The organism is Bittarella massiliensis (ex Durand et al. 2017) (genome assembly GCF_009876955.1).
Taxonomy (GTDB): Bacteria; Bacillota; Clostridia; order Oscillospirales; family Ruminococcaceae; genus Bittarella; species Bittarella massiliensis.
The window spans coordinates 1-49304 of sequence record NZ_WWVY01000012.1; the positions used below are offsets into that span (position 1 = coordinate 1).

At 62.0% G+C, this 49304-nt stretch carries 45 protein-coding genes, 5 tRNA genes and 2 pseudogenes; 40 read left to right on the forward strand and 12 right to left on the reverse strand.

The genetic code is table 11. The features are described 5' to 3' along the window. Window positions 1–230: cysteine-rich VLP domain-containing protein (locus GT748_RS12325; protein ID WP_192927526.1), on the reverse strand; the 230-nt coding region annotated here is incomplete at its 3' end. Window positions 231–610: 380 nt separating this feature from the next. Here GT748_RS12325 and GT748_RS12330 point away from each other — a divergent pair. From GT748_RS12330 to GT748_RS12365, 7 genes and pseudogenes are all read left to right on the forward strand, one after another. Beyond that, window positions 611–1156, forward strand: a complete 546-nt coding sequence (locus GT748_RS12330) for an AAA family ATPase (protein WP_021391068.1) — start codon at window positions 611–613, stop codon at window positions 1154–1156. Between the two features lie 37 nt (window positions 1157–1193). Further along, window positions 1194–1994, forward strand: a complete 801-nt coding sequence (locus GT748_RS12335; protein WP_021391066.1) for a helix-turn-helix domain-containing protein — start codon at window positions 1194–1196, stop codon at window positions 1992–1994. Window positions 1995–2188: 194 nt separating this feature from the next. Continuing rightward, window positions 2189–2449, forward strand: a complete 261-nt coding sequence (locus GT748_RS16105; protein ID WP_438819368.1) for a topoisomerase DNA-binding C4 zinc finger domain-containing protein — start codon at window positions 2189–2191, stop codon at window positions 2447–2449. A 144-nt stretch (window positions 2450–2593) separates the two neighbouring features. Continuing rightward, entirely contained in the window at window positions 2594–3448 is an 855-nt protein-coding gene (locus GT748_RS12345) for a ParA family protein (RefSeq protein ID WP_000409924.1), read from the forward strand. Window positions 3449–3545: 97 nt separating this feature from the next. Then, complete coding sequence (locus GT748_RS12350; protein WP_000527317.1) at window positions 3546–3755, forward strand: peptide-binding protein; 210 nt, start codon at window positions 3546–3548, stop codon at window positions 3753–3755. A 16-nt stretch (window positions 3756–3771) separates the two neighbouring features. Further along, window positions 3772–4044, forward strand: coding sequence for an antitoxin (locus GT748_RS12355; RefSeq protein ID WP_000301765.1), 273 nt, complete (start codon window positions 3772–3774; stop codon window positions 4042–4044). A 1-nt stretch (window position 4045) separates the two neighbouring features. Next, window positions 4046–4801, forward strand: a pseudogene (locus GT748_RS12365) (zeta toxin family protein). Window positions 4802–5523: 722 nt separating this feature from the next. Here the strand turns inward: GT748_RS12365 and GT748_RS12380 are convergent. From GT748_RS12380 to GT748_RS12395, 4 genes and pseudogenes are all read right to left on the reverse strand, one after another. Next, window positions 5524–5652 (reverse strand): annotated as a pseudogene (locus GT748_RS12380) (helix-turn-helix transcriptional regulator); the annotation flags it as partial. A gap of 205 nt (window positions 5653–5857) precedes the next feature. Further along, window positions 5858–6526 carry a deoxyribose-phosphate aldolase gene (deoC, locus tag GT748_RS12385; RefSeq protein ID WP_021660650.1) on the reverse strand — a complete coding sequence of 223 codons (669 nt, stop codon included), beginning with the start codon at window positions 6524–6526 and terminating at the stop codon, window positions 5858–5860. Window positions 6527–6765: 239 nt separating this feature from the next. After that, the gene (locus GT748_RS12390) at window positions 6766–7698 is read right to left on the reverse strand and encodes a nucleoside hydrolase (protein ID WP_021660648.1); all 933 of its coding nucleotides are present in this window, start codon (window positions 7696–7698) and stop codon (window positions 6766–6768) included. After that, entirely contained in the window at window positions 7698–8546 is an 849-nt protein-coding gene (locus GT748_RS12395) for a nucleoside hydrolase (RefSeq protein ID WP_143161653.1), read from the reverse strand. The genes GT748_RS12390 and GT748_RS12395 overlap by 1 nt, the downstream gene beginning before the upstream one ends. Window positions 8547–8770: 224 nt before the next feature. Here GT748_RS12395 and GT748_RS12400 point away from each other — a divergent pair, with 224 nt between their 5' ends. The 5 genes from GT748_RS12400 to GT748_RS12420 all read left to right on the forward strand — a co-directional run bounded on the left by GT748_RS12400 (window position 8771) and on the right by GT748_RS12420 (window position 13231). Further along, the gene (locus GT748_RS12400; RefSeq protein ID WP_021660646.1) at window positions 8771–9379 is read left to right on the forward strand and encodes a Crp/Fnr family transcriptional regulator; all 609 of its coding nucleotides are present in this window, start codon (window positions 8771–8773) and stop codon (window positions 9377–9379) included. A 242-nt stretch (window positions 9380–9621) separates the two neighbouring features. Then, entirely contained in the window at window positions 9622–10716 is a 1095-nt protein-coding gene (locus tag GT748_RS12405; RefSeq protein WP_044993072.1) for an MGDG synthase family glycosyltransferase, read from the forward strand. Further along, window positions 10713–11429 (forward strand): polysaccharide deacetylase family protein, encoded by a 717-nt coding sequence (locus tag GT748_RS12410; protein WP_021660643.1) that lies wholly within the window; start codon window positions 10713–10715, stop codon window positions 11427–11429. The genes GT748_RS12405 and GT748_RS12410 overlap by 4 nt, the downstream gene beginning before the upstream one ends. Further along, window positions 11426–12499 (forward strand): lysylphosphatidylglycerol synthase transmembrane domain-containing protein, encoded by a 1074-nt coding sequence (locus GT748_RS12415; protein ID WP_059004108.1) that lies wholly within the window; start codon window positions 11426–11428, stop codon window positions 12497–12499. The genes GT748_RS12410 and GT748_RS12415 overlap by 4 nt, the downstream gene beginning before the upstream one ends. 174 nt (window positions 12500–12673) lie before the next feature. Continuing rightward, window positions 12674–13231, forward strand: a complete 558-nt coding sequence (locus GT748_RS12420) for a helix-turn-helix transcriptional regulator (protein ID WP_073261277.1) — start codon at window positions 12674–12676, stop codon at window positions 13229–13231. A gap of 408 nt (window positions 13232–13639) precedes the next feature. On the opposite strand, the gene GT748_RS12425 is transcribed toward GT748_RS12420, so the two are convergent. The 3 genes from GT748_RS12425 to GT748_RS12435 all read right to left on the reverse strand — a co-directional run bounded on the left by GT748_RS12425 (window position 13640) and on the right by GT748_RS12435 (window position 17637). Beyond that, a complete protein-coding gene (locus GT748_RS12425) occupies window positions 13640–14659 on the reverse strand; it encodes a S1C family serine protease (RefSeq protein WP_243148076.1) in 1020 nt (339 codons plus the stop codon). A 238-nt stretch (window positions 14660–14897) separates the two neighbouring features. Further along, window positions 14898–16250, reverse strand: a complete 1353-nt coding sequence (locus GT748_RS12430; RefSeq protein WP_021659974.1) for a TldD/PmbA family protein — start codon at window positions 16248–16250, stop codon at window positions 14898–14900. A 1-nt stretch (window position 16251) separates the two neighbouring features. Then, complete coding sequence (locus tag GT748_RS12435) at window positions 16252–17637, reverse strand: TldD/PmbA family protein (protein WP_161213480.1); 1386 nt, start codon at window positions 17635–17637, stop codon at window positions 16252–16254. Between the two features lie 230 nt (window positions 17638–17867). Here GT748_RS12435 and GT748_RS15600 point away from each other — a divergent pair, with 230 nt between their 5' ends. The 11 genes from GT748_RS15600 (at window position 17868) to cysS (ending at window position 30312) form a co-directional block, all read left to right on the forward strand. Continuing rightward, window positions 17868–19193: a hypothetical protein gene (locus GT748_RS15600; RefSeq protein ID WP_021659971.1), complete on the forward strand. Its 1326-nt coding sequence runs from the start codon at window positions 17868–17870 to the stop codon at window positions 19191–19193. 22 nt (window positions 19194–19215) lie between these two features. Further along, on the forward strand, window positions 19216–19911 hold the full coding sequence (locus GT748_RS12440; RefSeq protein ID WP_021659970.1) for a response regulator transcription factor: 696 nt from the start codon (window positions 19216–19218) through the stop codon (window positions 19909–19911). Window positions 19912–19962: 51 nt separating this feature from the next. Further along, a complete protein-coding gene (locus tag GT748_RS12445) occupies window positions 19963–21447 on the forward strand; it encodes a HAMP domain-containing sensor histidine kinase (protein WP_021659969.1) in 1485 nt (494 codons plus the stop codon). Then, entirely contained in the window at window positions 21422–22564 is a 1143-nt protein-coding gene (locus GT748_RS12450; RefSeq protein ID WP_052537662.1) for a DUF1385 domain-containing protein, read from the forward strand. Before GT748_RS12445 ends, GT748_RS12450 begins: the two co-directional genes overlap by 26 nt. Further along, window positions 22558–23412 (forward strand): peptide chain release factor N(5)-glutamine methyltransferase, encoded by an 855-nt coding sequence (prmC, locus tag GT748_RS12455; protein WP_021659967.1) that lies wholly within the window; start codon window positions 22558–22560, stop codon window positions 23410–23412. The genes GT748_RS12450 and prmC overlap by 7 nt, the downstream gene beginning before the upstream one ends. A gap of 275 nt (window positions 23413–23687) precedes the next feature. Then, complete coding sequence (gene recA / locus GT748_RS12460; RefSeq protein WP_021659966.1) at window positions 23688–24833, forward strand: recombinase RecA; 1146 nt, start codon at window positions 23688–23690, stop codon at window positions 24831–24833. Between the two features lie 3 nt (window positions 24834–24836). Further along, on the forward strand, window positions 24837–25481 hold the full coding sequence (locus GT748_RS12465; protein WP_021659965.1) for a regulatory protein RecX: 645 nt from the start codon (window positions 24837–24839) through the stop codon (window positions 25479–25481). Continuing rightward, complete coding sequence (rimO, locus tag GT748_RS12470; RefSeq protein ID WP_044992849.1) at window positions 25471–26829, forward strand: 30S ribosomal protein S12 methylthiotransferase RimO; 1359 nt, start codon at window positions 25471–25473, stop codon at window positions 26827–26829. The genes GT748_RS12465 and rimO overlap by 11 nt, the downstream gene beginning before the upstream one ends. Then, window positions 26813–27379: a CDP-diacylglycerol--glycerol-3-phosphate 3-phosphatidyltransferase gene (gene pgsA / locus GT748_RS12475; RefSeq protein WP_021659963.1), complete on the forward strand. Its 567-nt coding sequence runs from the start codon at window positions 26813–26815 to the stop codon at window positions 27377–27379. The genes rimO and pgsA overlap by 17 nt, the downstream gene beginning before the upstream one ends. Window positions 27380–27510: 131 nt before the next feature. Next, window positions 27511–28569 carry a M15 family metallopeptidase gene (locus GT748_RS12480; protein ID WP_143161651.1) on the forward strand — a complete coding sequence of 353 codons (1059 nt, stop codon included), beginning with the start codon at window positions 27511–27513 and terminating at the stop codon, window positions 28567–28569. A 348-nt stretch (window positions 28570–28917) separates the two neighbouring features. Continuing rightward, complete coding sequence (gene cysS / locus GT748_RS12485) at window positions 28918–30312, forward strand: cysteine--tRNA ligase (RefSeq protein WP_021659960.1); 1395 nt, start codon at window positions 28918–28920, stop codon at window positions 30310–30312. A 615-nt stretch (window positions 30313–30927) separates the two neighbouring features. Here the strand turns inward: cysS and GT748_RS12490 are convergent. Together GT748_RS12490 and GT748_RS12495 are read right to left on the reverse strand one after the other, a co-directional pair. Further along, window positions 30928–31926: an asparaginase gene (locus GT748_RS12490; protein ID WP_021659959.1), complete on the reverse strand. Its 999-nt coding sequence runs from the start codon at window positions 31924–31926 to the stop codon at window positions 30928–30930. A gap of 435 nt (window positions 31927–32361) precedes the next feature. Then, window positions 32362–33090, reverse strand: a complete 729-nt coding sequence (locus GT748_RS12495) for an NUDIX domain-containing protein (RefSeq protein WP_161222354.1) — start codon at window positions 33088–33090, stop codon at window positions 32362–32364. 132 nt (window positions 33091–33222) lie between these two features. On the opposite strand from GT748_RS12495, the gene GT748_RS12500 reads away from it, so the two are divergent. Next, the gene (locus tag GT748_RS12500) at window positions 33223–33447 is read left to right on the forward strand and encodes a hypothetical protein (RefSeq protein WP_021659955.1); all 225 of its coding nucleotides are present in this window, start codon (window positions 33223–33225) and stop codon (window positions 33445–33447) included. Window positions 33448–33613: 166 nt separating this feature from the next. Here the strand turns inward: GT748_RS12500 and GT748_RS12505 are convergent. Next, window positions 33614–33689, reverse strand: a tRNA-Val gene (locus GT748_RS12505). A 361-nt stretch (window positions 33690–34050) separates the two neighbouring features. Between GT748_RS12505 and ruvC the strand changes: the two genes are divergently transcribed. The 16 genes from ruvC to GT748_RS12585 all read left to right on the forward strand — a co-directional run bounded on the left by ruvC (window position 34051) and on the right by GT748_RS12585 (window position 47754). Further along, window positions 34051–34560, forward strand: a complete 510-nt coding sequence (ruvC, locus tag GT748_RS12510; protein WP_021661278.1) for a crossover junction endodeoxyribonuclease RuvC — start codon at window positions 34051–34053, stop codon at window positions 34558–34560. 42 nt (window positions 34561–34602) lie between these two features. After that, entirely contained in the window at window positions 34603–35211 is a 609-nt protein-coding gene (gene ruvA, locus GT748_RS12515) for a Holliday junction branch migration protein RuvA (protein ID WP_044993475.1), read from the forward strand. A gap of 22 nt (window positions 35212–35233) precedes the next feature. Continuing rightward, window positions 35234–36277: a Holliday junction branch migration DNA helicase RuvB gene (gene ruvB / locus GT748_RS12520; RefSeq protein WP_021661280.1), complete on the forward strand. Its 1044-nt coding sequence runs from the start codon at window positions 35234–35236 to the stop codon at window positions 36275–36277. Window positions 36278–36391: 114 nt separating this feature from the next. Beyond that, window positions 36392–37738 carry a phosphoglucosamine mutase gene (gene glmM / locus GT748_RS12525; protein WP_021661281.1) on the forward strand — a complete coding sequence of 449 codons (1347 nt, stop codon included), beginning with the start codon at window positions 36392–36394 and terminating at the stop codon, window positions 37736–37738. Between the two features lie 3 nt (window positions 37739–37741). Further along, complete coding sequence (locus GT748_RS12530; RefSeq protein WP_021661282.1) at window positions 37742–38623, forward strand: class I SAM-dependent methyltransferase; 882 nt, start codon at window positions 37742–37744, stop codon at window positions 38621–38623. Between the two features lie 776 nt (window positions 38624–39399). Next, window positions 39400–40254: an energy-coupling factor transporter ATPase gene (locus GT748_RS12535; protein ID WP_021661284.1), complete on the forward strand. Its 855-nt coding sequence runs from the start codon at window positions 39400–39402 to the stop codon at window positions 40252–40254. Continuing rightward, window positions 40251–41123, forward strand: a complete 873-nt coding sequence (locus GT748_RS12540) for an energy-coupling factor transporter ATPase (RefSeq protein ID WP_021661285.1) — start codon at window positions 40251–40253, stop codon at window positions 41121–41123. Before GT748_RS12535 ends, GT748_RS12540 begins: the two co-directional genes overlap by 4 nt. Further along, window positions 41120–41917 carry an energy-coupling factor transporter transmembrane component T family protein gene (locus GT748_RS12545; protein WP_021661286.1) on the forward strand — a complete coding sequence of 266 codons (798 nt, stop codon included), beginning with the start codon at window positions 41120–41122 and terminating at the stop codon, window positions 41915–41917. The genes GT748_RS12540 and GT748_RS12545 overlap by 4 nt, the downstream gene beginning before the upstream one ends. Window positions 41918–41937: 20 nt before the next feature. Beyond that, complete coding sequence (gene truA / locus GT748_RS12550; protein ID WP_021661287.1) at window positions 41938–42717, forward strand: tRNA pseudouridine(38-40) synthase TruA; 780 nt, start codon at window positions 41938–41940, stop codon at window positions 42715–42717. An 18-nt stretch (window positions 42718–42735) separates the two neighbouring features. After that, a complete protein-coding gene (locus GT748_RS12555; RefSeq protein ID WP_021661288.1) occupies window positions 42736–43890 on the forward strand; it encodes a DUF5711 family protein in 1155 nt (384 codons plus the stop codon). An 89-nt stretch (window positions 43891–43979) separates the two neighbouring features. Then, window positions 43980–44672 carry a CvpA family protein gene (locus GT748_RS12560; RefSeq protein WP_044993478.1) on the forward strand — a complete coding sequence of 231 codons (693 nt, stop codon included), beginning with the start codon at window positions 43980–43982 and terminating at the stop codon, window positions 44670–44672. 191 nt (window positions 44673–44863) lie between these two features. Next, on the forward strand, window positions 44864–47149 hold the full coding sequence (locus tag GT748_RS12565; RefSeq protein ID WP_073261272.1) for an ATP-dependent Clp protease ATP-binding subunit: 2286 nt from the start codon (window positions 44864–44866) through the stop codon (window positions 47147–47149). A gap of 201 nt (window positions 47150–47350) precedes the next feature. After that, window positions 47351–47424 (forward strand) — tRNA-Gly (locus tag GT748_RS12570). 45 nt (window positions 47425–47469) lie between these two features. Then, window positions 47470–47546 (forward strand) — tRNA-Arg (locus GT748_RS12575). A gap of 5 nt (window positions 47547–47551) precedes the next feature. Next, a tRNA-His gene (locus GT748_RS12580) sits at window positions 47552–47629 on the forward strand. 49 nt (window positions 47630–47678) lie between these two features. Continuing rightward, window positions 47679–47754 (forward strand) — tRNA-Gln (locus GT748_RS12585). A 192-nt stretch (window positions 47755–47946) separates the two neighbouring features. On the opposite strand, the gene GT748_RS12590 is transcribed toward GT748_RS12585, so the two are convergent. Continuing rightward, complete coding sequence (locus GT748_RS12590) at window positions 47947–49128, reverse strand: AIPR family protein (RefSeq protein ID WP_368034542.1); 1182 nt, start codon at window positions 49126–49128, stop codon at window positions 47947–47949. Window positions 49129–49304: the final 176 nt, after the last annotated feature.

Consider the following 49304-nt stretch of genomic DNA (forward strand, 5'->3'; position numbering starts at 1 on the left):
GGCAAGACCGCCCAGCGGAACCACTTACAGCAGACCGAGAAAGAAATCGTCTGCGGGCAGGTGCAGGTGTCCCCATCGTCAAGGGCAATGCAGTTGCCGTCCTCACAGCAACAGCACTCCCGGCGTATCAGGGCGCTTGCCCGTTTCCGCTGCGCCGGGGTCATGCGGTAAAGGGAACCGTCCGGCCTGCATTCCAGCGGCGGCAAGTCTTTGTAGGGATTATTTTTCATGCGTTCCCTCCGTTTTGCTTTCCGCTGCCGTTCTCCCCGAAAAGGCTTCCTGCCCCATTCCTGCGGCGTGTTCCGGCGTTGGCACGCTCACCATAACTTCGGGACAACTTGTCCCAAAGTGACCTCTGGACAAAGTGTCCAGAAGTCGGCTCCTTGCGGTGCTTCCCCAGCCGGGGGTATTCCTTTTCGGACGGTCATTCGGTTTTCAAGGTGCTGTCCATCGATGAACTAACCTAAGTCTACACCGAAATGACCGCCCGTCCCGTATATCCGAAAGGTGGGAAATCTGCCTGAAAATCCCCCCATTTCCACGCTCTCGGAATTGTGGTAGAATGGAAGAAACTGAACAGTAAATTTGAAGTTGTGGAGGTAACACATAGATGGATCAAGGTAGAATTATTGTAATCACAGGTTCGCCGGGGACGGGGAAAACTACAACGGCATCTACTGTTGCAAAAGAATCGGATTTGGAAAAATCTGTGCATATGCACACAGATGACTTTTATCATTATTTGAGTAAAGGGGCAATACCACCATATTTGCCAGAATCAAATGAGCAAAATTTGATTGTCATTGAAGCATTTTTAGAAGCCGCGAAGCGATATGCTCGTGGTGGATATGATGTAATTGTAGATGGTATTGTAGGACCGTGGTTTTTAGAGCCGTGGCTCAACATTGTTCAAGAGCATTATGAAGTACACTATATCGTTTTAAGAGCAAGTAAAGAAGAAACTATGAAGAGAGCTATCAAACGCTCAAAGTTAGACAGAGAAACAAATATTGAATTAGTTGAAACGATGTGGGAACAATTTTCCAATTTAGGAATCTATGAATCAAATGTTATTGATACAACTACGCACTCAGTCAAAGATACTGTATCAGCAGTAAAAGAAAAAATTGTAAGGGGTACTGCTTTACTGCTTTAGGCAATTCCAGTTTGTCGAGCAGACAAGGAGGGAGAACATGGAACTATCCATACAAGAACGCCTGAAAGACCTGCGTGTGGAGCGTGGCCTGACGCTGGAGCAGCTTGCGGAAGAAACCCATCTCTCCAAGTCTGCGTTAGGCAGCTATGAGGGGGACAAGTTCAAGGACATCAGCCACTATGCCCTTATCCAGCTGGCAAAGTTTTACGAAGTGTCCGTTGATTATCTGCTGTGCCGTTCTGAAACAAAAAATCACCCAAACGCCGATCTTGCAGACCTGCGTTTGAGTGATGATATGATTGAATTTTTGAAAAGCAGGCTGGTGGATAATGCCCTCCTGTGTGAACTGGCGACGCACCCGGATTTTCCCCGGCTCATGGCTGACCTTGAAATCTATGTAAACGGCATAGCGGCAAAGCAGGTACAGGGGGCAAACGCCATTGTGGACGCTGTGAGCGCAACTATTATGAAGCAGCACAATCCCGGTCTGACCGACCCGCAGTTAAGGCAGCTGATCGCCGCCCACATTGACGATGACAGCTTTTGCCGCCATGTGATACAGCAGGATATAAACAAGATAGCCCTTGACCTGCGGAAAGCCCACAAGGACGATTTTTTCAGTGTCCCGGAGGACAATCCTCTGGAAGATTTCTTGCAGACCGCCGAAGAAGCCGCCAGCCCAAACAGCGACCCGGAACAGGCTGCGATGGCCTTTATCTGCAAGCGGCTCAAACTGAACTATGGGAAGCTGTCGGAGGAGGAAAAGAAATGGCTGAAAAGGATTGCACAGAAGTCGGACTTGCTGAAAAATCCAAACCCGCAGCGGGGAAGAAAATGAGAAATTAGATATGCAAAAAGGAAAAATGAGATTCATTTTTAAAAAAAATCGGTAAAAGAGAAGGCAATCAAGAGAACTTTATTACGAATATCAAAAAATTCATTGTTCATTTACTGGAAGCTGTACCTAACGATATAGAAAAACTAAATTTTTCTGATTACCAGGAACAGAAAGAAAAAGAAGCAGAAAAAAGTATTGTAGGAAAATGTCCTAAGTGTGGCAACAATATTGTATTAAAAAAATCGTTTTATGGTTGTTCAAATTATCCTGAATGTAAGTTTACTTTAGCTGAACATTTTAGAAAGAAAAAACTCACCAAAACAAATGTAAAAGAATTACTAGAGGGAAAAGAAACCCTGGTAAAAGGAATCAAAACGAAAGATAGAAAGTCCTACAATGCCGTTGTAAAAATCGGAGAAAAGGGATATATTGATTTTATCTCTTTTTCAAAATAAGCATAAAAGCCCTTTAAAGAGGGCTTTTATATATTAATCACAAATCACTTATCACAAATCACAAGTGATTAATCACAAATCACTTGTGATTTGTGATTCCTAATGATACAATATTACTATACAAAAAAAGAATGGGGCGTAGTTATGGAGAAGGAAGAACTCAAAATACTTGAAGAATTAAGACGTATTTTAAACAGTAAAAATGAAGCGATTGTTATCTTAAACAATTATTTTAAAGGTGGTGTTGGAAAGTCAAAATTATCGACTATGTTTGCTTACTTGACAGACAAATTTAATTTAAAAGTTTTAATGATCGATAAGGACTTACAAGCAACATTGACAAAAGACTTAGCAAAAACATTTAAGGTAGAATTGCCACGTGTTAATTTTTATGAAGGACTGAAAAATGGAAACTTGGCTTCTTCTATTGTTCATTTGACTGATAATTTAGACTTGATCCCTGGCACGTTTGATTTGATGTTACTGCCAAAATTAACTCGCTCATGGACTTTTGAAAATGAAAGTAGATTGCTTGCTACTCTTTTAGCACCTTTAAAAAGTGACTATGATCTCATTATTATTGATACTGTACCAACGCCAAGCGTTTATACAAATAATGCAATCGTGGCAAGTGATTACGTCATGATCCCTTTACAAGCAGAAGAAGAAAGTACAAACAACATTCAAAACTATATTTCCTATTTGATTGATTTACAAGAACAGTTTAACCCTGGACTAGATATGATCGGTTTTGTTCCTTATTTAGTTGATACGGACAGCACAACGATAAAATCAAACCTGGAAGAACTGTACAAGCAACATAAAGAAGATAACTTGGTTTTCCAAAATATTATCAAGCGAAGTAATAAAGTAAGTACCTGGTCTAAAAACGGCATTACAGAACACAAAGGCTATGACAAAAAAGTTTTATCTATGTATGAGAACGTATTTTTTGAAATGCTTGAGCGAATCATTCAATTAGAAAACGAAAAAGAATAGAATCACAAATCACAAGTGATTAATCACAAATCACTTGTGATTTGTGATTGTTGATGATAAAATAAGAGTAAGAAGAAATAGAAAGAAGTGAGTGGTTGTGGGAAATTTAGGCGCACAAAAAGCAAAACGAAATGATACACCAATCAGTGCAAAAAAAGATATTATGGGGGATAAGACGGTTCGTGTTCGTGCTGACTTGCACCATATTATAAAAATCGAAACAGCAAAGAATGGCGGAAACGTAAAAGAAGTTATGGATAAAGCCTTAGAAGAATATATTCGGAAATATTTACCTGACAAACTTTAAAAGGAGTGAAAATGAAATGGCAGTTACTTATGAAAAAACATTTGAAATAGAGATCATTAACGAATTATCGGCAAGCGTTTATAATCGAGTATTAAACTATGTTTTGAATCATGAATTAAATAAAAATGACTCTCAATTATTGGAAGTCAATTTATTAAACCAATTAAAGCTTGCAAAACGTGTAAATCTTTTTGATTATTCTTTAGAAGAATTACAAGCCGTTCATGAGTATTGGCGGTCAATGAATCGCTATTCAAAACAAGTTTTGAATAAAGAGAAAGTGGCTTAATATGGCAAATATAGTCAATTTTACTGACAAACAATTTGAAAATCGCTTAAATGATAATTTAGAAGAATTGGTTCAAGGAAAAAAAGCGGTTGAATCGCCAACCGCTTTTTTACTTGGTGGGCAACCAGGGTCAGGGAAAACGAGTTTGCGAAGAAGATGATTGAGCAGGCAGGAACAAAGTGATAAATTCAAATTGTGAGGGAAAATATAGATGAATCAAGGAAGAATTATTGTGATTACAGGCTCACCGGGGACAGGAAAAACAACAACTGCGTCAATTGTCGCAAAGGAATCAGATATGGATAAATCAGTGCATATGCACACCGATGACTTTTTTCATTACTTAAGCAAAGGCGCAATACCACCACATTTGCCAGAATCCAACAAGCAAAATCTGGTTGTCATTGAAGCCTTTTTAGAGGCTGCAAAGCGATATGCTCGTGGCGGATATGATGTAATTGTAGATGGGATTGTCGGGCCATGGTTTTTGGAGCCATGGAAAGCTCTTGCCCAAGAAGATTACGAGGTACACTATATTGTATTAAGAGCGAGTAAAAAAGAAACTATGAAGCGAGCTGTGGAACGCTCAAAATTAGATAGAAAAACAAATATTGAATTAGTGGAAACAATGTGGGAGCAATTTTCCGGTTTGGGAGTATATGAATCAAATGTCATAGACACAACTACATTCACAATTAAAGATACGGTTTCCGCAATAAAAGAAAGAGTTGCATGTGGGACGTCTTTACTATCTTAGACATTCCCATTTGTCAGGAAGATAGCAAAGCCAGCCGAGCCAGTCAACGGTCAAGATGAACGGCGCATTTCATGCGCCGCCGTTGACAGTCACGCCCGTCTTTGCTAAAAAGTAATCAAGGCGGGAAAGCCCTAAAATGGCTTCCCGCCCATTTCAATTTTTAGAAAAGAAACGCTCCAAAATCAGAAAGAGAGCGGCCAAGCACTTTGAGGGATTGGCCGCCTTGTCCACCCATTCAGCGGGACAGCGGGCGGAGGTCAAGGCCGGGTGTAAACCCGTTCATTTCAGCCTTGACGGTTGCCCGCTGTCCTGCTACTTTTCCGGGAGTGTGGCCACAACTTCGGGACACTTTGTCCACAAGTCGGAGCGTAGGACGAGGGACGGGGGCTTTCATATACCTGCCGCCGTTCTCTGAAAACAGCCCGATTTTTCGCTCATTCCCATTCGCAAAAATTCAGCCTGTTTTCCTGCCGGAGCAAACAGGGCGCATGAAGCACCGCACCCCGTTTTCCACGCCAGCCACGCCAGCAGGTATAACACACTACACTTTGCTTCGCAAAGTCGTGTGCCAAATGGGGGCTTTGCCCCCTTTGGAAACCCCCACAAGAAAAGGCGGTACGCTACCCCTCCACGGGGCGCATACCGCCTTTTCTTGTTATCCAGCCCTCCGGCTGTATCGGTTGAGCAAAAGTCAGCATGGGATTGGTGTGGTATCTTTAATTATGTGAAACTCCCCGCTCCCACTTGCTCACCGCCGGGGGGGAGACCCCCACCGCCGCCGCCAGCTGTTCCTGGGTCAGCCCTCTCTCCCTGCGCAGGCGCAGGATGGTCTCGCCGATTTTTAGTTCCATGTTCGCCGCTCCTCTCCGCTGTCCTGTCTGCTCTTATCCTACCACGGGGGAGCGGGCCCCCGCAATGGACGGGGTGGAAACTTGCGGGAAGAAAAACCTGCCTGCCGGGCAGGTCGCGCGGGGAGGGGGAAGGGGGATAAGGACAAAAAGAGGGGGCGCGCAGACCCTGCGCGCCCCCTCTTTTGGGGACAGGGGAGACGGTGCCTTAGTAGGCGCCGCCGGTCTCCTGATTTTTCAGCAGTTTGATGGCGGAGCTGGTGCCCAGACGGTCGGCCCCCAGGGAGATGAACTTCTCCATGTCGTCCACCGACTTGATGCCGCCAGCGGCTTTGATCTTGCAGCGGCCGGCCACGCAGCGGTTGAACAGCTCGATGTCGTGGAAGGTGGCCCCGGCGGTGGAGAACCCGGTGGAGGTCTTGATGAAGTCGGCCCCGGCTTCCACCACGATGTCGCACATCTTCTCCTTCTCCTCGTCGGTGAGGAGGCAGGTCTCGATGATGACCTTCAGCACGTGGTCGCCCACGGCCTCTTTGAGGGCGGCGATGTCCTGCTTGACATACTCGTAGTCGCCGTCTTTGAGGGCGCCGATGTTGATGACCATGTCGAACTCCTCCGCCCCGTCGGCCAGGGCCTGCTTGGCCTCAAACACCTTGACGGCGGTGGGGGTGGCCCCGAGAGGGAAGCCGATGACGGTGCAGACCGGCACCCGGCCGTTTAAGTACTCGACAGCCCGCTTCACGTAGCAGGGGTTGATGCAGATGGACGCGGTCTTGTACTCGATGGCGTCGTCGCAGATCTGCTTGATTTGCGCCCAGGTGCTCTCGGGCTTCAAAAGGGTGTGGTCGACTTTTGCCAGGATCTCCTGCTGGGTCATAACAAATTCCTCCTCAAAGATGGGTTGGTGGGCAGGCGAAAAGGGCGGCGCTCCGCCCGGTTGTACTGCCTCTATTATTTCTCCTTTTGCGGGAAAAGTCAATGGGTATTTGTAAAAAATGCGCGTTCATTTGTAAATCATTTTCTATCATTTGTTTGAATGGGTGAACATTTTGCGAGAAAAAGCGGCGGGCGGGCTCCCGAGAGGGGAGCCGCCCGCCGCAAAATAGGGAGGCGCATTTAGTGGTCGGCGCTGGCAAAGACCATCTCTTTGAAGCGGGCGGGGTCGATTTCGGTGATGAGGGTGCAGTTTTGGGGGTTGCCGCTGCGGCCGTCGAAGTCGTAGAGCAGCTCGCCCATGGCAAAGGGGCTCTTGACCTCCACGTCGGCAAAGCACTCCACCCGGCCGCGCACCACCCCGGGGTCCATCACCACCGCGGCGGCGGTGGGGTCGGGCATGGAGATGATGTCCTTGCCGTAGGCGCCCTTGTTCATCTCCAACAGGGTGCGGTTGGCGTCGATGTAGAAATCCCCCACCTCGGTGTGGTAGCCCCGCAGGACGGCCCGGTCGGCGGCGTCGATCTCGGTGTGGCCGTAGCAGACGTCGATAGGGACCACCGTCAGGTGCATCCCGCTGGCAAAGACGATCTTGGCCGCCTCGGCGTCCATGGCGATGTTGAACTCGGCATTGGCGGTAAAGGCGTCGATCATCCGGTACTGGCCGCCCATGAGGGTGATGTTCTTCACCCGCTTCATGGCCTCGGGGGCCAGGAGGATGGCCATGGCGATGTTGGTCAGGGGCCCCAGGGCGAGGATCTCCAAATCGTCCACCTCCCGCGCCAGGCGGATGATCTGGTCCACCGCGTGGCCCGGCGACAGGGGGACCGAGGGCTCGGGGTAGTTCATCCCCCCCAGGCCGTCGGGGCCGTGGGCCTGCTCGCCAAAGGAGGTGGGCTGCCCGAAGAGGGGGCGGGCCATCCCCGCGTAGACCGGCGGGCGGTAGGTGGCGGCCTTCTCCACGGCGATGCGGGCGTTGCGGATGACCTTGGGCAGGGTGATGTTGCCGCAGACGCAGGTGACGGCCTCGATGTGGAGGTCCGCACAGCGCAGGGACATGACCAGGGCCACCGCGTCGTCGGAGGCGGTGTCGGTGTCAAAGAGGATGTGGCGCATCAGAGAGACCCCCTTTCCAGGTTGGCGGCGGCCCGGTCAAACCAGGCCTGCAGGGCGGTGTGCTCCAGGCGGGTGATCACCTGGGCGGTGAGCAGCCCGGCCTGGCCGTCGATGATGGTGCCGGCCAGCCGGGTGGCGTTGAGCTGCCCGCGGGTGCGGCTGCCGGAGGTGTCCACCGACAGGTTGCAGGCAAAGCTCTCGGCGATGAGGGCGGGCTCGGCCGCCACGGCGGCCCCCACCGCCCCCAAAAGCCCCTGCCCGCCGTCCCGGTCCAGGAGGGCGCGCCACCGCCCCCCCTCGGGGAGGGAGAGGCCGGCGGCGGCTTCGGCGGCGGTCTCCCGCGGGAGGACGCTCACCGGCACCCCGCAGGAGAGGACCACCGAGGCCGCCTCGGGGTCGCACAGCAGGTTGTACTCGGCGGTCTCGGTCTGGGCGGGGTAGCCCAGCTGGGCCCCCCCGCAGAGGAGGATGCCCGCGGCCTGGGAGAAGCCGTCGGGGTCGCGCAGAAAGGCCATGGCCAGGTCGGTGAGGGGGCCCAGGGCCAAAATCTGCACCTGCTGGGGGGCGGCGGCCAGGGCGCTGCCCAGGGCCAGGATCCCGGCCAGGGGGTCTTTCTCCCCGGCGCTGGGGGCGGCCTCTGCCAGCGGGACCATGGGGCCGCACATCCCCTGGTGCAGGGGGGGCTCTCCCCCTGCCAGGCGGCAGCTCTCCCCGGCGGCGGCCAGGGCCTCTCCCGCGCCGCCGCGCCCGTAAGAGGCGACGACCGCGCAGACGGGGTGGCCGCTCTGCAGCAGGGCCGCCAGACCGGCGGCGCCCGCCCGGTCCATGTCTACGAGAATGGGTGACACAGCAAACACTCCTTTTCTCTGTGGTGGCCCTGGCAAAGGCGGAGGGCGGCCGGGGCCCTTGATCGACTCTAGTATACCAGAGGTCAAAGAGGGGGCGAAAGGACGGGCGTCCCCCTTTTTGCGTTTGTCCCCCTTGGGGGGATGTGGTATAATAAAAGCAATTGAAAGTTGACAGAACGGGCGGCGCGGGACGGCTCCCGTGCCGCTGTAAAGGGGGTGGGGAGATGGGCCGCGCGAGCGCACAAGAGCTGCTGTCCACCTGCCCGCCCGAGGTGGCCGCTGGCATTGAGCGGCAAACCTTTCCCCACGGGGCCCACCTGGTGGAGATGGGGCAGCGGGGGGGCCGGGTCTACCTCCTATTAGAGGGGGCGGCCACCGTCTCCACCGTGGGGGAGAGCGGCGCCGCCATGGTGCTGAGCATCTACCGGGCGGGGGACCTGGTGGGCGAGGCCGAGGTGGTGGACGACCTGCCCGCTATGGGCCAGGTGGCCGCCCTGGGGGAGTGCCGGGTGGCCGCCATGAGCCGGGAGACCTTTCTGCGCTGGCTGAAGGCGGACGAGCGCTTTGCCCGCTTTGTGGTGGGCGGCCTCTCCCGCAAGCTCTACGACTTTTCCGACAAGGCGGTGACCAACATCACCACCCCCCTGCGCCACCGGCTGGCGCTGCTGGTGGCAGAGGCCCCCGGCGGGGTGCTGCGGCTGGACAAGGAGATCGTCGCCGCCCAGCTGGGCACCAGTGTGCGCAGCCTCAACCGCACCATCAAAGAGCTGGTGCAGGAGGGGCGGCTGCGCTATCGGGCGGGGGTCCTCTCCCTGGTGCAAAGGGGCGAATAAATTACAATCTTGTCACATTGCTCCAAAAACACCTTGGAGGAGTTGTGCAATCTGGTAAAGTGCGGTATAATGACCGCGTAAAGATGAGCGGTCGGCGCAGGGCCGGGGGCGGCGTGCCCAGTTGGACCCGCAGCCAAAATCGTAACAAATTCTTCATCTCCGTTTAAGCGGTTTGATGGGCGCCATCGGCTATAGTGATGGTGCGGGAATGAACACCACAGGACAACATGGGGGAATCACAGATGAATGTGTTGATTTTAACAGGTCACTTTGGGCAGGGCCATTTTTCTGCTGCCCAGACACTGGGCGATGAGATACGGCGTTCCTTCAGCGATGTGAACATCACCCTGCGGGACATCTTTGAATACACCATCCCCAATTACAGCAGCCGGCTCTACCAGGGCTACACCCTGCTGGTCAACCGGGCCGGGAAACTCTACAACTGGTACTACAAGTTCACCGAGAATTGGAAGCGGGACATCCACCCGCCCTTCTGCCGGTACTTTCAGGCCAAGCTCAAGACCCTCATCGCCGAGACAAAACCGGACATGATCGTCTCCACCCTGCCGTTTTGCTCCCAGTTGGTGAGCCAGTACAACCTGAAAAACGGCCAGAATATCCCCCTCATCACCTGCATCACCGACGTGAGCACCCACCGGGAGTGGATCAACCCCGGCACCACCATGTACCTGGTGCCCTGCGAGGCGGTGCGCCAAAACCTGATCGAAAAGGGGATCGCCCCGGGCAAGGTCTTCATCAGCGGCATCCCGGTGCAGGAGCAGTTCAAGGCCAACGTCCACCCCCTGGCAAAGGACGGCAAGCACCTGCTCATCATGGGCGGCGGGCTGGGGATGCTCCCCCGCGCCAAGTCCTTCTACCAGGGCCTCAATGGCCTTAAGGACGTCAAGACCACCATCATCACCGGCAAGAACCGGGACCTCTACCAGCGCATCCACGGCAGGTACGAGAACATCGAGGTGGTGGGCTACACCGATCAGGTCTACCGCTACATGCAGGAGGCGGACCTGGTCATCTCCAAGCCGGGCGGCATCACCCTGTTTGAGACCATCTTCTCCGAACTGCCGATTTTGGTGTTCAGCCCCTATCTGCAGCAGGAGATCAAGAACGCGGCCTTTATCGAGAACCAGAAGATCGGCCTGGTGCTCCCCACCCGGCCGGAGGAGTGCGTGGAGGAGATCGAGCGGGTCATCCACAACGACACTCAGCTGGAGCGGCTGCGCGCCAACATGCAGACCTTCAAGGCCGGCATCGACTCCGACGCCATCCTCAAAATCGTCACCGGGATGCGCAGCGGGTTGGAGGTGCGCGCCTCGTGATCCCTCTCGCTACCACCCAATCGGTACTGGCGGCCGGCGCAGCCTGCGTGGCCGCCTATTTTGTGGCCCCCAGCCTCTCCTGCAAGGCCTTTAGCCGCTCGGTCTGGCGGCAGACCGGCCGCCCCGGCAAGCTGCTGCTCACCTTTGACGACGGCCCCGACCCCCGCTACACCCCGGCCCTTTTGGACCTGCTGGGGGAATGGGGGGTCCCCGCCTGCTTTTTTGTGGTGGGGGAGAACGCCGCCGCCTGCCCGGACCTCATCCGGCGGATGACAGCCGAGGGGCACGAGGTGGGCATCCACTCCTACCGGCACGAGAACGCCCGCTTCCGCCGCCCCTCCTTTGCCGGGGCGGACCTGGAGCAGTCCCTCGCCGCCCTGCGGGAGCTGGGGGCAGAGCCGCGCTACTACCGGCCGCCCTGGGGCAACTGCAACCCCTTCACCCTCTACGAGGCCCGGGCCCGGGGGCTGGAGACGGTGCTCTGGAGCGTCATGGCCCAGGACTGGGAGCGGGGGGCCACCCCCCGCCGCACCGCCCAGCGGCTGCTGGGGCGGGTGGGCAGCTCGTCGATCATCTGCCTGCACGACCGCAGTATGGGCAAGAGCGCCGACGACACCGCCCCGGGCCGGACCATCCAGGCCTTGCGGCTGGCGCTGCCCGCCCTGCAGCGGGCCGGTTTCACCTTTATTCTGCCAGAGGAGATGGCGCGATGAACCAGAGATCCCCCCTGGGCGACAAGAAGAAGTTCGCCCTCAACCTGACCCTTTTCGGCGCCCTGATCGCCCTGACCTTTGTGGTGCTGCTCTGGGGCAGCGACCTGCCCGCCCTCTGGGCGGTGATCCGCCGGGCAAACCCCCTCTACCTGCTGCTGGGGCTTTTGTGCATGTTCGCCTTTGTCAGCTGCGAGGCCTGCAACACCCACCTGGTGCTGGGTTCCCTGGGGAAAAAGCTCTCCTTCGGCCACTGCCTGCAGTCGGCCTTTGTGGGGTTTTACTTCTCCTCCATCACCCCCTCGGCCACCGGGGGGCAGCCCGCCCAGGTTTACTACATGCAGCGCGACAAGGTGCCCCTCTCCTTGGCCTCCTTAAACTTTCTGCTCATCACCGTCTGCTACCAGGCGGTGATGCTGGGCTACGGCGGGGCGATGTTCCTCCTGCAGCGCGACTTTGTGAGCCAGAACGTCAAGGGGATCGGCATCCTGCTGGTCTACGGCATCGCCGTCAACGGGCTGTGCATCGTCGGCATCACCTGCGCCATGTTCTCCCACAAGCTGGTGCGGCGCTTTTGCTACTTTGTGCTGCGCCTCCTCTGCCGCCTGCGGCTGTGCAAGCACTTTGAGGAGACCGCCGCCCGGCTGGACAGCCAGTTGGAGCAGTACCGCGAGGGGGCGGCCCACATCCGCCGCCACCCCACCGTGCTGCTGCGGGTCCTCCTCTACACGGTGGCCCAGCTCACCGCCCTCTACCTGGTGCCGGTCTGCGTCTACAAGGCGCTGGGGCTCTCGGGCTATTCGGCCCTGCAGATCCTGGCGGTGCAGGCCCTGCTGACGGTGGCGGTCTCCTCCCTTCCCCTGCCGGGGGCGGTGGGGGCCCAGGAGGGGGGCTTTGTCACCCTCTTTCGCCTCTTCTTCGGGGCCGAACTGGTGCTGCCGGCCATGCTCATGAGCCGGGGGATCAGCTTTTACGCCTTCCTCCTCATCAGCGGCGGGGTCAGCATGGCGGTCCACATTCAGTTTTTGAAACACCGCCAGCAGCAGCGGGCCGAGGTGAAGGCGGGGGGTTGAACCCGGGAATGAAAACTCCAACAGGGGCGGCGCAGGCCGCCCTTTTTTGCGCTCGATCGGGCCCGGTGGCGGCGCTGCAACCGGGGTTTGCCCATCTGCCACCCCGGTTTGCTGGACGGATGGCGGCTTCACCAGCTATAATGGACAGCGAGAGAGGAAGGGGAGTGGCAAGAGATGACCTTTGGGGAAAAGTTGCAGCGGCTGCGCCGCAGGGAAGGGCTCTCGCAGGAGCAGTTGGCCGCCTCGCTGGGGGTCTCCCGGCAGGCGGTCTCCAAGTGGGAGCTGGGGGAGGCGGTCCCCGGGACCGAGAATGTGGTGGAGATCAGCCGTCAGTTCGGGGTGAGCACCGACGACCTGCTGCTGGCGGAGAGGGACCTCCCCCCGGCCGCCCCGCCCCCGGCGGGCGAACAGGCGCCCGCCGCCCGCCCCAACCGGGCCCTGCTGATCGCCGGCGTCTGCCTGGCGGCCCTGGGCGGGCTGGGGGACCTGGTGCTCTGGGTGCTCTCCACCATGATCGAGAGCGGCGTGCCCGCCGCCTCGATGGACAGCCTGGGCTGCATCTGGTACACCACCCAGCAGGTCTATGCCTTTTGGCCGTTCATTGAGGGGAACCGGCTGCAGGCAGTGCTGGGCCTCTGCACCCTCTCCCTGTTGGCGGGGGCGGCCCTGCTGGGTGCATTCCTCTGGCGCAGGCGGCAGGCGAGGGCAGCCGCCTGTAACCGGGGCGCTTGAGGAGGAGCGGTCGGAATGGAAAAGAGAGGGGGCGGAACTTCCCAAATGGGGGGGGGCCGCCCTCTCTCTTTGGCGTTTGGGGACGCCGCTGCGGCCGGGGGGAGGTCTCTCCGGACAGAGGATAGGAAAGGGTCCCTCAGCCACAGCCCACATGGTGGCCGCCCTACATTCCAACAGACGGGGGAGAGAGTCCCGTGGCCGCCTATCTCACCAATAACTGTCCCACCTCCCAGCAGATGAGAAAGTGGCCCTCGCCACCACGGAGAGAGCGCGGCTGGAAGGGCAGCGCCCATCCTCCCACAAAAAAAGGGGCGGGGGCGAACCTTCTGGGAGTTCACCCCCGCCCCCCTTGAAAAGAGGAGAAGAGAAAATGAAAAAAGTGGGAAAGCATTTGAAACGGGCTGTTTTCTAGTAGAGCTGTTGTCTGCCCTGGGGGAAGGTCTGTGTGGCGTCAGACCCGCCGTAGCTCCCCTGGCCGCTCAGATCGTCCCCGCCGCCGGCCATCAGCTTTTCGAGGATCGGCTTGGCGGTGTCGATGGGGATGGCAAATCCCAGCCCCTCGATGCCGGTGCCCGAGGATTTGGCGTTGACGATGCCGACGAGTTCGCCGTTTTTGTCAAACAGCCCGCCCCCCGAGTTGCCGGGGTTGACGGCCGCCGAGGTCTGCAGCAGGGTCATGGTCTCGCCGTCGACGGTGATGTTGCGGTCCAGGGCGCTGATGATGCCGTCGGTGACGGTGCCGCCCAACGCACCCAGCGGGTTGCCGATGGCCACCGCCAGGTCGCCCACCTCCAGGGAGGAGGAGCTGCCGAGCACGGCGGCCTGCAGGCCGCTGGCCTCGATTTTGATGACCGCCAGGTCGTTTTGCGAGTCGGTCCCCACCAGGGTGGCGGGGTGCTGGGTGCCGTCGGAGAGGGTGACGGTGATTTTGGAGGCGCCGCTGATGACGTGGTTGTTGGTGGCGATGTAGCCGTCGGCGGTGAGGATGACCCCGCTGCCGGCGCCGGTGGCCACCGACTGCTGCACCCGGCCGTAGTAGCCCTGCATCGTCTCGGTGGTGATGGCCACCACCGAGGGGGCGGCCTTGGCGGCCACCGAGGAGACGGTGCCGCTGCTTTCGCCGGTGCTGGTGTTCTGGGTGGGAACGCCCTGGTAGAGGACCGGGGAGCTGCCCGAAAGCTGCCGGGTGAGCAGGTTGCCCGCCACGGTGCCGCCAAAGCCGAAGAGGCCGGCCCCCATACAGCAGGCCGTCACCAGGGCGGCGGTCTTGGCCTTGGCCCCCATCTTTTTCCGCGCCTTCTTGGGGGGCGGGGCGTAGGGGGCGGGACCTGTGGAATAGGGGGCGTAGGGCGAATAGGGGGCCGCTGGCTGGGACGGATCGGGAGGAGGGGATGAGGGGTGCTGTTGATTCCAAAATTGGTCGTTCATGGCGGGTGGGCCTCCTTTTGTCTTGTTCGCTTTCGGTGATTCTAGGATACCGGCCCTCTGTGAAAGCTGGATGATGAAAAAATGAAGCAAAAAGGCGGATTTTGTAAAGGATCTGTTTCCGGACCCGCGAAATGGGGCGGGGGGATGAACAGGGTGTAAAGGGCGGCCCCAAGGGGCAAAAAAGCGGGCCCCGAACCGAAGCCCGGAGCCCGCTTTTCCCCTTTGCCGCCAGCGTCTGTCAGCGGCCGGAGACCGAGAGGCCGTCCACCCAGATGGTGGGGGAGCCGATCTGCCCGGCGCCGCCCGGCGCGTCGAAGGCCAGGTCGTCGGCCAGCCCCCGCACGTCCTTCAAGAGCTGGTAGAAGTTGCCCGCCACGGTGATGCCCGAGACCGGCCGCCCCAGCTGTCCGCCGGTCACCAGGTAGCCCTTGGCCTCCAGCGAGAAGTCGCCGGTGGTGGGGTTGGCCCCAGCGTGCAGCCCCTTGACGTTGGTGATGAAGACGCCCTCCCCCATCTCCGCCAACAGCTGCGCGCGGCTGCGGTCCGAGGGGGTGAAGTAGAGGTTGGTGGGGGTCACCCCCAGGGGGGCGGAGGCGCCTGCCTTGTAGGCGTTGGCAGTGGTCTCCGCCCCCAGCAGGGCGGCGGTCTTGCGGTTGTGCAGCAGGGTCTTGAGCACCCCTTTTTCAATGAGGTCCTTGCCGAAGGTGGGCACCCCCTGGTCGTCAAAGCGCCGGTGGAGGATGGCCTCCATACAGAAGGGGTCGTCCCGCAGGGTGAGGACCGGGGCGGCCACCGCCTCCCCCTCCCGCCCCTTTAAAAGGGAGAGCCCCTTCACCGCCGACAGCCCGGAAAAGACGCCGGAGAAGGTGCCCAGCAGGTCGCAGGCCACCTCGGGTGCCAGGGCCACGGCGTAGCGGCCGGTGTCGGCGGGCTCGCTGCCGATGAAGGAGAGGGTGGCCTCCACCGCCTTCTGGGCGGCGCTCGGCAGGTCGAGGGCGGAGGGGTCGGGGGCGGAAGTCACCTCGTACTCGTTGTAGGAGCGGCCCCCCTCTTTGGCGGTGGGGCCGATGACCCCCACGGCGTAGCAGGTCTCGTCGGACAGGTCCAGCCCCCGGCTGTTGTAGATGGCCCGGGTCCCGCCGCCCCAGGCGGCCTGGGCGTCGCTGACCGAGGCGATGCGGCGGTCGGCGGCGAGGCAGGCCCGCTCGGCCGTCAGCACCTGGCGCTGCAGCTGGCTGTAAAGGGCTTCGGGCTCCGAGAGGCCGTCGGTCTGGGCGGCAAAGCCCTCGGCCGGGGCGCAGATCTCATCGATGTCCGCGTTCTGGGTGGCGCGGGCGCTGTCCAGGGCGCTCTCCACCAGCCAGCTCGCCTCCTCGGGGGAGAGGACCTGGGTGGTGGCGTACCCCATCCTCCCGCCGGCGAGCAGCCGCAGGTTGACGGCGAAGTCCTGGTCGCTGGAAAAGGTGTCCACCTCGCCCTCGTGGGCGGCCACCTCCATGGTCTTGTTGCGGACGCTGTAGAGCTCGAACGCCTCCGCCCCCGCCTCTCCGGCCCGGCGGGCCACCTCTTCTTTAAATGCATCGAAGGTCATGTTATTTTCCCCCCACTGTGATCTCTCTGACGCGGATGAGCGGCTGCCCCACGTTGGTGGGCACCGAGCCGCTGGCGGCCCCGCACATCCCCTGTCCGTGGGCCAGATCCTTGCCCACCATGTCGATGTCCAGCAGCACCTGGGAGCCGGTGCCGATGAGGCTGGCCCCCCGCACCGGGGTGGTGATTTCCCCGTGCTCCACCAGGTAGCCCTCGCTGACGGCGAAGTTGAACTCCCCGGTCACCGGGTTGACCGAGCCGCCCCCCATCTTCTTGCAGTAAAGCCCTTTGTCCATGGAGCGGATGATGGCCTCGTTCTCGTCGGGCCCGGGGGCGATGAAGGTGTTGCGCATCCGCGAGACCGGGGCGTAGCGGTAGGATTCCCGCCGGCCGCTGCCGGTGGAGGGGAGTCCCATCCGCCGCCCCCCCAGCCAGTCGACCATATAGCTTTTGAGGACGCCGTTTTCGATGAGGACGGTGCGCTGGGTGGGGTGGCCCTCGTCGTCGATGTTGGTGGAGCCCCAGGCCCCGGGGAGGGTGCCGTCGTCGATGGCGGTGACCTTCTCCCCGGCGATCTTTTTGCCCAGCCGCCCGGCGAACTCCGAGTTGCCCCGGCCCACCGCCTCCGACTCGAGGGAGTGGCCGCAGGCCTCGTGAAAGAGCACCCCGCCAAAGCCGTTTTCAATGGCCACCGGCATCCGCCCGCCGGGGCACTCGGGGGCGTGGAGCATGGTCAGGGCGGTGCGGGCGGCCTCCCTGGCGGCGGCCTCCACATCCACCTCCCCGGCAAAGATCTCGTACCCGGCGCTGCGGCCGGGCCCCTCGAAGCCGATCTGGTTCTGCGCCCCGTCGGAGGCGACGGCGCTGATCCCCATCCGGGTGCGGGCGCGCCGGTCCTCGGCCCAGAGACCCTGGGTGTTGGCGATCAGCACCCGCTGCACCCGGTCGGCCAGGGTGGCGCTGACCTGGGCGATCTCCTCCCCGCAGCTGCGGGCGGCCCGGTCGGCCAGGTGGAGGAGGGCCGCCTTCTCGGCGGTCTGGACCTCGGTGGGGGAGAGGCGGCAGGGGTGCAAGTCGTCAAATGACAGGGGGACAAAGGGCTGGGGCCGCACCAGGGCGGGGCCGTCGCAGCAGGCGGCAGCGGCCTCCCGGGCGGCCTTCAAAAGCCCCTCTCTGCCCACGTCGGCGGTGGAGACATAGGTGGAGCGCAGCCCCTTGACCACCCGGATGCCCGCCCCGCGGATGTGGTTTCGCAGGGCGTTTTCGATTTTTTGGTCGATGAGGTTGACCGAGTGGGTGTGGGTGTCCTCCCAAAAGAGCTCGGCAAAATCCGCCCCCTGGGAACAGGCGGCGGCCAGCACCTCCTCCACCAGGGCGGGGGAGGGCAGTTGAAAACGGCGATCGGACACGGCGTATTACCTCCTTTGGCGCCCGCCGCAGCGGGGCGGGCAGGTGATTTGTACCATCGTCTGTTATTATAGTCAAAATTGTGCTAAAATACAAAGCGAATGAGCGCCCTTGCCGCCGGAAGGGGGATTGTAACCAAACGGTAACCCAATCGGGGCGGCGGGTGTGCTACAATACCGACAGAGGGACGAAACCGGAGGAGGGATGACCTGTGGCCCACAAAAACCGCCTGTCGAGGCGGGTCCTGCCGCTGCTGTTGGCGGCGCTTTTCTGCCTGAGCGGCTGTACCTTCGGCCTCTCCGCCTCGGTGGAGGACTTGATGAAGGCCCCCCTCTTTTCCAAGGAGCAACAGGCCATCATCCAGGCGCTGAACCGGGGAACCAAGGGGGAGATCAAGCTCAGCTACCCCAAGGAGGGGGCGTACCGCACCCCCGTCGTCCTCTTCGACATCAACTCCGACGGGGTGGAGGAGGCGCTGGCCTTCTACACCGAGAAGGACAAGGTCAACGTCCACCTGGCGGTCCTGCAACTGCAGTCGCACGAGGACGGGGAGAGCGAGTGGAACATCGTCTTTGACCAGGAGGGGCGGGGCAACCAGATCGGCTTTGTCCGCTTCGACCACATCAGCCACCTCTCCTATTACAACATCCTGGTGGGGTGGAACGTCTTTGGCGAGAGCAACAACAGCCTGGCCATCTACGGCTACCAGCAGGGGGAGGACGGCGAGCACATCGTCGAGTTCATGAGCCGGGAGTACGAGCAGTTTATCTGCGAGGACATGGACGGCGACTACTTCTCCGAGCTGGTCTTCCTCTCGGCCTCCCGCACCGAGGAGGGGGTCAAGGCCGCGGTCTACAAGGATGTGGGCCGCTCGGCGGTGGAGAAGGTGACCGAGCAGACCCTGGACCCCCGCATCGTCGCCGTGCGAAAGCTGGCGGTGGGCAGCGGGGAGAGCGGCAAACTGCTCTACATCGACGGGCTGACCAAGGAAAACCTGCTGGCCACCGAGGTGCTGGCCTACCAAAACGGCGTTTTGAGCCTGGTGCAGCGGGAGGCGGTGGTGAGCCAGAGCCAGCGCCAGAAGACCGAGCTGTACAGCCAGGACATCGACCGGGACGAGAAGGTCGAGGTCCCCATCTTTACCGCCGACAAGAAGGCCAGCCTGGTGCAGATGCGCCCGGCCTCCGGCTACCAGGTGGACTGGTACGAGGTGGGGGAGAAGCGGTTTGTCTACGACCGCACCACCTATGAAAACGAGGTCTACAAATTCCGGCTGACCCTGCCCGCCCAGTGGCAGACCGGGGTCACCTTTGAGAGCAACCTGGACAACACCGTCATCACCTGCAAGCGGGGGGATGCGGTCCGCTTCTCCATCCTCCGCCTCCCCCGGGACGAGAGCGCCCAGAGCTACCAGTCCTCCGGCTTTGAAAAGATCGGCAGCAGCGGCAACTACATCTACTACTGCAAGCCGCAGGAGGACAGCAACCGGGAGTCGATCCTCAACGTGGTCAAGAGCGGGTTTTCCATTCTCAACTAACGACAGACAGGAGGGGCTTTGCGTGGCAAAAAAGACGATTTTGGTGGTGGAGGACGAGGAGAACATCCGCGAACTCATCTGCCTGAACCTGCAAAAATCGGGGTTTGAGGTGCTGGAGGCCGGCACCGGCGAGCGGGCGCTGGAGGTCTTTGCCGAGCGGGGAGAGGGCATCGACATGGTGATGCTGGACATCATGCTCCCCGGCATCGACGGGCTGAGCGTCTGCCGCCAGATCCGCGAGAAAAACAGCGCGGTGGGGATCATCATGCTCACCGCCAAGACCCAGGAGATGGACAAGATCAGCGGGCTGATGCTGGGGGCGGACGACTACGTCACCAAGCCCTTCAGCGTCTCCGAGCTGATGGCCCGGGTGGACGCCATCTACCGGCGGGTCTCGCTGCAAAACAGCCGCCCCCAGGAGGAGCTGGAGGTGGGGCCCTTCACCCTCAACCTCAAGAGCCGGATGCTCTTCAAGAGCGGGCAGCCGGTGGAGCTGACCCAGGTGGAGTACCAGATCATGGAGCTGTTCCTGAAAAACCCCGACGCGGTGTTGGGGCGGATGGAGATCTTGCAGAAGATCTGGGGCGACAACTACTACGGCGACGACAAGATCATCGACGTGAACATCCGCCGGCTGCGGATGAAGATCGAGGAGGAGCCCTCCCACCCCCGGCACATCAACACCGTCTGGGGCGTGGGCTACCGGTTCAAAGCGTAAAGAAGGCCCGCCCCGCCGCCGCGCGGGGCCCGGGCGCGAAGGGGAGTTTTCATGCAGAGCGTAACCAAGCGGTGGATGCTCAATTTTCTCACCATCATCGTCGTCATCCTCACCGTCGTCATGCTCCTCATCGTGGTGGGGGTGCGGGAGTTTTACTACTCCAGCGCCCAGCAGGTGCTGACCTCCCGCATCGAGGTGATGGTCAACGCCATCAAGTACCGCACCAGCGACGCCCTCACCCCCCAGGAACGGGTGGAGCAGGTGATCACCGGCTTTGAGGAGAAGACCAAATACGAGGTGATGGCCCTGGACCGAAACGGCGCCCCCACCGTCACCTCCAGCGGGTTTTACCCCGGCGACACCTTCACCGGGGTGGACTACGCCCGCGCCCTGCAGTCGGACAACGGCTATGGGGTCTACACCGGCCGGGCAAAGGACGCGGGGAACGTGATGTCGGTGTGCTATGTGTCCGACAGCCTGGGGGACGGCGTGGGCGGCATCCGGCTGGTCTGCGACCTCTCCCTGGTGGACGGGGAGATCTTCAAGACCGCCCTCTTCTTCCTCCTCTTCTCCACGGTGGTGGTCCTCTTCGTGGTCCTCTCCAGCACCTACTTCATCCGCTCCATCGTCACCCCGATCGGGCAGGTGGGGGTCATCGCCACCAAGATCGCCTCGGGGGATTTCAGCGTCCGCCTCAAGACCCAGCACAACGACGAGATCGGCCAGCTGTGCAACATCATCAACTACATGGCCGACGAGTTGCAGAAGGCCGAAGAGGTGAAAAACGACTTCATCTCCCAGGTCTCCCACGAGCTGCGCACCCCTCTCACCGCCATCAAGGGCTGGGGGGAGACGGTCCTCGACGCCGACCCGGTGGAGAACCGGGACACGGTGGAGCGGGGCATCCACGTCATCCTCAGCGAGACCGACCGCCTCTCGGGGATGGTGGAGGAGCTGCTGGACTTCTCGCGGATGCAGAGCGGCCGGCTGACCCTGGTGCTCTCGAAAATCGACGTCCTGGCCGAGCTGGAGGACGTGCTCATCATGTTCGGCGAGCGGGCCAAGCGGGAGGGGGTCACCCTAGAGAGCGAGCTGCCCGAGTTCGTCTCCCCGGTGTTCGGGGACAAAAACCGGCTGCGGCAGGTCTTTGTCAACATCCTCGACAACGCCCTCAAGTACAGCGAGAAGGACGGGACCATCCGCACCTCGGCGGCCGAGGAGACCGGCTATGTGGTCATCCGCATCGCCGACACCGGCCTGGGCATCCCCCGCAGCGACCTGCCCCGCATCAAGGAGAAGTTCATCAAGGGCTCCAACAGCCGCCGGGGCACCGGCATCGGCCTGGCGGTGGCCGACGAGATCATCGCCCTGCACAAGGGCCTTCTGACCATCGACAGCACCGAGGGGGAGGGGACGACCGTCACCATCTCCATCCCGGTGATGGACAAAAAGGTGGATTCCACCACCATGCAGATCGCAAAAATAGATGAAGAGGAGATACGGCGTTATCGTGAACAGCAACAACGGGACAAATAGCGGGCCCCGCCGCACCAAGATCGGCGGGCAGGCCCTGATGGAAGGGATCATGATGCGGGGGCTGGACTGTTACAGCGTGGCGGTCCGCCGCCCCGACGGGGGGATCGAACTGGAGGTCAAACCCGACAAGCACCTGGCGCGGTGGTACAGCCGGGTGCCCTTTGTGCGGGGTATCTTCAACTTTGTCTCCACCCTGGTGCTGGGCTACACCTGCCTGATGCGCTCGGCCGAGATCTCCGGCGCCCTGGACGAGGAGGAGCCCCCCAAGGCCCCCGCTCCGGCGAACGAGGGGAGCGGCGAAGGGGAGAGCGCCCCGCCGACCGGCGCGGGCGAGGAAGCGCCCCCGGCATCCCCCGCCCCGGTGGGCGAAGGGAGCGCGCCGGAAGGGACCGGCAGTGGGTTGGAGAGGCCCTCCTCCCCGGCCGCCGCCCCCGCCGGGGAGCGGCCCGCGCCCCTACATACCGCCGCCCCGGCGGCGGAGGAGAAAGAGGAGAAGGGCCTGGGGGCCGGCTTCTCGGTGGCGGTCAGCGTGCTGGCGGTCTTTTTGGCCCTGGCCCTCTTCATGGTGCTGCCCACCGCCATTGTGGGGGGACTGGGCAAGCTGGTGGAACTGGGCCGCTGGCGCACCCCGCTGGAGGGGCTGGTCAAGCTCTGCATCTTCCTGGGGTACATGGCCCTGGTCTCGCGGATGAAGGAGATCCGGCGGATGTTCGAGTACCACGGGGCCGAGCACAAGACCATCGCCTGCTACGAGCACGGCGAGGCCCTGACGGTGGAGAACGTCCGCCGCCACCGCCGCTTCCATCCCCGCTGCGGCACCAGCTTCCTGCTGATCGTCATCCTGGTGAGCATCCTGGTCTCCTCCTTTGTCTCCTGGCAGAGCCTCTGGCTGCGCATGGCGCTGAAGGTCCTCCTCCTGCCGCTGGTGATGGGCATCTCCTACGAGATCATCAAGTACGCCGGCGGGCACGACAACCTCCTCACCAAGGTCCTCTCGGCCCCCGGCCTCTGGCTGCAGCGCCTCACCGTCAAGGAGCCGGACGACTCGATGATCGAGGTGGCGGTGGCCGCCATGGAGGCCGTCATCCCCCAAAACGGGGAGGACGACCGGTGGTAGAGCCCTGCACGGTCCGCGCCCTCTGGCGGGAGGGGGAGGCCCTGCTGCGGGAGCAGGGGGTGGACGCCCCCAAGTTCGACGCGGCCGAGCTCCTCTGCCACGGGGCGGGCTTTTCCCGGGGCGAGCTGCCCCTGCACCTGCGTGACGAGCTGTCCGCGGCTGCGGCCCGGCGGGTGCGGGCCCTCTTTGCCCGCCGGGCGCGGCGGGAACCGCTGCAGTACCTGCTGGGCTGCTGGGCGTTTTACGGCCACCCCTTCCGGGTGGGGGAGGGGGTGCTCATCCCCCGGCCGGACACCGAGTGCCTGGTGGAGGCGGTGCTGGCCCGGGCCCCCCAGGGCCCCTGCACCATCGCCGACCTCTGCAGCGGCAGCGGCTGCATCGCCGTCGCCCTGGGGGCCGCCCTCCCCCAGAGCCGGGTGCTGGCGGTGGAGAAGAGCGGGCGCGCCTTCGACTATCTGCAGGCCAACATCCGCCTGAACAGGGTCGCGAACGTCTGGCCGGTGCGGGGGGATGTGCTGCGCTACCAGGGGGTCTGCCCGCCGCTGGACGTGCTGGTGGCCAACCCCCCCTATATCCGCCCGGAGGAGATGGAGACCCTCTCCCCCGAGGTGCGCGCTGAGCCGCGGGAGGCGCTGGAGGCCCCCGAGCGGGGGCTGGCCTTCTACCGCCACTTTGCCGCCGCCTACCGCCCGGTCCTCCGCCCCGGGGGGCTGCTGGCGGTGGAGATCGGCTGCGGCCAGGGGGCCGAGGTCTGCGCCCTCTTTCGCGGCCAGGGGTACGAGGGGGTCACCTGCCTGCAGGACCTGGGCGGCCTGGACCGGGTGGTGCTGGGCAGGCGCCCGAAATAGGGGAGGGAAGGGAGCTGCGGCAGGGCCGCGGCCCTCTTTTTTTGCCCTTTGGGGGGCGGGCGGCCCGGGGACACCGGTTTTTTCTGCCAGGGGCGGCAAAGGCCGCTGAACGCTTGCGGCAGCGGGAGAAATGCAGTATAATAGCTCTGTAATGGCAGTCGCGGCCCGGGCGGCGCGGCCGTCGTTTTTGGAACTGCTGTCTGCGCCATGCCCGCCCCGGCGGGAATGGTTCTATTTTTATCAACAGAGTGAACGAACGTTTGGGAGGACGATCCATGGCGGAAAAGAACAAGGCCAAGGAGACGGCTCAGGAGAGCCGTCAAAAGGCGCTGGAAACAGCTCTGGCCAACATCGAAAAACAATTTGGCGCGGGCGCTGTCATGCGCCTGGGCCAGCACTCCACCCTGAACATTGAGGCCATCTCCACCGGCAGCCTGTCGCTGGATATGGCCATCGGCGTGGGCGGGGTGCCCCGGGGCCGGGTGGTCGAGATCTACGGCCCGGAGAGTTCGGGCAAGACCACCGTGGCCCTGCACATCGCCGCCTCCGCCCAGAAGGAGGGGGGCACCGCCGCCTTCATCGACGTGGAGCACGCCCTCGACCCGGTCTACGCCGCCGCCCTGGGGGTCGACATCGACGCCCTGCTGGTCAGCCAGCCGGACACCGGTGAACAGGCCCTGGAGATCTGCGAGGCGCTGGTGCGCTCCGGCGCCATCGACGTGGTGGTCATCGACTCGGTGGCGGCCATGGTCCCCAAGGCCGAGATCGAGGGGCTGATGGGCGACAGCCACGTGGGGCTGCAGGCCCGGCTGATGAGTCAGGCCCTGCGCAAGCTCACCGGCATCATCGGCAAGACCAAGTGCGTGGCGGTCTTTATCAACCAGCTGCGCGAGAAGATCGGCGTCATCTACGGCAACCCCGAGACCACCGCCGGCGGCCGGGCGCTGAAGTACTACGCCTCGGTGCGCATCGACGTGCGCAAGGCCGAGACCCTCAAGGTGGGGGGCGAGTTCGTGGGCAACCACACCAAGGCCAAGATCGTCAAGAACAAGGTGGCCCCCCCCTTCAAGATCGCCGAGTTCGACATCATGTACGGCACCGGCATCTCCAAGGAGAGCGAGATCCTCGACATCGGCGTCAACATGAACATCATCCAGAAATCCGGCGCCTGGTTCAGCTACAAGGGCGAGCGGCTGGGCCAGGGCCGCGACAACGTGAAGAAGTACTTTTTGGAGCACCCGGAGGTGGCCCAGGAGATCGAGGCGACCATCCGCCAGAACGCGGCCGAGGCCGAAAAGTCGCTGATGCCCAAAAAGCCCGCCGCCCCGGCGGCCGTCCCTGCCCCTGCCTCAGCCCCCAGCGCCACCCCTGCCCAGCCCGCCCCCGCCGTGATGGACATCGACATCGAGGTGGAGGACTAGGCCATGCCCGAGTGCGGCGAGATCACCGGGCTGGAAAAGACCAAGCGGGGCCGGTACAGCGTCTTTGTGGACGGGGAATTCCTCTGGTCGCTGGACGGGGAGACCCTGCTCAAGAGCCGGGTGCGCCCGGGCGCGGTACTGGAATACGCCTATTTGGAAGAGGTCAAGGCCCAGTCCGACGCCGTGGGCTGCCGGGAGAAGGCCCTGACCCTGCTGGGCCAGCGGGCCTACGCCCGGGGGGAGCTGGTGGAGCGGCTCTGCCGCGACTGGCCCCGCCCCACCGCCCGCCAGGTGGTCGCCCAGCTGGAGGAGGCCGGGCTGGTCAGCGACGGCGACTACGCCTTTCGCCTGGCCGACGAACTCTACCGCTATAAGCACCTCTCCCGCCGCTTCATCGAGCTGGAGCTGCAAAAGCGGGGGATCGACCCCGCGCTCTGCCGGGAGGTGCTGGACGCCGGCGGCTTTGACGACGGCGCCAGCATCCGCGCCCTGCTGGAACAGAAGTACGCCGCCCGCCTGGGCGACCGGGCGCAGCGGCAGAAGGTGCTGGCCGCCCTGGCCCGCCGCGGGTTTGGCTACGGCGACTGCCGGGCCGCCATGGAAGAATACGACACCGATTACGAGACAGGAGACCCTTATGTCGATTAATGTGGGAATGGTCTCGCTGGGCTGCCCCAAAAACCAGGTAGACGGCGAGATCCTCTTAAACCTCATCCAACAAGATCCCGAGTTCGCCCTGCAGGGCGACCCCGAACAGTGCGACGTGGTGCTCATCAACACCTGCGGCTTCATCGACGACGCCAAGCAGGAGTCCATCGACACCATCCTCGAGTTCTGCGCCCTCAAAGAGACCGGGCGGCTGCGGTGCGTCATCGTCACCGGCTGCCTGGCCCAGCGCTACAAGGAGGAGATCCTGCGGGAGATCCCCGAGGTGGACGGGGTGGTGGGCATCGGCTCCAACGCCGAGATCGTCTCCATCATCCGGCGGGCCCTGGGGGGCGAAAAGGCCCAGTCCTTCGGCAGCGAGTACGACCTGCCCCTGGGGGGCGGCCGCATCCTCACCACCCCGGCCCACTACGCCTACCTGAAGATCTCCGAAGGCTGCTCCAACCGCTGCACCTTCTGCGCCATCCCCTACATCCGGGGGGACTTTCGCTCCCGCCCCATCGAAGAGGTGGTGCAGGAGGCCGGTGAACTGGCCGATTTCGGGGTCAAAGAGCTGATCGTCATCGCCCAGGACACCACCCGCTACGGGGAGGACCTCTACGGCGAGCCCAGCCTGGCCCGGCTGCTGCGGGAGCTGGTCAAGCTGCCCTTCCGCTGGATCCGGCTGATGTACTGCTACCCCGACCGGATCACCGACGAGCTGCTCTCCATCATCCGCGACAGCGACAACATCGTCAAGTACATCGACATCCCCCTGCAGCATACCAACCGCGAGGTGCTGCGGCGGATGGGCCGCAAGGGGGACGACCGCTGGGTGCGCTCGGTCATCGAGCAGATCCGCCGCGAGGTCCCCGGGGTCTTTATCCGCACCACCCTGCTGGCCGGTTTCCCCGGCGAGACCGAGGAGCAGTTCGAGGAGCTCTGCCGGTTTGTGGACGACATGCGCTTTGAGCGGCTGGGCTGCTTTGCCTACTCCCAGGAGGAGGGGACCCCCGCCGCCCGGCTGGACGGCCAGCTCGAGGAGGAGGAGAAGCGGGCCCGCGCCCAGCTCATCATGGACAAACAGACCCTCATCATGGGCGAGTACTGCCAAAAGAAGGTGGGCGCCCAGGTCGAGGTGATGGTGGACGGCTACGACCCGGAGGAGTTTTGCTATGTGGGGCGCACCCAGTACGATGCCCCCGAGATCGACGGCACCGTCCGCTTCTCCTCCGAGCGGGAGCTGGAGCCCGGCGAATTTGTACAGGTGCTGGTGGAGGAGGCCGACGACTTCGACCTCTACGGCCGGCTGATCGAGGAGGGGGGGAACGGCGATGAACCTGCCCAATAAGCTCACGGTCCTGCGGATGTGCATGGTCCCCTTCTTTGTGGCGGCCCTGCTCTGGCAGGGGCTGTGGCAGAACAGCTTCATCGCCCTGGTGCTCTTTGCCGCGGCCTCCCTCACCGACCTGTTGGACGGCCAGTTGGCCCGCAAAAACGGCCAGGTCACCACCTTCGGCAAGTTTCTCGACCCCCTGGCGGACAAACTGCTGGTGGTCTCGGCCATGATCTGCTTCATCGACATGGGGCTGGCCCACAGCGTGGCGGTCCTCATCGTCATCGCCCGCGAATTTGTGGTCAGCGGCATCCGCCTGGTGGCCGCGGGCGAGGGGACGGTCATAGCTGCCAACATTTGGGGCAAAGTAAAGACGGTGGCCCAGATGGCGGTGATCATCGGGGTGCTGCTGCTGTTGGGGCTGGGGCAGAACGGCCTTCTCCCCGCGGGGATCGACGTCCCCCTCATCAGCAACATCGGCATGTGGCTGGTGGCGGCGCTGACGGTGATCTCCGGCGCAACCTATGTGGTGGACAACATCGGCTGCATCAACGCCACAAAATAAAAAGACCTGTTTTTTGGAATTGCAGAATGAAATGGAATAATTTTCCATTCGCCTAGTGAAAGCGCCAAAAATCGGGGATAAAATGGGAACTGGGAAGCGGAAAACGGGGTTTATAACAGCTTATGAAGAGAATGCGCAGGAACGAAAAAGTATATAAAAGAAGACGGATCGCCGTGGCCTGTGTGGCGGCTGTGGTGGTGCTGGCGGCGGCTGTGGGGCTGACCCTGCTGCTCCACCCGTCCCCCCACTTCACCTTTGACGGGGAGAAGGCCGCCGCCGGTACCATCACCGTCTCCTCCGCCGACATCAGCGGGGAGCTGGGGCGGGTCAAGGCGTACGACTGGCTGGGAAAAGAGCGGCCGGTGCAGTGTCCCGAGATCGGCTTTGCCGGGCCGGGGGAATACCCCCTGACCCTCACCGCCGAAGACGGCCTGGGCAAACAGGCCCAGTTCACCCTGACGGTGGTCTGGGAGGCGGCCCCCGAGGCCCCCACCGAGCCGGAGGAGGAGCCCGAGACCCCGTCCGGCGGGGAGGGGAGCAGTTCCTCCTCCCAGGGGGGGCAGTCCTCCGGCGGGAACACCGGCGAGGTGGTCTATTCCGGCGGGATCGTAGAGCCCGCCTCCATCACCCCGGAGGTCATCTCCAACCCCTCCGCCATCACCGCCATCGTCAACAAATACCACGCCCTGCCCGAGGGATACACCCCCAGCGACCTGGTGGCCATCACCACCAACTGCGGCAAGAACCTGCAGCTGCGCAAGGAGGCGGCCGAGAGCTGGGAGCAGATGATGGAGGCGGCCAAGGCCGACGGCATCACCCTCAAGGCCGTCAGCGCCTACCGCACCAAGGACTACCAAAACGGGCTCTTCACCCGCTACACCAGCCAGTACGGCAAGGAGTACACCGCCCAGTACAGCGCCTATCCCCGCCGCTCGGAACACGAGCTGGGGCTGGCCCTGGACATCAGCAACACCGCCGGCATCCCCGACAACTTTGAGACCACCGCCGAGGGCAAATGGCTGATGAAAAACGCCCACAACTACGGTTTCATCCTCCGCTACCCCGAGGACAAGGTCAAGATCACCCAGTACGGCTACGAGCCCTGGCACTACCGCTACCTGGGCAAGGACCTGGCCGAGACCCTCTACAAGAGCGGCCAGACCTACGAGGAGTACCTGGGGGTCAAATAGCAAATTGAATGACGCGACATGCGATGACGCGGGAAAGAGTACCCGGCATGAGAGGGCGGCGACAGAGAGGCGCGCAGCGAGCTGAGAGCGCGCCGGCCGCACCCGCCGGGGAAGGTGCCCCCGCCAGCACGCGGGCCGAACACAGGGGAGCGATCCCCCGTTCAGTAGGCCGGCGCGGTTTGGCCCCGTTAGCGGCCTCAAGAGCGAGAAACAGAAGTGGAACCGCGGACTTTTGGTACCCAAAAGCCGCCTTCGGTCGAGCGCCGGTGGACCCGGCGCCGCCGGAGGCGGCTTTTTTGATAGAAAAGACGACAAACCCGATTGCGAGAGAAAGGGAGAAGGGCTTTTATGAAAATTTTCAACACCCTCACCAGACAGAAAGAAGAGCTGAAAACCATCACCCCGGGCCAGGTCAAAATCTACGCCTGCGGCCCCACCGTCTACAACTACATCCACATCGGCAACGCGCGGCCCATCTGCGTCTTTGACACCCTGCGCCGGTTTTTGGAGTACATCGGCTACCAGGTGACCTTTGTGCAGAACTTCACCGACATCGACGACAAGATCATCCGCAAGGCCAACGAGGAGGGGAGCGACTTCGCCCAGGTGTCCGAGCGCTTCATCGCCGAGTACAAGGTGGACGCCCAGGGCCTGGGGGTCAGAGAGGCCACCTATCACCCCAAGGCCACCGAGAACATCCAAAACATCATCGACCTGATCTCCTCCCTCATGGACAAGGGCTTTGCCTACCGCGCCGAGAACGGGGACGTCTACTTCCGGGCGGCCCGGTTCGACGAGTACGGCAAGCTCTCTCACATGCCGCTGGAGGATCTGGAGGCCGGGGCCCGCATCAGCGTGGGCGAAATCAAAGAGGACCCTGTGGACTTTGCCCTCTGGAAGGCCGCCAAAGAGGGGGAGCCCTACTGGGAGTCCCCCTTTGGCAAGGGCCGCCCCGGCTGGCACATCGAGTGCTCGGCCATGGCCAAACACTACCTGGGCGACACCATCGACATCCACTGCGGCGGGCAGGACCTGATCTTCCCCCACCACGAAAACGAGATCGCCCAGTCCGAGTGCGCCAACGGCTGCGCGTTCGCCCACTACTGGATGCACAACGGCTACATCAACATTGACAACCGCAAGATGTCAAAATCCCTGGGCAACTTCTTCACCGTCCGCGAGGTGGCCGAGCAGTTCGGGTACGAGCCCATCCGCTTTATGATGATTGCCGCCCACTACCGCAGCCCCATCAACTACAGTGTCGAGGTCATCAACCAGTCCATCTCCGCCCTGGAGCGGCTCTACAACTGCCGGGACGAACTGGACTTCGCCCTCTCCCAGGCGGGGGCAGAGGGGAGCGACGCCCTGCAAAAGGCCGCGGACGAGGCCAAGGAGAAGTTCATCGCCGCCCTCTCGGACGACCTGAACACCGCCGACGGCATCGCCGCCCTCTTTGACCTCTGCAAGGAGATCAATCTCCGCCTCAACGGGGAGGAGCCCCAGCAGAAGGCCGCCCTGGAGCACGCCGCCCAGATTTTTGACGAGTTGGCCGGGGTGCTGGGCCTGCTCTACAACCGCAAGAAAAACGAGGTCACCCCCGAGATCCAGGAGCTGGTGGACCGCCGTCAGGCCGCCCGCAAGGCCAAGGATTTCGCCGAGGCCGACGCCCTGCGCGACCAGTTGGCCGCCATGGGGGTCACCCTCAAAGACACCCCCGAAGGGGTGCAGATCATCATCAAATAGCCCCGCAGGATAAAGGGCAGAAGAAAGGCGCTGGGATCGCCCGATCCCAGCGCCTTTTTTGTTTTGTCAGCTTTTGCGAAAAGCAGCCTCCGGCGAAGCCGGGGGAGAGGAGTTGGGTCCCAGCGCAAAGCGAGGCGAGAACCGATTGGCAGACAATTGCCCGTTTGTGGGCCGTGGGGCAGGAGAGAAAGGGAAGGGGATACAGGCGGCAGGGTTTTCAACGCTTGTTGAGAAGGTTGTTGGCCTGGTGCCCTTCTAGGGCGTTCTCGCGTTCCCGGTTTTGCCGGGGGCGAGGGCACTGACTTGAAAAAACGGCGGGGCGGGACAATTGCCCCCTTCCCATTGAGGCGGTGTATGCGGCGGCGTTTTGAGAGGCCCTCGGCAGAGGACAGCCGGCCAAAATCCTCTCCGCACGTTTTGGCGGGCGTCCGTCAAGGCCCTTCGGCAGCGGCGCGGTGAAACGAGACCCTGCCGCCCCGCAACCGCGGCGGCAGGGGGAAGGGCGGACCTGGACGGTTGCAGAAAAGCACATCCCTTTTCAACCGCCCTCTTCGCCCCCCGCACCGGTCGCTGCCAGATGGCCGCCACTCTTCTTGTGCGGACAGGGCGGAAAAATCAGTCCAGGGTGATCTCCCCGGCCAGGTCGGTCTCGAAGAAGGCCCGCACCTGGGCGGGGTCCTGGGTCTGGCCCAGGGCCCAAATCAGCTTGGTCACCGCCGCCACCGAGGTCATGTCCCGGCCCTGAATGACCCCCTTTTCCAAAATCCGCTTGCCGGTCTCGTAGACGGAGAAGTCGCTGGCCTCGTAGAGGCACTGGCTGCAGACCACCACCGAGATGCCGGCCTCGGTCACCTTTTGCAGCTTGCTCACCAGATCCCGGTGGATGAAGTGCAGCCCGCCGATGCCGAAGGCCTCGATGACGATGCCGCGGTAGTCCATCCCCAGCAGCATGTCGAAGATGTCCGGGTTGAAGCCGGGGGTCAGCTTGATGAGGATGACCCGGCAGTCCAACTGGTCTTTCAGCTGGCAGAGCCCGGCCGCTGGCCGCACCACCGAGGGGTTGATGCGCAGCCCGCGGGAGTCCACCTTGGCGGCGTAGGGGCAGTTGACGCTCTCAAAGGCGTCAAAGCCGGTGGTGCGCACCTTCACCGCCCGGCAGCCCAGGGACACCTTGCGGTTGAAGCAGAGGAAGATGCCCGGCTGTCCGCTGGCGGCCATGGCAAAGGCGTCGCGCAGGTTTTCCCAGGCGTCGGAGAGGGGGTCGGCCAGGGGGAGCTGGCTGCCGGTGAACACCACCGGGATGGGGATCTGCGGCAGCATAAAGCTCAGGGCCGAGGCGGTGTAGGCCATGGTGTCGGTGCCGTGGGTGATGACGATCCCGTCATATCCTAGGTGCCGCTGGTAGACCCGGCGGGCGATGACCTGCCACTCCTCCGGCTGGATGTTGGAGGAGTCCAGGTTGAGCACGTCCTCGCTCTCCAGCTGGTACTGCTGCACCGAGGGGGCGATGCGCGACAGCAGTTCCCGCCCGTCCGCCGCCGGGGCGAGCCCGTGTTCGGTGGGGGCCGAGGCGATGGTGCCCCCGGTGGAGAGGAGGAGGATCTTCTTTGACATGTTCAAAAACCCCTTTTCAGGTGAGATGTGGGCCCTGCCCTTGCCCCCACCGCTGCCGGTGGGAGCGACGGGGCGAAGGGCAAAAGGCAAAAAAAGAGAGGGGAACGATCTTCCCCTCCATTTTACATGGGGCCGCCGGCCATTGCAATGGCGGCGGAGAAACCCCTTCCTTTTTAAAGGGAAGGGGGGATTTGGCTCATTTTTCTTCGGTTTTTGAGGAAGAAGTCCCGGCCCTCCCGGTGGGCCATCCGTCGCAGGAGCTCTTCTTCCCCCACAAATTCCAGGGCGTCGGTCTCGCTGTCGGTTGGAACCAGACTTTTGACCGGTATGGCGCGCCAAAGCGATGCGGGCCCTCTTGTCCGGCAAGGCTTCAGCGTTTGCTGCCGCCGGCGGGTGGGGGGAAAAGGGAAAGGAGGGGGCAAAAGCCACCCCAATTTAAAGGGAAGGGGACTTTGGCTCATTTTTCTTCGGTTTTTGGGGAAGGGGTCCCGGCCCTCCCGGTGGGCCATCCGCCGCAGGAGCTCCTCTTTCCTCCACAAATTCCAGAGTGTCGTTCTCGCTGTCGGTTGGAACCAGACTTTTGACCGGTATGGCGCGGCAAAGCGATGCAACCCTCTTGCCCGGCAAGGCTTCAGCGTTTGCTGTCGCTGGCGGGTGGGGGCAAAAGAGAAAGGAGGGGGGCAAAAGCCACCCCAATTTAAAGGGAAGGGGACTTTGGCTCATTTTTTTCGGTTTTTGAGAAAGAAGTCCCGGCTCTCCCGGTGGGCCATCCGCCGCAGGAACTCCTCTTTCCTCCACAAATTCCAGGGCGTCGATTTCGCTGTCGGCGGGCGACAGAGGGGTCCGGCCGGTGTAGCGCAGCAAAAACATCCGGGTCTCCTGCCCGGTAAAGCCCAGACGCGCCGCCATCTCCGGTGGGAAGGAAAAGGAGATGGGCTCTGCGAAGGCGGCCTCCAGCACAAACGCCCGGCTGCCGGTCTCCTCCCACAGCTCCCGCCAGAGGGCCTCTTCGGCCCCCTCTCCCGGCCGAACGCCCCCTTTGACAAACCCCCACTCGGGGGGGATGGCACCATCGCCCTGCCGGGCGTCCACCCGCACCTTTCGCGCCAGCAAAAACCGGCCCGCCCGATCCCTGACAATGGCTCCCACCGCCTGTCGGATCACCGCATCCGCCTCCTTTTTTATAAAAGATACCGGACCGGCTGCCGGTCTGTCAAATTTTCTCGCCGGCGGGGGTATAACGGGGCGATTTTGGGGCAATGCTCTCTCTGTCAACAAGAGAAGGGGGAAGCGAACATGCAGCAGTACATAGAGGACAGGGACCGGGCGCTCTTTTCACTGGACCGTCGGCGGATCGAGGCCTACGCGCAGAAATACCAAATTTCCCTGCCGGGGGACAGCCGCTCCTTCTGGGCGGTGGTCTACAAGGCCATCCTCCAAATCGAGGGCGCGCCGGCGGGTCTGCGCCGGGCCGCCCAGGCGTGGCTGCGGTGCTGGGGGTACCGCGGGGCCGCAGCCTAGGCGCTTTAACTGGGCAAGGAGCAAGGGACAAGAGAAGGGGAGAGGGAAGAGGAAAAAGAAAAAAGGGGGCCGCCCGGACAAGTGTTTGTCCGGGCGGCCCCCTTGGCCGTCGGCGGAAAATGGGCGCAAAAAAATGCCGCCCCCGCTATTGCAGGAACAGCACCCCTGGTGGACGATGAGGGACTCGAACCCCCGACTTCCTGCACGTCAAGCAGACACTCTACCAGCTGAGTTAATCGTCCATATGACCTTTGTCCATTCGGAAAAAGAACAGAACCAGATTGTTAAAAGAACTTTAACGTCTCTTGTCCTGTGGTTGAAATTATAGTACAAGGCGGCGAAAAAAGCAAGTCCTTTTTTTCATTTTTTGCAACTTTTTTTGGCGGGGTGGGCGCGCCCCCTTTCCCGGGCTGCTCTGAGGGGGGCGGGGGATCCGGGGAGAAGGCCGGCGCGGGACGCCCCTTGCCCCCCTGCGGGCCCACCCGCCGGGCGGGGGAGGGGGCTTCTCGCTTCCCTTGGGACAGGGCCGCTTTTCCGGTTGTTGCGCCGGGGAGTTTGTGCTATACTGATACCGTTCAAATTCTAAGATGGAGAAGTGTGCGTATGAAGATTCTGGGCATTGACCCCGGCTATGCCATCGTGGGCTACGGGGTGGTGGAGTACCGGGCCAACCGCTTTACCACCCTGGACTACGGGGCCATCCTCACCCCGGCCCACACCCCCTTCGGCGGGCGGCTGTGCACCATCTACGAGGAGATGTGCCGCATCCTCGACCTCCATCGGCCCGACTGCATGTCGGTGGAAAAGCTCTACTTCACCAACAACAAGACCACCGGCATCGACGTGGCCCAGGCCCGGGGGGTGGTCCTCCTGGCGGCGGCCCAGCGGGGGGTGCCGGTGGCCGAGTACACCCCCATGCAGGTCAAACAGGCGGTGGTGGGCTACGGCAAGGCCGTCAAGAGCCAGGTGATGGAGATGACCCGCGTCCTCCTCAACCTGAAGGCCGTCCCCAAACCAGACGACACCGCCGACGCCCTGGCCGTGGCCATCTGCCACGCCCACAGCTCCGGCTCCCTGTTGCAGGCGGCCATCGCCCGCCAGGGGCGCAGATAGCAAACCGTCCATTTTACAAGCCGAGAAAGGGGACATGTGCCCGTGATTTACAGCCTCACCGGCGAGGTGGCCGTCAAGACCGACAAGCTGGCCGTCATCAACTGCGGCGGGGTGGGTTTTTCCTGCAAGACCACCCGCAACACCATCGCCGACCTGCCCCGCACCGGGCAGACGGCCACCCTCTACACCCATCTGGCCGTCAAGGAGGACGCCCTCGACCTCTACGGCTTTTCCACCCAGGCCGAACTCTCCTGCTTTCAACTGCTGGTGACCGTGTCGGGGGTGGGGCCGCGAAACGCCCTCTCCATCCTCTCCAGTTACCCCCCCGACCGGGTGCTCCTCTGCATCGCCAGTTCGGACGCCAAGAGCCTGACGGCCGCCCCCGGGGTGGGGCAGAAGCTGGCCAACCGCATCGTCCTCGAACTCAAGGACAAAATCAAGGGCCTTGCCTTCGGGGGGGGCCAGGGGGTCTCGCTGGAGGACATCACCCCCGCCGGGGAGGACAGCGAGGTGGGACAGGCTGTGGCCGCCCTCACCTCCCTGGGCTACACCCAGTCCGAGGCGGCGCTGGCGGTCTCCAAGCTGGAGCAGAGCCTGCCGGTGGAAGAGCTGATCAAGGGGGCCCTCAAGGCCCTGGCGGGAAGGAGGTAGCGCGCCTGTGGACAATTGTGAGATGGACTTTGAAAACCGGCTGGTGACCCCCGAATACACCCCCGACGAGGCCCAGTTGGAGCAAAACCTCCGCCCCCGCACCCTGGAGGAGTATGTGGGCCAGACCAAGGCCAAGGAAAACCTCTCGGTCTTTATCGAGGCGGCCAAGAAGCGGGGCGAACCGCTGGACCACCTCCTCCTCTACGGCCCTCCCGGCCTGGGCAAGACCACCCTGGCCTGCATTGTCGCAAACGAGATGAACGTGGGCATCCGCATCACCTCCGGCCCGGCCATCGAGAAGCCGGGGGACCTGGCGGCCCTGCTGACCAACCTGTCCGCCGGGGACATCCTCTTTATCGACGAGATCCACCGCCTCAACCGCAGCGTCGAGGAGGTGCTCTACCCGGCGATGGAGGACTATGCCCTGGACATCATCGTGGGCAAGGGGCCCAGCGCCCGCTCCATCCGCATCGACCTGCCCCCCTTCACCCTCATCGGGGCCACCACCCGCGCCGGGCAGTTGACCGCCCCCCTGCGGGACCGGTTCGGGGTGGTGCTGCGGCTGGAGATGTACACCCACTCCGAGCTGCAGAAGATCGTCTCCCGCTCGGCGGCCATTCTGGAGATCCCCTGCGAGGAGGGGGGCGCCCGGGAGCTGGCTGTCCGCTCCCGGGGGACCCCTCGCATCGCCAACCGGCTGCTCAAGCGGGTGCGGGACTTCGCCCAGGTCATGGGCGACGGGGTCATCACCGACCAGATCGCCGACGAGGCCCTCTCCCGGCTGGAGATCGACCCCCTGGGCCTGGACCAGAACGACCGGCGGATGTTGGAGATCATGATCCACAACTACGGCGGGGGGCCGGTGGGGCTGGACACCCTGGCCGCCGCCATGGGGGAGGAGGCGGTGACCATCGAGGACGTCATCGAGCCCTTCCTCATCCAGCTGGGCTTTTTGGGCCGCACCCCCCGGGGGCGGGTGGCCACCGCCAAGGCCTACGCCCATCTGGGACTCCCCGACCCCCGGCAGGCCCCGCCGGCCGACGACGGCCAGCAGCGGCTGGTCTAAAACGGGGCAAAATCGGCAAAAAAACACGGCTGCCGGGGCAAAAGGCGTCCGCTTTTTGCAATTTGTTCATATCCTGGTGGTATCTTATAGAGAATTCATTTTGGAGGAATCGAAATGGGCAAGTACTTTGGGACCGACGGTGTGCGCGGCGTCGCCAACACCAGCGAACTGACCTGCGAGATGGCGCTGGCCATCGGCCGCGCCGCGGCCACCGTGCTCACCGAGCACAGCCACAAGAAGGCGCGGATCATCATCGGCAAGGACACCCGCATGTCTTCGGACATGCTGGAGTCGGCCTTGGCGGCCGGCCTCTGTTCGGTGGGGGCCGACGTGGAGCTGCTGGGGGTGGTCCCCACCCCCGCCGTCGCCTATCTGGTAGGGGCCTACGGCGCCGACGCCGGGGTGATGATCTCCGCCTCCCACAACCCGGTGGAGTTCAACGGCATCAAGATCTTTAACGGCCAGGGCTTCAAGCTGCCCGACGCCATCGAGGCCGAGATCGAGGACCACATCGACCACCCGGAGAAACTGTGTCTCAAGACCGGCACCGAGATCGGCAAGGTCCACGTCAGCACCACCGCGGTGGAGGACTACGTGGCCCACATCCTCTCCACCGTGGGGGAGCGGGCGGCCGCCGGGCTCAAGGTGGCCATCGATTGCGCCAACGGCTCGGCCAGCGCCACCGCCCACAAGCTCTTCACCGCCCTGGGGGCCTCCTGCACCATCATCAACGACCAGCCCGACGGCACCAACATCAACCTGCAGTGCGGCTCCACCCACATCGAGGGGCTGCAGCGGTGCGTGGTGGAAAATGGCTGCGACATCGGGGTGGCCTTTGACGGCGACGCCGACCGCTGCCTGGCGGTGGACGAGACCGGCGAGCTCATCGACGGCGACAAGATGATCGCCATCTTCGCCAAGGCCCTCAAGAAGAACGGCCAGCTCAAGCGGGACACGGCGGTGATCACCGTCATGACCAACATGGGCTTTTTCGAGTTTGCCAAGAACAACGGCATCGAGACCGCCGTCACCACCGTGGGCGACCGCTACGTTCTGGAGGAGATGCTCAAAGAGGGCTACAACATCGGCGGTGAGCAGTCGGGCCACATCATCTTTTTGGACCACGTGACCACCGGCGACGGCCAGCTCTCGGCCTCGCAGCTGTTGCAGACGCTGGCCCAGAGCGGCCGTCGCGCCAGCGAGTTGGCGTCGGTGATGGCGGTCTATCCCCAGGTGCTCATCAACCTGGAGGTGCCCAGCGACAAAAAGGACATCGCCGCCAACCCGGCGGTGGCCGCCGCCATCGCCGCGGGCGAGAGCGAGCTGGGGGAGAGCGGCCGCATCCTGGTGCGCGCCTCCGGCACCGAGCCGCTGGTGCGGGTGATGCTCGAGGGAAAGGACGACGCCCAGATCCAGCGCATCGGCGAGGCCATCGCCGACGCCATCCGGGGGCAGCTGTAAGCCGTGCGCCCGGCTGCGAACTGGCGGGACTACCAGGTGCTGGACTGCTCCGGAGGGGAGAAGTTGGAGCGGTGGGGCGACAAACTCCTCATCCGCCCCGACCCGCAGATCATCTGGAACACCCCGAAAGACCCCGCCCTCTGGGACAGGGCCGACGCCCGCTACCTCCGCTCCAAGACCGGCGGCGGCCGCTGGGAGTACCGCAAAAAACTCCCCGAGAGCTGGCAGATCCGCTATCGGGAGCTGACCTTTAAAATCTCCCCCACCGGCTTTAAGCACACCGGCCTCTTCCCCGAACAGGCCGCCAACTGGGACCTCTTCGACGGCCTGATCCGTGCCGCCGGCCGCCCGGTGAAGGTGCTCAACCTCTTTGCCTACACCGGCGGGGCCACCCTGGCCTGCGCGGCGGCCGGGGCCAGCGTCTGCCATGTGGACGCCTCCAAGGGGATGGTGGCCTGGTCGCGGGAGAACACGGCCCTCTCCGGGCTGGGGGAGCGCCCCATCCGCTGGATCGTGGACGACTGCGAGAAGTTTGTCGCCCGCGAGATCCGCCGGGGCAACCGCTACGACGCCGTCATCATGGACCCGCCCTCCTACGGCCGGGGGCCGGGGGGCGAGGTGTGGAAGTTGGAGGACCAGATCTACGACCTGGTCTGCCTCTGCGAACAGGTGCTCTCCGACGACCCCCTCTTTTTCGCCCTCAACAGCTATACCACCGGCCTCTCCCCCTCGGTGATGGCCCACCTGTTGGGGGCCGTCCTCATCCCCCGCCGAGGCGGCCGGGTGGAGGCGGACGAGATCGGCCTGCCGGTGCAGTCCACCGGCCTGGCCCTCCCTTGCGGGAACACGGCGCTCTGGCTCCGCTCAAACGCTGAAAGCGTTTGAGCTTTGACACAGCCCTTCGCCAACCACCGTTTGGCAAAACCGGGCCGTGTCCCGCTGCTGGGAGCGCCCCGGCGAGACGGTGTTGTCGGGAGCGGGCGGCTTCCCGGTACCCGATGGCGTTTGCACTTTGACGCCCCCCTTCGCCAGCCACCGTTTGGCGATTTTGCCCTTGGCAAAACCGGGCCGTGTCCCCCTGCTGGGAGTGCCCCGGTGAGGCGATGTTGTCGGGAGCGAACGGCTTCCCGGTATCCGGCGGCGTTTGCGCTTTGACCCATTCTTCGCCAGCCACCGTTTGGCGATTTTGTCCTTGGCAAAACCGGGTCGTGTCCCGCCACCGGGAGTTTCCCGACGGGGCGTTGTCCCCCTGCTGGAAGTTCCCCGGTGGGGCGGGGCTGTCGGGAATGGGCAGCTTCCCGGTCCCCAAAGGCATTTGCGCCTTGACACCTCCGGCCCAACTGTCGACTGCCGTCTGGCAGTCTTCCCCCGGCAAACCGGCTTGTCTCCCGCTTCCGGGAGCATTCCGGCGGGACGGCCCTGTCGGAGACAGGTGGACTTCCCGCTTCCGGCGAGGCGGCGAGACCGGGGGCAGACCAATTTTTGGAATAGAAATGGGGCCGCGCGCTGGCGCAGACCCAAACACTGCCGGGGCGAGCGCATCCCGTCCGCCCCGGCGACCCTTGATTCGGCCTGGAACCCCCCTGCCCGGCAGGGGGGACGGGACCGCGCGGCGGGGACTTCCCCGCACAGACAACCAGTTAGGAGATACATTGGAGAAAATGGCAGAGAACTTACTCGAGTGCAGAGACCTGGTCTTTCGGTACAGCAGGGAGGGGCAGCAGGGCGAAACCGTCCTCAAAGACCTCTCCCTCTCGGTGCCGAGCGGCCAGTTCTTGGCTGTTTTGGGGCACAACGGCTGCGGCAAATCCACCCTGGCCAAGCACCTCAACGGCATCCTCCTTCCCACCGAGGGGACGGTCTTAGTCGAGGGGATCGACACCCGCGACGACGAGCGGATCTTCGACATCCGCCAGAAGGTGGGGATGGTCTTTCAAAACCCCGACAACCAGATCGTCGCCACCATCGTCGAGGAGGACGTGGCCTTCGCCCCCGAAAACCTGGGCGTCCCGCCGGAGGAGATCCGCCAGCGGGTGAATTGGGCGCTGGAACAGACTGGGATGGCGAGCCGGCGGGAGAGCGCCACCTACCAGCTCTCCGGCGGGCAGAAGCAGCGGGTGGCCATCGCCGGGGTACTGGCCATGGGCCCGGACTGCATCGTCCTCGACGAGCCCACCGCCATGCTCGACCCCCACGGCCGCCGTCGCATCCTCGCCACCCTGCGCGAACTCAACCGGGCGGGGATGACGGTGGTCCTCATCACCCACTACATGGACGAGGCCGCCCAGGCCGACCAGGTGGTGGTGATGAACGACGGCGAAATTTTGATGGACGACGGCCCGGCGGCGGTCTTTGCCCGGGTGGAGGAGCTGCAGGCCATCGGCCTGGACGTGCCCCAGACCGCCGAACTGCTCCACCAGCTGCGCCGCGAGGGGATCGACTGCCCCGAGGACGCCCTCTCGGTGGAGGACTGTGTCGAGGCCCTCTGCGGCCTGTTGGGGGAGGTGGACAGATGAGCGCGCCGGTGATCGAGACCCGGGGCTTGGGGTATGTCTACAACCCCGGCCTGCCGACGGAGAAGGTGGCCCTGCGGGACGTCAACTTGCAGATCGAGCGGGGGGAGTTCGTGGGGGTCATCGGCCAGACCGGTTCGGGCAAATCCACCCTCATCCAGCAGCTCAACGGGCTGCTGCGACCCACCTCGGGCCAGGTCCTCATCGACGGGGAGGACATCTGGCAGGACAAAGAGCAGCTCCGCAGGTTCCGCTTCAAGGTGGGGCTCTGCTTTCAGTACCCCGAGTACCAGCTCTTCGAGGAGAGCGTCTACAAGGACATCTCCTTCGGCCCCAAGAACATGGGCCTTTCGGAGGGGGAGGTGGACGCCCGGGTGCGGGACGCGGCCCGCTTTGTGGGCTTGGGGGAGGAGATGCTGGACAAGTCCCCCTTTGAGCTCTCCGGCGGGCAGAAGCGCCGGGTGGCCATTGCCGGGGTGCTGGCCATGGACCCCGAGGTCTTGATCCTCGACGAGCCCACCGCCGGCCTCGACCCCCGGGGCCGGGACATGATCCTGGGCCAGATCAAGGCCTATCACGCCGAAAAGGGGAACACGGTGCTGCTGGTCTCCCACTCGATGGAGGACGTGGCCAAATTTGCCACCAAGGTGCTGGTGCTCAACGACACCGGGGTGCTCCTCTACGGCACAGTGGACGAGGTCTTCTCCCGGGCCGAGGAGATCCGCGCCATCGGCCTGGGCATCCCCCAGATCACCCAGGTGTTCAGGGCCCTGCGGCAGCGGGGCTACCCGGTGAGCGACACCGTCTACACCGTGGCCCAGGCCAAAGGGGAGATTTTGCGCCTGTTGGCGGAGAGGGGGGCGGCGAGATGATCAAGGACATCACCATCGGCCAGTACTTCACCGGTCATTCCCCCCTGCACCGGATGGACCCGCGGGTCAAGCTGCTGCTGACCATCGCCTATGTGGTGGCCCTCTTTCTGACAAACAGTTTCTGGGGCTACCTGCTGGCGGGGGCCTTTCTGGTCTTCTGCTACGCCCTGGCCAAAATCAAACTCAAGGTCATCCTGCGCAGCCTCAAGCCGGTCATCCCCCTGGTGCTCTTCACCGGCATCCTCAACATGTTCTTTGTCACCGGCGAGCCCATCTGGGAGTTCTGGGTCTTTCACATCACCTGGGAGGGGCTGCGCTTTGCCGCCGTCATGTCGGTGCGCATCGTCTGCCTCATCGCCGGCACCTCTCTGCTGACCTACACCACCTCGCCCATCGCCCTCACCGACGGGTTGGAGCGGCTGCTCAGCCCCCTGAGCAAGCTCCACTTCCCCGCCCACGAGCTGGCGATGATGATGACCATCACCCTGCGCTTCATCCCCACCCTGGTGGAGGAGACCGACAAGATCATGGCCGCCCAGAAGTCCCGCGGGGCCGACATCGACTCCGGCGGGCTGATGAAGCGGGTCAAATCCCTCATCCCCATCCTCATCCCCCTCTTTGTCTCCTCCTTCCGCCGGGCCGACGAGCTGGCCCTGGCCATGGAGTGCCGCTGCTACCGGGGGGGCGAGGGCCGCACCCGGATGAAGCAGCTCAAACTGCGGCTGGTGGACGGCGGCGCCACCCTCTGCATGGCCGCGGTGGTGACCGGCTGCATCCTGCTCAACTACCTCTAAACCACCCACGGGAGGGGCCTATGCGAAACATCCTCATCGCCCTGTGCTACCGGGGCACCGCCTACCACGGCTTTCAGGTGCAAAAAAATGCCCCCAGCGTCTGCGCGGCCATCCAGGACGCGCTGGAGCGGGTGCTGGGCCACCGGCCCGACGTGAAGGGCTGCTCCCGCACCGACGCGGGGGTGCATGCCAACATGTTCTGCCTCTCCTTTGGCACCGAGCGGCCGATCCCCTGCGAAAAACTCCCCCTGGCGCTGAACTTTCACCTCCCCGCGGACATCGCCGTCTACCACGCCAGGGAGGTGCCGCTGGGCTTTCACCCCCGCTACGACTGCCTGGGCAAGGCGTACAGCTACCGCCTGCTGGAAAGCCACTGCCGCCCCCCCTTCGGGGCCGACCTCTGCTGGCAGCAGGCCGGGCGGCTGGACGAGGGGCGACTGAACGCCATCTGCCGCCGGTTTGAGGGCCGCCGCGACTTTCGGGCCGTCTGTTCCCCCAAGACCGAGCAGGAGGACACCGTCCGCTGCTTGGAGGAGTTCTCGGTCCGCCGGGAGGGGCCGCGGCTGATCTTCACCGCCCGGGCCGACGGCTTTCTCTACAACATGGTGCGCATTTTGGTGGGCACCGCGGTGGAGATGGAGCGGGGTCTCCTCCCCGCCGACGTCTGCGCCCTATTGGCCGGCAGGGACCGGCAGAGGGCCGGGCAGACCGCCCCGGCCCGGGGCCTCTACCTGGACCGGGTCTTTTACGACCTCCCCGGCTGGGAAGCGGTGCGCTCCCTGGCCCCCACACTCTGGTGAGAAAGAAGGTGACTCCCCGTGCGGGAACTCTCTGACATCGAACTTGCCCGCCGCAAGAAAAAGCGGAAGAAGACCGTCAAAAAGTTGGCCCTGCTGGCCCTGCTGGCGGTGGTGCTGGTGGTGGGGTACAGCTACCGCCACCTCCTCACGGCGGAAAACCTGGGTGCCGTCTGGGGCAACATGACCTCCAACCTGCAAAAGGGGGAGGGCTACCCCCTGGATCTGGGCAGCGGGGTCCCCAGGGACCTGCAGTGCTCCACCATGGGGGCGCTGGAGGTGCTGACCGACAACGAGATCATCACCTACAACAAGACCGCCAAGCAGGTGAAGAACATCCCCCACAGCATGGACGAGCCCCAGATGAAGGTGCGGGGGGGGAACACGGTGGTCTTTGACCGGGGCAACCGGGAGTTCGCCCTCTACTCCAAGACCACCCAGGTCTACAAAAAGACCGCCGAGACGACCATCGTCGACGCCGACGTGGACGCCGGCGGCAACGTGGCGGTGGCCACCGGGTCGGAGCGATATTTGGGCCAGGTCTCGGTCTACGACCGCAACCAGCAGCTGCTCTTCAGCTGGTCCTCCTCCAAGGAGTACATCCTCTTAGTGTCCATGGGCAGCGGGGGGAATTTGGCGGTGGCCTGCGTCAATGCGGTGGACGGGCGGGTCACCACCGTGGTCTACGCCCTGAACATCCACCGGGAGGAGGAGCTCTCCCGCACCGAGTTCCCCGGCTCCCTCGCCCTGCAGATGCGGTGGGAGGGCAGCACTATCCAACTGGTCTGCGACGACCAGGTCTTCGCGCTGAAGAAGGACGGCTCCCTGGCGGGGAGCACCGCCTTTGAGGGCAGCGTCCTCGCCATCGGCAACATCGGCGGCGGAGACTACGCCGTGGCCCTGGGAGACAACACCCAGAGCCACCTGAACAAGGTGCTGCTGGTGGGGCAGAAGGGCCAGGTCAAGGCCACGGTGGAGGTAGGCCGCGAGATCGTGGGGGTCTACGCCTCCGGGGGGAAGATCGCTGTCCTCGGCCACAGCGACCTCACCGTCTACAAAAAGGACGGCACCGTCCTCTCCACCACCGACATCGGCAAGCCCTGTCTGGACTTGAGCGGCGCCGGCAAGACCCTCTTCGTGCAGACCAACGACAGCCTGGAAAAACTGACTTTGTAGCCCCTTCAGCCCCTGTCCTGGGGTGGGGGAAGGGGGACCGCCCGTGACCCGCCCGCCTCAGGGCCGACCGCCGAGAGAGGAGAATGCACGTGATTTGGCTGCTCTACGATTTGGCCGCCCTGCTCATCGTCGTCATCGCCGCCTGCGCGGCCGCCAAGCGGGGCTTTATGCGCACCCTGGTGAGCTTTGTGGGGGGGCTGGCGGCCCTGGTCGGGGCCTATTTTGCCAGCGAGCCGGCAGCCCGCTGGGTCTTTGCCCGCTTTGTCCGCCAGCCGGTCTATGACAGCGTGCTGCAAAACCTGCAGGGCTTTACCGGCACCGACGCGGGGGCCGCCCTCCAACAGGGGATGGGGAAGTGGGCCGGCTGGCTGGCCCACCTCAGCGGCGAGGAGGGACAGATCGCCGCCCACCAGCTGGAACAGTCCCTCTCCAAAGGGGTCGAGGGGATGGCCGCCGCCGTCACCGACTACGCCTGCGGGCCGGTGGTGGTGATGGCCCTGCACATGGCTTTCTTCCTGGTCTTTCTCATCCTCTTCGGCATCGCCGTGGGGCTCATCGCCCGGGCCTTCGACATCTTCAACCACCTCCCCCTCATCAGCGGGGCCAACCACTTTCTGGGGGCGCTGCTGGGGGTGTTGCAGGGCTGCCTCATCCTCTTTCTGGCGGCGGCGGTGCTGGGGCTGCTCGTCTCCCTCACCGGGGGCTGGCCGGGCGTCAACGGCGAGGTCATCTCTCAGTCATATCTTTTTAACATTTTCTACAAAATGGATCCATTTATTTAGGGTGGATATTTGGTATACTGTCCTTCGGGCACCAGGGAAGGATCGATTTGTAGGCGGGAGGGCGTGTGCTCTCCCGTTTTCTTGATGATTCCAGTACCCTTTTTTACCAGATTGGTGTATAATGGTTTCGTTATTCCGCGCCCCCGGGCGGCTTTGCCCGGCGGGAGCCTTCAAATTTAGGAGTTATTGTTATGCTTTGTTCGCGCTGTAAAAAACGTATGGCCGTGGTCTTTATGACCCGGATGGAGGGGGACAAGACCATCAACGAGGGTCTCTGTCTCACCTGCGCAAAAGAGTTGGGGGTCAAACCGGTCAACGACCTGCTGGATAAAATGGGCATTGGGGACGACGACATCGAGGCCATGAGCGAGCAGCTCATGGAGCTGGCCGGCCAGAGCCCCGAGGGGGAGGAGTCCGACTTTGAGGCCGGCGGCTCCGCCACCTTCCCCTTCCTCAACATGTTCCAAAACGGCGAGGTGCCGGAGACCAGCGCCGAGCCCCCCAAGGAGGGCCAGAAACAGCCCTCGAAGAAGAAAAAGGGAGAGGCCCGCCCCAAGCGCAAGTACCTGGACACCTACTGTGAAAACCTCACCCAGAAGGCGCTCGACGGGAAGCTGGACAACATCGTCGGCCGGGACAGCGAGGTCTACCGGGTGACCCAGATCCTCTCCCGCCGCACCAAGAACAACCCCTGCCTCATCGGCGAGCCCGGCGTCGGCAAGACCGCCATCGCCGAGGGGATCGCCCAGCGCATCGCCTCGGGCAACGTCCCCGCCCGGCTGGCCGACAAGGAGATCTACCTGATGGACTTGACCTCCCTGGTGGCGGGCACCCAGTTCCGGGGCCAGTTCGAGAGCCGGATGAAGGGCCTCATCAGCGAGGTCAAGGGCCTGGGCAACATCATCCTCTTCATCGACGAGATCCACAACCTGGTGGGCACCGGCGATTCCGAGGGGTCGATGAACGCCGCCAACATCCTGAAGCCCGCCCTCTCCCGAGGGGAGATCCAGGTCATCGGCGCCACCACCTACGACGAGTACCGCAAGTACATCGAGAAGGACGCCGCCCTGGAGCGCCGCTTCCAGCCGGTCAAGGTGGAGGAGCCCTCGATCGAGGACGCCACCGAGGTGCTGCGGGGCATCAAGCAGTACTACGAGCGCTACCACAAGGTCAAGCTCAGCGACAACATCGTCGCCGCCGCTGTGGAGATGTCCGAGCGATACATAACCGACCGCTTCCTCCCCGACAAGGCCATCGACCTGATCGACGAGGCCTGCGCCTGCGCCTCCCTGGCCAGCAAAGAGCTGGCCGAGTACGAGAAGCTGGGCAAGGAGTACGACGCCCTGCAGCAGGAGCAGCGGGACATCGAGAGCGCCCAGGAGAAGGGGGAGGAGATCGACTACGAGCGGCTGGCCGAGGTCAAGAGCCGGGTGCTGCAGCTCAAGGACCGGCTGCTGGAGCTGGAGCCCGCGGCCTGCTCGGTCCAGGTGACCGAGGACGACCTGGCCACCGTCATCCAGCTCTGGACCGGCATCCCCGCCTCCAAAATCAAGGAGACCGAACTGCAGAAGGTCGCCGGCTTGGAAGAGGCCATCCACCAGAAGATCGTCGGCCAGGACGAGGCGGTGGACCAGCTCTGCAAGGCCATCAAGCGCCACCGGGTGCAGTTGACCGACAAGCACCGCCCCGCCTCCTTCATCTTTGTGGGCCCCACCGGGGTGGGGAAGACCGAGCTGGTGAAGGTCATGTCCTCCATCCTCTTCGACTCGGTGGACCCCCTCATCCGGCTGGATATGTCCGAGTACATGGAGAAGCACTCGGTCTCTAAGATCATCGGCTCCCCTCCGGGGTATGTGGGTTACGACGAGGCCGGGCAGCTCACCGAAAAGGTGCGGCGCAAGCCCTACTCGGTCATCCTCCTGGACGAGATCGAGAAGGCCCATCCCGACGTCCTCAACATCCTCCTGCAGATCCTCGACGAGGGCCGCATCACCGACGCCCACGGCCGCCGGGTCAACTTTGAAAAGACCATCATCGTCATGACTTCCAACGCCGGCAGCGAGCGCAACCAGAACGCCATGGGCTTTGCCAAGACCAAGGCCGAGGTCTCCCGCGAGAACGCCAAGAAGTCCCTCTCCGAGTTCCTGCGCCCCGAGTTTTTGGGCCGGGTGGACGAGATCATCGTCTTTGACCCCCTGAATGTGGAGCAGTACGCCAAGATCGCCGGGATGCAGATGAAGGAGCTGGCCGAGTCGATCGCCAAGCGGGGGATCGCCCTGCGCTACGGCGACGACGCCCTGCGCTTCATCGCCCAGAAGGCCTTTGACGAGAAGGCCGGCGCCCGCAGCATTGCCAAGTGCATCCGCCGCGAGGTGGAGGACCCGGTGAGCGAGCTCATTGTGCAGCAGTTTGCCGCCCCGCCCACCGACATCGCCGTCACCGTGGGCGAAGATGGCCTCATCGTCGCCGCCATGTGAAGATTTTAGCATCCAAGAAGCCGCCCCTGCGGGATTTTGCCCCCGCAGGGGCGCTTTTTGCGGCTGTGGGGAAGGGGGTAGGGGGAGAGGGCGTCCCCCCGACCGCCGTTTCGCATCTGTCTCGCGGACGCCTTAATTTTGTGCCTCAATTGTCTTGACAAAAAGGGGGTCAATGTGGTAAACTAACTATCGCTGCCACATGCGGGTGTAGTTCAATGGTAGAATTCCAGCCTTCCAAGCTGGCTACGTGGGTTCGATTCCCATCACCCGCTCCAGCGCTCCTGCCGGTTTGCCACAAGGGCGGCAGTCGCCACAACTATGCGCCTATAGCTCAGCAGGATAGAGCAACTGCCTTCTAAGCAGTGGGTCAGGAGTTCGAGTCTCTTTAGGCGCGCCATTATGGTGGGTATGGTTCAGCTTGGTTAGAACGCCAGATTGTGGCTCTGGAGATCGTGGGTTCGAATCCCACTATCCACCCCATACGTGTGTTTAAAGCTGTGAACGACCTTCACAGCTTTAAACATTTTATTGGACCGTCGCCAAGGGGTAAGGCAACGGACTTTGACTCCGTCATTCCGCAGGTTCGAATCCTGCCGGTCCAACCAAGCTAAAAGCTACATTTTGAGAAATCAAAATGTAGCTTTTTCTTATGCTTTAAAGCAGAGAGATGCCTTTCATACTATGCTTTTGGCATAGGAGGTATCTGATTTATACTTGTAAAATCGTTGAGTCGGTTTGCACGCGATACAGCTGGAACACAAACACTGATAAGGCGATATAAAATTTGTAGCAGCCCATTAGTCCATGGAAACCATCGCCACCGTCATATACAAAGTCTTCCAAAGGTTTATGTCTTTACCTGTAGACTGCGGGTTGTTGCCGAGAGAACGGCTCATGGAAATGGTGGATTCCACCAGCTCCGGGCCGACTTTATTGAGAATAGCAAACGGATCCTTTTTCCAGGTATAATAACCGTCTTCTTCAGCAACAAGAACTCGAAATGCACCGAGAATGGGATAAATAAAACCGTTGGGAGATTGCGCATCCATTGGTTCACAGAGGAATTTGGATTTTAGTTCCTGTCCTTGTTTGGGGACCACAACACCCTTTGTTGCTCCATAACGTCCGCCTGGATTTTTGGCGCGATAATAGTTGTTCATGTTTCTCTCAATGGTGTCATAAAGCTTAAAAATATCCGGCATGATTCTTTTCATCTTGATATAGGGGTTCTCGCCTGACTCGCCAAACTCCTTGTGATCTTGAATATACAGATCGATGCACCGTTTTTTTCCGCTATAGGAAATCACCGGAAGCGCCTCGCGATCGGGAAATCGCTTGATATTAAACATCATCAAGATAGACAGAAGGTCGGCGACATCGATTTCTCCAAAGTCATTCTCTTTAAAAAACACCCTATCCATATAAGGTTGATCTTTCAGCGCGTTTTTAATAATATCAAAGCGATCTTCTAGTTCGGCAATGGATTTATCCTGAACCTGAACAGAGGTGTTGCGGGCGGCGGCAAGACTTTGGAAAATCCCTTCCACACCAGTCAGAATTTCAATTTTTACATATTGTTGCCCAACGTCCAGGGAATCCCTGTATTTTAAAATCGTGCGGTATGTGTGGCCGCCATCGACATTGCCATGAACTTCAGGATCTGAAAAGACAATGGTTATCTCGTTGGAGTAGTTGTTGAAGCTTACCTGCTTGGCAGAGAGAAGAATACCGCGGTTCAGAAGATAAAAATCAAGGTTGGAGGGATTCAATAGGGATGCTTTGATTTTTTTCGCTACATTTGTTTTAAGATTCTGTTCACGCGGATTTGTTTCCATGGGAATGGTGTCGGGAAGCGACTTTACATCACAAATTGCCATGTACATATTGGCCTCTTGCTCTCCGCTTTCCGATTTTATGTATGGGTTTGGAATGCGCCGGAAAGATTGAGCTTGAAAAACAAGGGTGATGGGGTAATTCACAGGATGAATCTCTGACATAAGGGGTTCCTTTCTGTGTCTCTCTGGACACTTAACAAAATATTTGATACACAGCCTTCGCTGCCATCGATTATATGGTATAATTCTTTAGGAAAGTATCAGATTCAGAGCAAGAAAAATAGCAGTTCTGAGTAAAATTGAACTGCTCTGAATGTGAT

Excerpts from the sequence above, each read along its gene's own strand:
- GT748_RS12330 (WP_021391068.1), top strand. The coding sequence starts at position 611 with ATGGATCAAGGTAGAATTATTGTAATCACAGGTTCGCCGGGGACGGGG.
- GT748_RS12335 (WP_021391066.1), top strand. The coding sequence starts at position 1,194 with ATGGAACTATCCATACAAGAACGCCTGAAAGACCTGCGTGTGGAGCGT.
- GT748_RS12345 (WP_000409924.1), top strand. The coding sequence starts at position 2,594 with ATGGAGAAGGAAGAACTCAAAATACTTGAAGAATTAAGACGTATTTTA.
- GT748_RS12355 (WP_000301765.1), top strand. The coding sequence starts at position 3,772 with ATGGCAGTTACTTATGAAAAAACATTTGAAATAGAGATCATTAACGAA.
- deoC (WP_021660650.1), bottom strand. The coding sequence starts at position 6,526 with ATGACCCAGCAGGAGATCCTGGCAAAAGTCGACCACACCCTTTTGAAG.
- GT748_RS12390 (WP_021660648.1), bottom strand. The coding sequence starts at position 7,698 with ATGCGCCACATCCTCTTTGACACCGACACCGCCTCCGACGACGCGGTG.
- GT748_RS12400 (WP_021660646.1), top strand. The coding sequence starts at position 8,771 with ATGGGCCGCGCGAGCGCACAAGAGCTGCTGTCCACCTGCCCGCCCGAG.
- GT748_RS12405 (WP_044993072.1), top strand. The coding sequence starts at position 9,622 with ATGAATGTGTTGATTTTAACAGGTCACTTTGGGCAGGGCCATTTTTCT.
- GT748_RS12415 (WP_059004108.1), top strand. The coding sequence starts at position 11,426 with ATGAACCAGAGATCCCCCCTGGGCGACAAGAAGAAGTTCGCCCTCAAC.
- GT748_RS12420 (WP_073261277.1), top strand. The coding sequence starts at position 12,674 with ATGACCTTTGGGGAAAAGTTGCAGCGGCTGCGCCGCAGGGAAGGGCTC.
- GT748_RS12425 (WP_243148076.1), bottom strand. The coding sequence starts at position 14,659 with ATGAACGACCAATTTTGGAATCAACAGCACCCCTCATCCCCTCCTCCC.
- GT748_RS12430 (WP_021659974.1), bottom strand. The coding sequence starts at position 16,250 with ATGACCTTCGATGCATTTAAAGAAGAGGTGGCCCGCCGGGCCGGAGAG.
- GT748_RS12445 (WP_021659969.1), top strand. The coding sequence starts at position 19,963 with ATGCAGAGCGTAACCAAGCGGTGGATGCTCAATTTTCTCACCATCATC.
- recA (WP_021659966.1), top strand. The coding sequence starts at position 23,688 with ATGGCGGAAAAGAACAAGGCCAAGGAGACGGCTCAGGAGAGCCGTCAA.
- GT748_RS12465 (WP_021659965.1), top strand. The coding sequence starts at position 24,837 with ATGCCCGAGTGCGGCGAGATCACCGGGCTGGAAAAGACCAAGCGGGGC.
- rimO (WP_044992849.1), top strand. The coding sequence starts at position 25,471 with ATGTCGATTAATGTGGGAATGGTCTCGCTGGGCTGCCCCAAAAACCAG.
- pgsA (WP_021659963.1), top strand. The coding sequence starts at position 26,813 with ATGAACCTGCCCAATAAGCTCACGGTCCTGCGGATGTGCATGGTCCCC.
- GT748_RS12480 (WP_143161651.1), top strand. The coding sequence starts at position 27,511 with ATGCGCAGGAACGAAAAAGTATATAAAAGAAGACGGATCGCCGTGGCC.
- cysS (WP_021659960.1), top strand. The coding sequence starts at position 28,918 with ATGAAAATTTTCAACACCCTCACCAGACAGAAAGAAGAGCTGAAAACC.
- GT748_RS12490 (WP_021659959.1), bottom strand. The coding sequence starts at position 31,926 with ATGTCAAAGAAGATCCTCCTCCTCTCCACCGGGGGCACCATCGCCTCG.
- GT748_RS12500 (WP_021659955.1), top strand. The coding sequence starts at position 33,223 with ATGCAGCAGTACATAGAGGACAGGGACCGGGCGCTCTTTTCACTGGAC.
- ruvC (WP_021661278.1), top strand. The coding sequence starts at position 34,051 with ATGAAGATTCTGGGCATTGACCCCGGCTATGCCATCGTGGGCTACGGG.
- ruvB (WP_021661280.1), top strand. The coding sequence starts at position 35,234 with ATGGACTTTGAAAACCGGCTGGTGACCCCCGAATACACCCCCGACGAG.
- glmM (WP_021661281.1), top strand. The coding sequence starts at position 36,392 with ATGGGCAAGTACTTTGGGACCGACGGTGTGCGCGGCGTCGCCAACACC.
- GT748_RS12535 (WP_021661284.1), top strand. The coding sequence starts at position 39,400 with ATGGCAGAGAACTTACTCGAGTGCAGAGACCTGGTCTTTCGGTACAGC.
- GT748_RS12540 (WP_021661285.1), top strand. The coding sequence starts at position 40,251 with ATGAGCGCGCCGGTGATCGAGACCCGGGGCTTGGGGTATGTCTACAAC.
- GT748_RS12545 (WP_021661286.1), top strand. The coding sequence starts at position 41,120 with ATGATCAAGGACATCACCATCGGCCAGTACTTCACCGGTCATTCCCCC.
- truA (WP_021661287.1), top strand. The coding sequence starts at position 41,938 with ATGCGAAACATCCTCATCGCCCTGTGCTACCGGGGCACCGCCTACCAC.
- GT748_RS12565 (WP_073261272.1), top strand. The coding sequence starts at position 44,864 with ATGCTTTGTTCGCGCTGTAAAAAACGTATGGCCGTGGTCTTTATGACC.